Source organism: Corynebacterium sp. ES2730-CONJ, from assembly GCF_024834055.1.
Taxonomy (GTDB): Bacteria; Actinomycetota; Actinomycetes; order Mycobacteriales; family Mycobacteriaceae; genus Corynebacterium.
Genome location: NZ_JANUXZ010000003.1, coordinates 114,115 through 171,785 on the forward strand (window position 1 = coordinate 114,115; position 57,671 = coordinate 171,785).

At 52.5% G+C, this 57,671-nt stretch carries 56 protein-coding genes, 1 tRNA gene and 1 riboswitch (2 of these 58 only partly in view); of the genes, 33 read left to right on the top strand and 24 right to left on the bottom strand.

Translation table 11 applies throughout. The features are described from left to right. Positions 1-879, bottom strand: the 5' portion of a protein-coding gene (gene glmU / locus NXS13_RS04575; RefSeq protein ID WP_259289429.1) for a bifunctional UDP-N-acetylglucosamine diphosphorylase/glucosamine-1-phosphate N-acetyltransferase GlmU. Its footprint begins 576 nt before the window's first position; the window shows 879 of its 1,455 coding nt (coding positions 1-879); the start codon lies at positions 877-879; the stop codon falls past the left edge of the window. Positions 880-1,284: 405 nt separating this feature from the next. On the opposite strand from glmU, the gene NXS13_RS04580 reads away from it, so the two are divergent. Then, on the top strand, positions 1,285-1,899 hold the full coding sequence (locus NXS13_RS04580) for a TetR/AcrR family transcriptional regulator (protein WP_259078451.1): 615 nt from the start codon (positions 1,285-1,287) through the stop codon (positions 1,897-1,899). A 51-nt stretch (positions 1,900-1,950) separates the two neighbouring features. Continuing rightward, a complete protein-coding gene (gene mfd / locus NXS13_RS04585) occupies positions 1,951-5,724 on the top strand; it encodes a transcription-repair coupling factor (RefSeq protein WP_259289430.1) in 3,774 nt (1,257 codons plus the stop codon). Between the two features lie 88 nt (positions 5,725-5,812). Here the strand turns inward: mfd and NXS13_RS04590 are convergent, their stop codons facing one another. Further along, the gene (locus tag NXS13_RS04590) at positions 5,813-7,291 is read right to left on the bottom strand and encodes an amino acid permease (protein WP_259289431.1); all 1,479 of its coding nucleotides are present in this window, start codon (positions 7,289-7,291) and stop codon (positions 5,813-5,815) included. A gap of 246 nt (positions 7,292-7,537) precedes the next feature. Between NXS13_RS04590 and NXS13_RS04595 the strand changes: the two genes are divergently transcribed. The 4 genes from NXS13_RS04595 to NXS13_RS04610 all read left to right on the top strand — a co-directional run bounded on the left by NXS13_RS04595 (position 7,538) and on the right by NXS13_RS04610 (position 11,795). Further along, a complete protein-coding gene (locus NXS13_RS04595; RefSeq protein ID WP_259078241.1) occupies positions 7,538-7,978 on the top strand; it encodes a YbjN domain-containing protein in 441 nt (146 codons plus the stop codon). A gap of 2 nt (positions 7,979-7,980) precedes the next feature. After that, positions 7,981-8,442: a YbjN domain-containing protein gene (locus NXS13_RS04600; RefSeq protein ID WP_259078240.1), complete on the top strand. Its 462-nt coding sequence runs from the start codon at positions 7,981-7,983 to the stop codon at positions 8,440-8,442. Between the two features lie 148 nt (positions 8,443-8,590). Further along, positions 8,591-11,086 carry a hypothetical protein gene (locus NXS13_RS04605; RefSeq protein ID WP_259078238.1) on the top strand — a complete coding sequence of 832 codons (2,496 nt, stop codon included), beginning with the start codon at positions 8,591-8,593 and terminating at the stop codon, positions 11,084-11,086. A gap of 73 nt (positions 11,087-11,159) precedes the next feature. Beyond that, on the top strand, positions 11,160-11,795 hold the full coding sequence (locus NXS13_RS04610) for a MazG nucleotide pyrophosphohydrolase domain-containing protein (RefSeq protein ID WP_259078236.1): 636 nt from the start codon (positions 11,160-11,162) through the stop codon (positions 11,793-11,795). A gap of 27 nt (positions 11,796-11,822) precedes the next feature. Here the strand turns inward: NXS13_RS04610 and NXS13_RS04615 are convergent, their stop codons facing one another. Then, positions 11,823-12,275: a hypothetical protein gene (locus NXS13_RS04615; protein WP_259078235.1), complete on the bottom strand. Its 453-nt coding sequence runs from the start codon at positions 12,273-12,275 to the stop codon at positions 11,823-11,825. A gap of 166 nt (positions 12,276-12,441) precedes the next feature. On the opposite strand from NXS13_RS04615, the gene NXS13_RS04620 reads away from it, so the two are divergent. The 10 genes from NXS13_RS04620 (at position 12,442) to NXS13_RS04665 (ending at position 19,720) form a co-directional block, all read left to right on the top strand. After that, entirely contained in the window at positions 12,442-13,230 is a 789-nt protein-coding gene (locus NXS13_RS04620; protein WP_259289432.1) for a lytic transglycosylase domain-containing protein, read from the top strand. Positions 13,231-13,278: 48 nt separating this feature from the next. Then, the gene (locus tag NXS13_RS04625; protein ID WP_259078232.1) at positions 13,279-13,404 is read left to right on the top strand and encodes a hypothetical protein; all 126 of its coding nucleotides are present in this window, start codon (positions 13,279-13,281) and stop codon (positions 13,402-13,404) included. Positions 13,405-13,535: 131 nt separating this feature from the next. After that, on the top strand, positions 13,536-14,813 hold the full coding sequence (eno, locus tag NXS13_RS04630) for a phosphopyruvate hydratase (RefSeq protein ID WP_259078230.1): 1,278 nt from the start codon (positions 13,536-13,538) through the stop codon (positions 14,811-14,813). A 155-nt stretch (positions 14,814-14,968) separates the two neighbouring features. Then, entirely contained in the window at positions 14,969-15,508 is a 540-nt protein-coding gene (locus tag NXS13_RS04635) for a septum formation initiator family protein (protein ID WP_259289433.1), read from the top strand. Positions 15,509-15,542: 34 nt separating this feature from the next. Continuing rightward, on the top strand, positions 15,543-16,103 hold the full coding sequence (locus NXS13_RS04640; RefSeq protein WP_259289434.1) for a DUF501 domain-containing protein: 561 nt from the start codon (positions 15,543-15,545) through the stop codon (positions 16,101-16,103). Then, the gene (locus NXS13_RS04645) at positions 16,100-17,065 is read left to right on the top strand and encodes a Ppx/GppA phosphatase family protein (RefSeq protein WP_259289435.1); all 966 of its coding nucleotides are present in this window, start codon (positions 16,100-16,102) and stop codon (positions 17,063-17,065) included. Before NXS13_RS04640 ends, NXS13_RS04645 begins: the two co-directional genes overlap by 4 nt. Before the next feature lie 72 nt (positions 17,066-17,137). Beyond that, a tRNA-Leu gene (locus tag NXS13_RS04650) sits at positions 17,138-17,211 on the top strand. Between the two features lie 267 nt (positions 17,212-17,478). Beyond that, complete coding sequence (locus NXS13_RS04655) at positions 17,479-17,700, top strand: hypothetical protein (protein WP_259078226.1); 222 nt, start codon at positions 17,479-17,481, stop codon at positions 17,698-17,700. 104 nt (positions 17,701-17,804) lie between these two features. Then, entirely contained in the window at positions 17,805-18,788 is a 984-nt protein-coding gene (locus tag NXS13_RS04660) for an AraC family transcriptional regulator (RefSeq protein WP_259078225.1), read from the top strand. Between the two features lie 119 nt (positions 18,789-18,907). Beyond that, entirely contained in the window at positions 18,908-19,720 is an 813-nt protein-coding gene (locus tag NXS13_RS04665; protein WP_259289436.1) for a Bax inhibitor-1/YccA family protein, read from the top strand. Between the two features lie 53 nt (positions 19,721-19,773). On the opposite strand, the gene NXS13_RS04670 is transcribed toward NXS13_RS04665, so the two are convergent. The 3 genes from NXS13_RS04670 to NXS13_RS04680 all read right to left on the bottom strand — a co-directional run bounded on the left by NXS13_RS04670 (position 19,774) and on the right by NXS13_RS04680 (position 21,349). Beyond that, the gene (locus NXS13_RS04670; protein WP_259078222.1) at positions 19,774-20,250 is read right to left on the bottom strand and encodes a hypothetical protein; all 477 of its coding nucleotides are present in this window, start codon (positions 20,248-20,250) and stop codon (positions 19,774-19,776) included. 8 nt (positions 20,251-20,258) lie between these two features. Further along, positions 20,259-20,780 (bottom strand): transcription elongation factor GreA, encoded by a 522-nt coding sequence (gene greA / locus NXS13_RS04675; RefSeq protein WP_259078220.1) that lies wholly within the window; start codon positions 20,778-20,780, stop codon positions 20,259-20,261. Between the two features lie 146 nt (positions 20,781-20,926). Then, positions 20,927-21,349 (bottom strand): DUF4307 domain-containing protein, encoded by a 423-nt coding sequence (locus tag NXS13_RS04680; RefSeq protein ID WP_259078449.1) that lies wholly within the window; start codon positions 21,347-21,349, stop codon positions 20,927-20,929. 269 nt (positions 21,350-21,618) lie between these two features. Here NXS13_RS04680 and mca point away from each other — a divergent pair, with 269 nt between their 5' ends. The 4 genes from mca (at position 21,619) to NXS13_RS04700 (ending at position 24,375) form a co-directional block, all read left to right on the top strand. After that, positions 21,619-22,497, top strand: coding sequence for a mycothiol conjugate amidase Mca (mca, locus tag NXS13_RS04685; RefSeq protein WP_259289437.1), 879 nt, complete (start codon positions 21,619-21,621; stop codon positions 22,495-22,497). 279 nt (positions 22,498-22,776) lie between these two features. Continuing rightward, complete coding sequence (locus NXS13_RS04690; protein WP_259078217.1) at positions 22,777-23,052, top strand: hypothetical protein; 276 nt, start codon at positions 22,777-22,779, stop codon at positions 23,050-23,052. 5 nt (positions 23,053-23,057) lie between these two features. Next, positions 23,058-23,831: an isoprenyl transferase gene (locus tag NXS13_RS04695; RefSeq protein WP_259078215.1), complete on the top strand. Its 774-nt coding sequence runs from the start codon at positions 23,058-23,060 to the stop codon at positions 23,829-23,831. A 40-nt stretch (positions 23,832-23,871) separates the two neighbouring features. Next, positions 23,872-24,375 (top strand): flavodoxin domain-containing protein, encoded by a 504-nt coding sequence (locus NXS13_RS04700; protein WP_259078213.1) that lies wholly within the window; start codon positions 23,872-23,874, stop codon positions 24,373-24,375. Here NXS13_RS04700 and coaA read toward each other — a convergent pair. Then, a complete protein-coding gene (gene coaA / locus NXS13_RS04705) occupies positions 24,372-25,298 on the bottom strand; it encodes a type I pantothenate kinase (protein WP_259078211.1) in 927 nt (308 codons plus the stop codon). The two genes, NXS13_RS04700 and coaA, sit on opposite strands and share 4 nt — an antisense overlap. Positions 25,299-25,515: 217 nt before the next feature. On the opposite strand from coaA, the gene glyA reads away from it, so the two are divergent. The 3 genes from glyA to NXS13_RS04720 all read left to right on the top strand — a co-directional run bounded on the left by glyA (position 25,516) and on the right by NXS13_RS04720 (position 29,597). Further along, on the top strand, positions 25,516-26,799 hold the full coding sequence (gene glyA / locus NXS13_RS04710; RefSeq protein ID WP_259078209.1) for a serine hydroxymethyltransferase: 1,284 nt from the start codon (positions 25,516-25,518) through the stop codon (positions 26,797-26,799). A gap of 100 nt (positions 26,800-26,899) precedes the next feature. After that, entirely contained in the window at positions 26,900-28,894 is a 1,995-nt protein-coding gene (pabB, locus tag NXS13_RS04715) for an aminodeoxychorismate synthase component I (protein WP_259289438.1), read from the top strand. Then, complete coding sequence (locus tag NXS13_RS04720) at positions 28,884-29,597, top strand: aminotransferase class IV (RefSeq protein WP_259289439.1); 714 nt, start codon at positions 28,884-28,886, stop codon at positions 29,595-29,597. The genes pabB and NXS13_RS04720 overlap by 11 nt, the downstream gene beginning before the upstream one ends. Positions 29,598-29,599: 2 nt before the next feature. Here NXS13_RS04720 and NXS13_RS04725 read toward each other — a convergent pair whose 3' ends face one another. After that, entirely contained in the window at positions 29,600-29,920 is a 321-nt protein-coding gene (locus NXS13_RS04725) for a DUF5997 family protein (protein WP_259158286.1), read from the bottom strand. 62 nt (positions 29,921-29,982) lie between these two features. Between NXS13_RS04725 and NXS13_RS04730 the strand changes: the two genes are divergently transcribed. Further along, positions 29,983-30,639 (top strand): LysR family transcriptional regulator substrate-binding protein, encoded by a 657-nt coding sequence (locus tag NXS13_RS04730; protein ID WP_259158288.1) that lies wholly within the window; start codon positions 29,983-29,985, stop codon positions 30,637-30,639. Positions 30,640-30,645: 6 nt separating this feature from the next. On the opposite strand, the gene NXS13_RS04735 is transcribed toward NXS13_RS04730, so the two are convergent. Together NXS13_RS04735 and glpX are read right to left on the bottom strand one after the other, a co-directional pair. Continuing rightward, the gene (locus NXS13_RS04735) at positions 30,646-32,043 is read right to left on the bottom strand and encodes a class II fumarate hydratase (protein ID WP_259078199.1); all 1,398 of its coding nucleotides are present in this window, start codon (positions 32,041-32,043) and stop codon (positions 30,646-30,648) included. 199 nt (positions 32,044-32,242) lie between these two features. Then, positions 32,243-33,262, bottom strand: a complete 1,020-nt coding sequence (glpX, locus tag NXS13_RS04740) for a class II fructose-bisphosphatase (protein WP_259078196.1) — start codon at positions 33,260-33,262, stop codon at positions 32,243-32,245. A gap of 229 nt (positions 33,263-33,491) precedes the next feature. Here glpX and NXS13_RS04745 point away from each other — a divergent pair, with 229 nt between their 5' ends. Next, a complete protein-coding gene (locus NXS13_RS04745; protein WP_259289440.1) occupies positions 33,492-34,064 on the top strand; it encodes a DUF4245 domain-containing protein in 573 nt (190 codons plus the stop codon). Here the strand turns inward: NXS13_RS04745 and NXS13_RS04750 are convergent. Further along, a complete protein-coding gene (locus tag NXS13_RS04750) occupies positions 34,061-34,315 on the bottom strand; it encodes an exodeoxyribonuclease VII small subunit (protein ID WP_259078192.1) in 255 nt (84 codons plus the stop codon). The two genes, NXS13_RS04745 and NXS13_RS04750, sit on opposite strands and share 4 nt — an antisense overlap. A 20-nt stretch (positions 34,316-34,335) precedes the next feature. Next, positions 34,336-35,562 (bottom strand): exodeoxyribonuclease VII large subunit, encoded by a 1,227-nt coding sequence (gene xseA, locus NXS13_RS04755; protein WP_396124738.1) that lies wholly within the window; start codon positions 35,560-35,562, stop codon positions 34,336-34,338. A gap of 40 nt (positions 35,563-35,602) precedes the next feature. On the opposite strand from xseA, the gene NXS13_RS04760 reads away from it, so the two are divergent. After that, positions 35,603-36,559 carry a 4-hydroxy-3-methylbut-2-enyl diphosphate reductase gene (locus NXS13_RS04760; RefSeq protein ID WP_259078190.1) on the top strand — a complete coding sequence of 319 codons (957 nt, stop codon included), beginning with the start codon at positions 35,603-35,605 and terminating at the stop codon, positions 36,557-36,559. A gap of 25 nt (positions 36,560-36,584) precedes the next feature. Here the strand turns inward: NXS13_RS04760 and NXS13_RS04765 are convergent, their stop codons facing one another. The 4 genes from NXS13_RS04765 to NXS13_RS04780 all read right to left on the bottom strand — a co-directional run bounded on the left by NXS13_RS04765 (position 36,585) and on the right by NXS13_RS04780 (position 40,513). Then, positions 36,585-37,364: a DUF6542 domain-containing protein gene (locus tag NXS13_RS04765; RefSeq protein ID WP_259078188.1), complete on the bottom strand. Its 780-nt coding sequence runs from the start codon at positions 37,362-37,364 to the stop codon at positions 36,585-36,587. A gap of 23 nt (positions 37,365-37,387) precedes the next feature. After that, positions 37,388-38,593, bottom strand: a complete 1,206-nt coding sequence (locus NXS13_RS04770; protein WP_259078186.1) for an AI-2E family transporter — start codon at positions 38,591-38,593, stop codon at positions 37,388-37,390. Between the two features lie 96 nt (positions 38,594-38,689). Then, positions 38,690-38,869: a methionine/alanine import NSS transporter subunit MetS gene (gene metS / locus NXS13_RS04775; protein WP_259078184.1), complete on the bottom strand. Its 180-nt coding sequence runs from the start codon at positions 38,867-38,869 to the stop codon at positions 38,690-38,692. An 18-nt stretch (positions 38,870-38,887) separates the two neighbouring features. After that, positions 38,888-40,513, bottom strand: coding sequence for a sodium-dependent transporter (locus NXS13_RS04780; protein WP_259078183.1), 1,626 nt, complete (start codon positions 40,511-40,513; stop codon positions 38,888-38,890). Between the two features lie 271 nt (positions 40,514-40,784). On the opposite strand from NXS13_RS04780, the gene ychF reads away from it, so the two are divergent. Both ychF and NXS13_RS04790 read left to right on the top strand, forming a co-directional pair. Next, complete coding sequence (gene ychF / locus NXS13_RS04785; RefSeq protein WP_259078181.1) at positions 40,785-41,867, top strand: redox-regulated ATPase YchF; 1,083 nt, start codon at positions 40,785-40,787, stop codon at positions 41,865-41,867. A 445-nt stretch (positions 41,868-42,312) separates the two neighbouring features. Further along, the gene (locus tag NXS13_RS04790) at positions 42,313-43,173 is read left to right on the top strand and encodes an SDR family NAD(P)-dependent oxidoreductase (protein ID WP_259078174.1); all 861 of its coding nucleotides are present in this window, start codon (positions 42,313-42,315) and stop codon (positions 43,171-43,173) included. Positions 43,174-43,672: 499 nt separating this feature from the next. Here the strand turns inward: NXS13_RS04790 and NXS13_RS04795 are convergent, their stop codons facing one another. Continuing rightward, positions 43,673-44,080, bottom strand: a complete 408-nt coding sequence (locus NXS13_RS04795) for a hypothetical protein (RefSeq protein WP_259289441.1) — start codon at positions 44,078-44,080, stop codon at positions 43,673-43,675. A 79-nt stretch (positions 44,081-44,159) separates the two neighbouring features. Here NXS13_RS04795 and NXS13_RS04800 point away from each other — a divergent pair, with 79 nt between their 5' ends. Together NXS13_RS04800 and phoU are read left to right on the top strand one after the other, a co-directional pair. Next, entirely contained in the window at positions 44,160-45,014 is an 855-nt protein-coding gene (locus NXS13_RS04800; protein WP_259078170.1) for an alpha/beta hydrolase, read from the top strand. A gap of 57 nt (positions 45,015-45,071) precedes the next feature. Next, positions 45,072-45,800: a phosphate signaling complex protein PhoU gene (gene phoU / locus NXS13_RS04805; protein WP_259289442.1), complete on the top strand. Its 729-nt coding sequence runs from the start codon at positions 45,072-45,074 to the stop codon at positions 45,798-45,800. 70 nt (positions 45,801-45,870) lie between these two features. Here the strand turns inward: phoU and pstB are convergent, their stop codons facing one another. From pstB to pstS, 4 genes are all read right to left on the bottom strand, one after another. Then, positions 45,871-46,647, bottom strand: coding sequence for a phosphate ABC transporter ATP-binding protein PstB (pstB, locus tag NXS13_RS04810; protein WP_259078166.1), 777 nt, complete (start codon positions 46,645-46,647; stop codon positions 45,871-45,873). A 36-nt stretch (positions 46,648-46,683) separates the two neighbouring features. Then, positions 46,684-47,583: a phosphate ABC transporter permease PstA gene (gene pstA / locus NXS13_RS04815; protein ID WP_259078165.1), complete on the bottom strand. Its 900-nt coding sequence runs from the start codon at positions 47,581-47,583 to the stop codon at positions 46,684-46,686. 17 nt (positions 47,584-47,600) lie between these two features. Continuing rightward, a complete protein-coding gene (gene pstC / locus NXS13_RS04820; protein ID WP_259078446.1) occupies positions 47,601-48,593 on the bottom strand; it encodes a phosphate ABC transporter permease subunit PstC in 993 nt (330 codons plus the stop codon). Between the two features lie 118 nt (positions 48,594-48,711). After that, positions 48,712-49,830 carry a phosphate ABC transporter substrate-binding protein PstS gene (gene pstS / locus NXS13_RS04825; protein WP_259078164.1) on the bottom strand — a complete coding sequence of 373 codons (1,119 nt, stop codon included), beginning with the start codon at positions 49,828-49,830 and terminating at the stop codon, positions 48,712-48,714. A gap of 1,605 nt (positions 49,831-51,435) precedes the next feature. On the opposite strand from pstS, the gene NXS13_RS04830 reads away from it, so the two are divergent. Beyond that, entirely contained in the window at positions 51,436-51,597 is a 162-nt protein-coding gene (locus tag NXS13_RS04830; protein ID WP_259078160.1) for a hypothetical protein, read from the top strand. 18 nt (positions 51,598-51,615) lie between these two features. Further along, positions 51,616-52,179, top strand: coding sequence for a hypothetical protein (locus tag NXS13_RS04835; protein ID WP_259078159.1), 564 nt, complete (start codon positions 51,616-51,618; stop codon positions 52,177-52,179). Positions 52,180-52,212: 33 nt separating this feature from the next. Here the strand turns inward: NXS13_RS04835 and NXS13_RS04840 are convergent, their stop codons facing one another. From NXS13_RS04840 to NXS13_RS04850, 3 genes are all read right to left on the bottom strand, one after another. Then, positions 52,213-53,346 carry a hypothetical protein gene (locus tag NXS13_RS04840; RefSeq protein ID WP_259078156.1) on the bottom strand — a complete coding sequence of 378 codons (1,134 nt, stop codon included), beginning with the start codon at positions 53,344-53,346 and terminating at the stop codon, positions 52,213-52,215. A gap of 78 nt (positions 53,347-53,424) precedes the next feature. Continuing rightward, positions 53,425-55,971, bottom strand: coding sequence for a fibronectin type III domain-containing protein (locus tag NXS13_RS04845; protein ID WP_259078155.1), 2,547 nt, complete (start codon positions 55,969-55,971; stop codon positions 53,425-53,427). Between the two features lie 64 nt (positions 55,972-56,035). Then, the gene (locus NXS13_RS04850; protein WP_259078153.1) at positions 56,036-56,983 is read right to left on the bottom strand and encodes a DUF808 domain-containing protein; all 948 of its coding nucleotides are present in this window, start codon (positions 56,981-56,983) and stop codon (positions 56,036-56,038) included. Between the two features lie 159 nt (positions 56,984-57,142). Further along, a riboswitch (TPP riboswitch) is annotated at positions 57,143-57,259 on the top strand. On the opposite strand from NXS13_RS04850, the gene NXS13_RS04855 reads away from it, so the two are divergent. Then, positions 57,259-57,671: the 5' portion of an ECF transporter S component gene (locus tag NXS13_RS04855; protein WP_259078151.1), read on the top strand. 169 nt of this gene lie beyond the right edge of the window; 413 of the gene's 582 nt are visible here — the first part of the coding sequence; its start codon is at positions 57,259-57,261; its stop codon lies beyond the right edge, outside the window. It overlaps the preceding riboswitch by 1 nt.

Genomic DNA, 57,671 nt, shown 5'->3' on the forward strand with positions numbered 1-57,671 from the left:
GGTCCCAGGATAGATCGTAATATCCTGACCCAATTGCACGTCGACATCGATCCACGTCGTTTCCGGATCAATGATTGTTGCCCCACCCTGCATTGCGGCAGCTAGGAGGCGGCGGTTTAATACCTTGCCAGCATAAGCTAATTGGCCGCGATCATTAACACCCACCAGCTCCTGAGGATCTGCCGCACGATGGGCGCGTACAGGATACCCTTGCGATCGAGCAATGGATAAGACGTCAGTGAGATACAGTTCGCCCTGGGCGTTATGGGTTGTAAGTTTGCCGAGAGCATGACGAAGCAAACGAGCATCAAAAGCAAATACTCCCGAGTTCACCTCAGTAATGGCAAGCGTATGTGGATCGGCGTCCTTTTGCTCCACGATTGCAGTGATATTGCCATCGCCATCGCGTACGATCCGGCCGTAGCCAGTCGGGTCGGGTTGTTCAATGGTAAGAACTGTGACCGCGGTAGGAGCCTGATTATGGGCGCTGACCAGAGCGTTGAGCGTCTCTGGCCGTAGGAGAGGCACGTCGGCATTGGTCACGACAATGGTGCCCTGGAAGGCGCTAATGTCACTTGCGCTCACCAGCTCATCTAAGGCATCTAAACCACACTGCACTGCATGCCCGGTGCCTTTTTGCTCCTCCTGAATAGCCTGGACAACATCGATACCGATTGCATCAATGGCGGGGCCGACCTGGTCGCGACAGTGGCCAATGACGGCAACAATATAATCTGGGTCGATTCCAGCAGCGGCGTGGAGGGAGTGACTGAGTAAGCTGCGCCCGCCAATCGTATGCAACGTTTTTTGTAGCTTGGACTTCATTCGAGTTCCAGCGCCTGCAGCTAGAACGATGACGGCGGTTTTATGCGCATTCACTTTCGAGGTACTCCTTTGAGGAAAATAGCGAATATGTCTATGGTGCCACTGTAGTCGGGTCGGACTGGCTTCGGTAAGATTCACACTCTGCTGATCCTCTACCGGTTGACCAAAAACCTCAGCTCTAGCTTGCGTGCCTGAGTGGAGACTTTTCCCTGCTCAAAGAACCAGGAGAGATAATTGGCACTCCGGGCTCAAGCTATGTATAATGAGGAAGTCCAATCGCGACATTGTTTGGATTTTTCCCTGTGGTGTAATCGGCAACACTACGGTTTTTGGTACCGTCATTCGAGGTTCGAGTCCTTGCAGGGAAGCATTATTATCCCCACCCCTTGGTAGTATCAGGGGTGGGGATATTGTTTTCGGTGTCCCATCCTCGAAGGGTTAAAGACTGCCATGACACGTATGACCGGAAAAGAACGCCGAGAACAACTCATTGCGGTTGGGCGCAGTACTTTCGCCGAGCGCGGTTACGAAGGCACCGCAGTCGAAGAATTAGCGGCGCGCGCCGGGGTCTCTAAACCCGTCATCTATGAGCACTTCGGAGGAAAAGAAGGTCTCTACGCAGTTGTCATTGACCGCGAAATGACGAGGCTGGAGACGGTGATCACTCAGGCCCTTACCTCAGGCACATCTCGCCAACGCATCGAGCAAGCAACCTTGGCCCTACTGAGTTACGTAGACGCTGAGACCGATGGTTTTCAAATCCTCGTGCGCGATATGCGCCCGGGCTCACAACGCAGTTATTCGACGTTGCTCAACGATGCGGTCAGCCAAGTGTCCCATATCCTGGGGCGAGCCTTCGAACGCAATAACCTCCACCCCGAATTAGCCACACTCTATGGTCAAGCCTTAGTTGGAACGGTCAGCATGACAGCTCAATGGTGGCTCGATCAGCGTAGCGGCGACAACGCTCTTGCCAAGGAAGACGTGGCCGCGCATATTGTTAATTTATGTTGGAATGGACTTGCCGGCATTGAGCGAGATCCGCATCTGGGCATTCTAGAATCGAGGCAATAGGGATCGGCTAGACTCTTCTAGGTTGAGTTTAATCTAGGGGAGAGAAAATTAATGTCGAGCCAACCGCTCATGCTGTCCGGCCTACTCAAAGTAGCTGCAACTGATCCTAAGCTGAAGGGCTTACGTTCATCAATTGGGGAGAAGTCCCTGCACATAACGGGGATCACCCAGGCACGCCCGTGGGCGATTGGAACCATTGCTCAAGACGTTCCTACCCTCGTCATCGCGGCAACTGGGCGGCAGGCGGAAGATATCCACGCCGAATTAGTGGCCATGTACGGTGACAAAGTGGGATTCTTCCCCGCGTGGGAAACTCTCCCTCATGAGAGATTGAGCCCCGCCAGTGATGTTGCGGGCAGACGCGCACAGGTGCTCGAGAACCTCGATACTTATAAGATCATTGTCACCCCTGCACGCGGTGCTTGCCAGCCGATTGTCCGATCCGTCGCGGGGCGCGAGGCTCTCATTCTCGAAAGTGGAAAAGAATATGACCTCAATGAGGTTGTGGAAGGTCTAGTATTCCGTGCGTATGCACCCGTTGACCTGGTGGCCAAGCGAGGGGAATTCGCGGTACGCGGTGGTATCGTAGATATTTTTCCCACCACCATGGACAATCCTGTGCGCGTGGAATTTTGGGGTGATGAGATCTCGGAGATGAAACCCTTTTCTCCAGCAGATCAGCGCAGTTACCTCGATGGCGATATCACTTCGCTGGAGATCTACACTGCGCGGGAATTGCCCATTACAGACGAGATTGCCCAGCGAGCCCAGGAACTTGGCAGGACCTTTGAATCTCACCCCATCCTGCAAGATCTCCTTGTGAAGATTGCCGATAAGATGCCCTCCGATGGCATGGAAGCTCTGATCCCAGCTCTGGTGGAGTCGTCTCTGGTTACCCTTGCCGAGATGATGCCCCAAGGCACCCACGTCGTGGTTCTAGACCCCGAGAAAGCGCGATCGAGGATCGCAGATTTGCAATCCACCGATAAGGAATTTCTCCTCGCCAGTTGGGAAGCTGCCGCCATGGGGGCAGATGGTCCGATTTCGGTGCCGGAGCTCGATCTCGAGGGATCTACATACCGCAGTTACGAGGCGCTAGAGATAGCCGCGCATCAAGCTGGACATGCGTGGTGGACATGTGCTCCTCAGGGCATGTTTGAAGCGGCAGAAACGCAGACCCTAGAGCTCAATTTCGAGCAGGGTCCAACCCCGCGCGGCGATGCTGCTCAGATCGCCGAGATGATGACTAAATTACGTGCCCATACGATTGGTGGTGGGCGAGCCGCTTTTATTGCACCAGCAGAAGGGGCGATCAAACGGATGGTCGCCCGCTTCAAGGAGAATGGTATTGCTCATAGGGTTGCCAGCCCCGGGTGGGAACCGAATCCCGGAGAAATTACCCTCTACCAGGCTTTAAGCCATGCTGGTTTGGTTTTTCCTCGAGTGCGTAAGCATCGCGATGCTGAGGCTTTACCGTTAGTGGTGATTACCGAAACCGATCTCACAGGTAATAGAGTCGGTGATATCGCTGGTCAACGTCATAAGCGCTCCAAAAAGCGGCACCGGGTGGATCCGCTGGCGCTCACGGTGGGGGATTATGTTGTTCACGAAACTCATGGCATTGGTCGATTCCTCACCATGACAGAGCGAACCGTGGTGGTGGGGGACGAAACCTCCAGGCGCGAATATATTGTGCTCGAATACGCGTCGTCGAAACGCGGGCAGCCAGCCGATCAACTTTATGTTCCCATGGATTCCCTCGACCTGCTCAGCAAATACGTCGGTGGAGAGAAACCCAGCTTATCGAAGATGGGGGGTGCGGACTGGAAAAATACCAAGAAAAAAGCACGCAATGCGGTGCGAGAGATCGCTGGCGAGCTTGTAGAGTTATACGCCAAACGCCAGGCATCACCGGGTCATGCTTTCGCCCCCGATAGCCCGTGGCAGCGTGAAATGGAAGATAACTTCCCCTTTGCGGAAACCGAGGATCAGCTACTCGCCATTGAATCAGTGAAGAACGACATGGAAAAAGCTGTACCCATGGATCGCGTGATTGTTGGCGATGTCGGCTATGGCAAAACCGAGGTAGCGGTACGCGCGGCCTTCAAGGCGGTGCAAGATGGCAAACAGGTGGCGGTGTTGGTTCCCACAACCTTGCTTGCCCAACAACATCTGAGCACTTTTGCCGAACGAATGGCAGGATTTCCCGTAACTGTGCGAGGGCTATCGAGATTTACCTCAGCATCAGAATCGCGCGAGATCATCCAGGGCCTTGCCGACGGCGGAGTCGATATCGTCATCGGAACCCACCGACTGCTGCAAACGGGTGTGCAGTGGAAAAATCTCGGCCTCGTTATTGTCGACGAAGAGCAGCGCTTTGGCGTGGAACACAAAGAACATATTAAGGCGATGCGGGCGCACGTGGATATGCTGACGATGTCGGCCACCCCGATCCCACGCACCCTCGAAATGTCGATGGCGGGCATTCGAGAAATGTCGACGATTTTAACGCCACCGCAGGACCGCTATCCCATTTTGACCTACGTAGGCCAATATGAGCATAAACAAGTAGCAGCTGCCATCCGGCGCGAACTCTTGCGCGATGGTCAAATTTTCTTCGTGCATAACAAGGTCGCCGATATCGAAAAACGAGCTCAGGAATTGCGAGACTTAGTTCCAGAAGCTCGTGTGGTGGTCGCTCATGGGCAAATGAATGAGGAGCTCCTCGAGCGGACTGTCCAAGGTTTTTGGGATCGTGAATACGATGTTTTGGTATGCACGACCATTGTAGAAACTGGGCTCGATATTGCTAATGCCAATACCTTGATTGTAGAAAATGCACACCATATGGGCCTTTCGCAGCTCCATCAGTTGCGTGGACGTGTGGGACGTTCACGATCGCGGGGTTATGCCTATTTCTTGTACCCCAAGGGAGCAATCTTGACCGAGACCTCCTATGATCGCCTCGCAACTATCGCCCAAAATAATGATTTGGGAGCTGGTATGGCAGTGGCTATGAAGGATCTCGAGATGCGTGGTGCCGGCAATATTCTTGGAGCTGAGCAATCAGGCCATATTGCCGGAGTTGGTTTCGACCTTTATATTCGACTCGTAGGCGAAGCTGTGGAAGCGTATCGAGCTCTAGCCTCCGGAGAGGTGGTAGACGCCTCCGACCAAGGCCCTAAGGAAATTCGCATTGACCTCCCCGTGGATGCTCATATCCCCGAGGAGTATATTGACGTGGAGCGGCTGCGATTAGAGCTCTACCGATCGCTAGCAGCAAGCGCTAATGAAGCGGACTTAGGCGCCGTTATGGAAGAGATGACCGACCGTTTTGGGGCGCTGCCAGATCCGGTCAAACGGCTCATAGCGGTGGCGCGCCTACGCCATATATGTCGTTCGCTCGGGATCGGTGAGATGATCATGCAGGGAAATAGGGTCAAAATTCATCCCGTGCAGTTAGCTGATTCGAAACAACTCCGCCTCAAGCGCCTCTACCCAGGAGCGACACACCGCCCGGCAGCCCAAGCTATTACGGTGCCTCTGCCTAAGGCGGGGCCGAAGATCACTGATCCACCCCTGCGTGATCTCCCACTGGTGCAGTGGTGCGCTGATTTCTTGGCGGCTATGTGGGATAGTCAACGCATCGATGTCTCGAATGGGCATCAGCTGGCAGGAGAGATTATATCTGTTGTGGAAGAACCTCACTCTAAGGTCTCAACTCCTAGCCGCCCCAGCACTCGAGTAGCGGGTCGACGGCGCCTATCAGATATGGATGAGGATGAACGCCGCGAGGAAAGGCGGCGCCGCTACCGGCTGCGGTAGAAGCGTTTCCGCACCCACGATTCGCTTTACCCCTGCTCTGCGAACCTTAAAGCGAAAACCACACCGCGATTTACGGTGTGGTTTTTCCCTATAGGCTCAAAGAGCCAGTGTAGAGCCCTATTATTGCTGCGATTGAAAAGATAACAAGAATCCCAACCACTCCTATTTCGAAAGAATTGAAAATCTTCTTTCTGTAGTGCCATCGAGTCCAGATATAGGGAATAAGACCTGGAAGGACCGCTAATGCCCCAAAAAGGACAAATACTGGATCTGCAGCGTAAACCAACCAAAGAGAATACGTTAGGGCCAGTATCCCAACCCCTAAATGCCTACGATTAAGTTGTGCTGAGATTTGCACTGTGTCATATCCGATTGAGGGCGCGAGATCGTCTTCGCTAAAGCCGCGCCCGCGCACCGCCAATAAAATGAGGTAGAACGAGGAAAAAATATAGGGAACTAGGTAGAGCACTGTAGCCAACTGCACCATGAAAATATAGGTCGTCTCATTGAGATAGAACACAATGATGCAGATTTGAATAACGGCGGTGCAGATCAGTTGCGCCAACCATGGGGCCCCCTGGTTAGTCAGAGAACCAATCTTACGCGGCAGCAGGCTATCATAAGCCATCATGGCAAGTGGTTCAGCACAGAGCATCTGCCATGAAATATATGCTCCCAAGACTGAAAGACATAGACCGATGGAAATCAGCGCGCCGCCCCACGGTCCCACCACAGCTTCGAGAACTCCCGCCATTGAATTATCGGGTAGGGCCGCAAGTTCCTCTTGGCTGAGAACACCAAAAGAGAGAGTTGCTACGGTGACGAGGAGTAAAAGAACTGTAAAAAATCCAATGACTGTGGCGCGGCCGACATCAGCGCGAGAGTGCGCCTGCTTGGAATAGACCGAGGCCCCCTCGACACCAATAAACACCCACACTGTAAAGAGCATGATCCCCTGAACCTGCTCAAATACCGATCCAGCTGCAGCGTGGCCCCAAAAATCAACCGTGAATGTGTCCCAGCTAAAACCGAGGAAAAGTACGAGGATAATAAAAGCGAGAATGGGAAGTAATTTGGCCACAGTAGTGACCCCATTCATTATCTTTGCCTGTTGGATACCGCGAGCTAGAACTGCAAAGACTATCCACGTCATCGCAGAGACACATATAGCCTGGAAGAGCCTATTATCGCTGCTGAAGACCGGAAAATAGTGTCCCAGCGTACCAAAAAATAGAGTGGCATAACCTACCTGGGCGATTACTGAGCCTAGCCAATAGCCCCAGCCCGACGTGAAGCCTATATAATTTCCCAGCCCAGCACGTACGTAGGCATAGACACCAGAATCGAGGTGCGGTTTGCGATAAGCCAAGATGTGGAAAACAAAAGCTACCGAAAGCATACCGATGCCGGCGATTATCCAGCCGATGAGCATTGCGCCTGGACCCGCCACGGAGGCGATATTTTGGGGTAAAGCAAAAATCCCCGAACCTACAGTCGATCCAACAATGATGGCAACGAGCGCCCAGAGTCGAACGGTATTAGGTTGCCGCTGCTCAGATGTATTCACCGCGCTGAGTCTAGTACATACCTATTCCACAAACGAAAAAGTTTTAGGTGAATCAACACGCTTGGGTGCAGCTCATAGCGCTTATGAGAAAGCTGAACTTTGAGATTCAGGCCGCAATCTTAAATAATTCCTCTACACTTAGTTGACAGGTCTAGAGGGTGCTCGGTTGAAAAGAGGGCGGAATAAAGTCCTCCATCTCATATCTGGACTAATCCTAATTTAAAACAATGAAGGAGCTTAAATTTTATGGCTTTAGCACAATATAATCACCAGCGGCTGGAGGCCGCACTCGAACGAGCTAATCTGCTCTTCGACCAACAAGAAGGGTTTATCGGAGTCGGCTTCGATGAAGGCTGGTTCGGCTTCGATATTCTCGGTGAGAGTCAAATCTTGCGCTGCTTCGGACGTTGGTTCGGTGAGGCGAAGGAACCTCATGATATCGCCACGCTACGCGAACTAGCCGCGCACCTTAACTCTGATAGCTATCTGTTTAAGCACTATCCCCTTGAACTCGACAACGGTGTCACAGTATTGCAGTTTGAGCACTGTCTACCGATCACAGCTGGGATTAGTGATGAACAGATAGATTCCTTTATTGACGCAATGTTCACTGCAGGCCACAGCGTATTCACTAATGCCGCTAAGGAACTGCCCAGCTTGGCACCTGCTACGGGTGAGGAGAAATAATAATGGCTTGGTTTAAAAAGACTGAAGAGACTACTCCCGTTACCAAAGATCGACTCGAACAGTGGTTTAGTTCCAGAGGATACTCGATGAGCTGGGAAGACGACACTGCATATGCCATTTTCGACGGTTTCTATACTCGTTTCGATGTCGGTCATGATGCTCTGACAACGGTAGGCGTCCACTACCCTGAATTGCCTATCCCGCCAGAGCGTATCGATGAACTCACATCTTTTGTCGAAACGCGCAATCGAGAAGGTAGCCTCGGCATTTGCTACCTCAAAGAAAACGAAGGCCACGTAGACTTCGTGTCCGATCACTCCTTCATTACGGTGAAAGGCGCCTCGGACGAGCAAATAGATGAGTGGATTGACGCCGGCATCTCCGCTCAGCTCGGTCATGCCATGGCTTTATGTGAACAATTTGGTGTACAGCCACCGGTGGAACCGCCCAGTGATGACGCCTAAGGGCGCTTAGAGTTTTCTCAAAAAGGATAGAGTGCTTCCTAGGTGATCTCATACTGTGGTCACAGCCTTAACGTGTAGGAGTTGAGGGGGAAGCACTCTTTTTTAAAAAATAACCAAGCAAAGTGCGACCTTAAATAGAAAGTAGTATATGAGCAGTCAATTTGAAACCGATGAACTCCGCGACCTGATGGAGCGCGCCTATGCTGCTCCTTATGGTAAGTCATGTTCGTCTTTGTGGGCTGAGGCAGTTCAGCTAGCTCACGATGAGGGGCGCTGCGAAGAGGAATTCGAGTGCTATGTCCATCTAGCATCATCCCTTGGACAAGGTGGGGAGATCACTCGCATGATTGCCCCGTTTTTGTGGGTGGATAAGACACGCAAGGTTCATCCAGAGTACTTCACCCCGGATCTTGCAGAATCATTTGCATGGTCGTATAAATACCTCATGTCGGCAGTGCGTGCAGTGCCGACGATTAGCGCCCAGCAATGCCTAGACAGCTTGGCCGAGATGAAAAAGCTCTACCTTGACATGGGAGACCCGCTCAAGGCGTATTATATGCGCGAATACTACCTATACAAAGAGCTAGGTATGGATGAGCAAGCGGAAGAATCCTTCAGCCAGTGGCAGGCTGCTGAGGGGAGTGAACTCTCCGACTGCGCTGGCTGCGATCCCTCGCACTTGGTGGGCTACCACGAATTAAACGGTGACTATGAATCAGCAGTGAAGGTAGGCGAGAGAGCTTTGGCTGGGGAAGAGGAAACCTGCCCTTCCCAGCCAGAGTCGCTCTATACCGAACTGCTCATACCGTGGTTAATGACCGGTAGAGACGATAAGGCATGGCGTGCCCATACCCGCAGTATGCAGCGCTTTAGTTACGACAAGCACTTTCTCTCCGATTTTGCAGTCCACATCAACTACTTAGTGATCTCAGGTCTCGCTAATCGGCCGGAACGATTAAAGCGCGGTTTAGAATATTTCATCCGTTTCTTGCCATGGTGGCTAGAAGCGGAATCTCCCGCGGAGTTACTTCTTCTCTCACGCTCATTCGCTGGGCTATTACGCCATATCCCCCAACAAGATGTCGCTCTCGGGGTAGATCTTCCTGGCAGTTTACTGCCATGGGTAAAAGCCCCCGATATTAAGGATCCCACTATTGCAGATGCAGCGCAGTGGTGCACTGATATCGCTGTGACCCTAGCCCAAGAATTCGATGAAAGACCCGGTATCGTGCGTCCCCACCACGTGGAGGCAACGCGCGAGATCATCTTCTCCCCACCTCGTATTGATCCCCTTCCTGATCCCGTCGTCCACGATGCAGCAGGCGGCTTCACAACGGTAGACACTGTTGACTACCGGGTAGATACCGGCAATTTTTCGGATATGGAACGACTGACGGTCGCTGCTGAGGAATCGGAGGAGCAGCCTCTCACGCTCATTTCTCTACACGGAGACTGGAAAGAATTAAGTGACGAGGAACTGGACGCACGTCATGAGGTTCTGCAGACACAATTACCAACCATTTATACTATGGTGCAGGCCGAAAAGCACAAGCGTGGCCTTACGTGGCCGGAGCAGCTTGATACCGAAACTGACCCAGCTCGGAAACTTCTTGCGAACGCTATTACCAGTTTTAACGAGCGCGATTTCCGTTCCGCGGCAATCCAGGCTGACGAGGCTATGCGCACCCCAACTGCTGAGCCTATCGGAGTGCGTCTGACTGGTATGTCCCTGCTAGGCGCTGCAGCCATGCACGCTGGATATGCCAGCGAGGCGATTGAACCACTGCGTCACTGGTTGAATCTGGTGGCCGCTTATGAATTAAGTTGGCAGCGAGAAGCAGCCGCAACAGCGCTTGCCGATGCCCTCATCGCCACCAAGCAATACTCGGAGGCCGCCGAGGTTATTTCGATGACGCTCGACGCCCTCAGCGATCGACCTGCTGTCAAACTTCGCGCCATGCTCGTAACCAGCCTAACTGCGCTCGACCTAGCGCGGGCTGCCTGCAGCGCTGCTTTCGACTTAGCGAAGAATAGCGAAGATCGCGAGGTCATCGTTGATGCCTATCAAAAAGCCTTCCAGAGCGCTTATCAAGAGCGCGAATTTGACGTAGCGATTTCTATCGCTGATGAAATCGCTCAGATCTCCCGCGTTAGCTATCGTGATAATCCAACAGATGACAACGCAGCGCAACTCGACTCCGCCCTGGTCCGATCCATCTTCGCACGCACTTCAGCACCTGGCACTCTTGACGATGCGGAATTTGCCGTGGTTGAATCGCTCACCGAGGAGCGACGCGATATAGCGAAGCAGAGAAATGACGATGAGCGTCGACTGGCAGGGGCTCTCGCTGATATCAACGAGGACCTTGCCCTAGGTGCGGTACGGTCAGCGCGCTCCATGGATTTTACTCTCCATATGGAAAATGCCCTTGAAAGTTTCGCGGAGTATCGGTTCTTCCCGGAGGCTGCACGCTGTGCGCTGACACTTGGCGAAGTCGCCGCGGGGGAGCAACGGTGGGTGGAGGCCCGGGCTCGGCTGCAGGAGGCCCGAACGTTTATGGATCAGGCAGCAGTTGTCCCAAGCGCCCTGCGTTCACGTGAAAAAGGCCTGGAAGAATTTCTTAATCAGACCTTAGACGACTAGAAGCGCTTGTCCGCTAGCCCACGTATACCCACCATATAAGGGGTGTCGGCCATACGTGGGCTAGCATGATCTCATGACTCAAGCCCATCTCACTGTGCTCATCCTCGACCCGCGCTGGCCCACTATGGTCCCTCTTAATATCCTCAAAGGCCTTCGAGGGTCGATTGAAGTGACCGAGGATATTCCAGAGCAGCTGCTTTCCTTGCTCAAAGATCTAATACCCGCTGGGCCTGAGATACTTCTAGTGAGCAGCCAGCCCAACCATCCTGCGGTCAAAACCTTTATGGATCAGGATGCTGTATTAATCTGCGCTCCCTCGCTGGAGGATCCTGTTGATCAAGCTGTACAGACAATGAGACGAGCTTTGGAGATAGGAGAGTGGGAGAGAGCCCAAACTCATCGTTCTCTGATTCCTTACCTGCGTGAAGAGACGGCCGAAGTCATCGAGGCCATTGAATCAGAATCCGGGGATGACCAGATTCGAAACGAGTTATCGGATGTGCTTTTGCAGGTTTTTTTCCACGCCGAAATAGCCGCCCGACGCGGAGCTTTTGACTTCGCCGATATAGCGTCAAGCTTTACGGCGAAAATGCGTCGGCGTGCACCTTATCTTTTCGATGGAACCACTGAGACCATTCCTACCGAAAAGCAGCAGGACATATGGCAAAAGGCAAAGCTAATGGAAAGTGAAAAACAGGCGCAACCATAGGGTTACGCCTGCTTCTTCATCGTTGATCTATGAGCTCAGTAAAGATAAGGCCGAAGAGCCCAGGGAACTGGTGGAATTCGAGGAGCCCGAATCAGACGAACCTGAGTTGGACGACGCTGAAGGGGCATCCGGAGAGACAATTTCACACGTCAGTGCGCGGTTGAGCACTGGCTCGAGAGCGATAGCGCGGATCTTGGAGGGAACATTAGTATTCGTAGCCTCTTTGTAAAGGACGTCTGAAAGCTGCTGTCGAGTCATGCCAGGTTTGACGTTGTCACCGAGCATGGAACCTAGCAGTGAGCACGGGGTATTGGAGACGAAGAAATCCACTGCCTTCTGACTCACAGTGCCGAAGGAATCGAGAGCTTTAATAGCGGTGAGAATGGTTCCTAAACCAGCAGCATTGGCGGCTGGGACCGTAATGCCAGAGCTCAAGAGGGCAGTGCCGGCTACAGCAACAATGGCGCGACGAATACGCATATTTACGTGTCCTTCCAGTAAAAATAAATTACGACAGAGCAACAATAATAGAAAAACCACCTACTGCATAGATATATAAGGGTCGGGGGTAATTGGTAGGGGATCGTTCGAGCCGGCGCGTTGGAGGAAATTCTGCTCACCACAAAGATTGCTAGAATCACACCCCATGAGCGGTGGAGTAAAAATTGTGTCGGGTTGCGCGGTGGGTGTCCTGCTTGCTGTGATCACGGTGATAGCAGTAGTCGGATGGAGCCTGTCCTTCCTCGACCAGGGGCCAGCGGTGAGGCAGTTAGCACCTATCCCTGAGAATATTCCACCAGCCAGAGGCCAAGAGGTTCCCCTCATTGATGTCAACGCGCCGGGACGCACCTCGGATAAACTGCGCTTTTGGGCCGATCCAATTTCGGCCGAGACAGGGGTATCCTCGGCCGCTTTGCGTGCCTATGGCAATGCGGAACTCATCGCGGCGCAATCGTGGCCCGAGTGCCATCTGTCGTGGACGACACTTGCAGGAATCGGTTATGTCGAAACTAGGCACGGAACCTACTCAGGACAGCTCTTCAACTCGCGTGATATAGATGAAGACGGTAACGTTTTGCCTCCCATTCTCGGGGTCCAACTTGATGGATCGCCCGGATTCGCCGAGATCCGCGATACCGATCAAGGACAACTAGACGGAGATACGGAATTTGATCGAGCTATTGGTCCCATGCAGTTTATTCCGACCTCTTGGCAACGATACGGGCGTGACGCCTCGGGGGATGGGGTGGCGGATCCCAATAATATCGACGATGCCGCTCTAGGAGCAGCCAACCTACTGTGCTCTCAGGGCGACCTAGCCACGCCAGAGGGGTGGACTCGTGCTGTTTTGTCCTATAACAGCTCGCAAGCCTATCTGATTAAAGTACGCAACGCCGCTAATTCCTATGCGCTCTCACAACCAGCGATGCGGTAGAGAGCACTTTCAACCAAGCGGAACGAACTGTTCGTGTGAAGATCGTTGATGTGCAGAAACTCACAACCTAATCTCGACGGCCATCAAGGATCGACACCGACACTTGATATTGCTCGGAAAACGCTGTTCAGCGCCGGTTTCTACGACAAGGTGGGGGAGGAATATCTAGGCTAAAAACCACAAAACCAAACATGCTCTCACAGAAAGCCAAGGCGGACACTTAAAAAAAGTGCGTTTGTTATATAAGCTCGTAAGACGAGTCCTCATACGAGAACACTTACCTTTAACCACAGAGGAGTTTTACAGTGGCTGATATTATGCATGTATTTGCACGCGAAATTCTTGACTCACGCGGTAACCCTACCGTTGAAGTTGAGGCTTTCCTCGACGATGGCGCTCACGGCGTCGCCGGCGTTCCATCAGGCGCCTCCACCGGCGTCCACGAGGCACACGAATTGCGCGACGGTGGCGACCGCTACCTCGGCAAGGGAGTTTTGCAGGCAGTAAAGAACGTCAACGAAAAGATCGCCGATGCTATCGCAGGTATCCCAGCCGATGACCAGCGTCTGATCGACCAGGCCATGATCGAGCTCGACGGTTCTGAGAACAAGAAGAACCTCGGTGCAAACGCTATCTTGGGTGTATCCATGGCCGCTGCTCACGCGGCAGCCGAGTCAGCTGGTCTACCCCTCTATCGCTATATCGGTGGACCGAACGCACACGTCTTGCCAGTTCCGATGATGAATATTGTCAATGGCGGCGCACACGCTGACTCCGGTGTGGACGTTCAGGAATTCATGATCGCTCCTATTGGCGCTGAATCCTTCTCCGAAGCACTGCGCATGGGTGCGGAAGTGTACCACTCCCTCAAGTCCGTTATTAAGTCCAAGGGGCTTTCTACTGGCCTTGGCGACGAGGGCGGCTTTGCTCCTTCGGTTGAGTCCACCCGTGCCGCTCTAGACCTCATTGTAGAAGCCATTGAGAAGGCCGGTCTGAAGCCAGGTGCCGATATCGCTTTGGCCCTAGACGTTGCATCCTCGGAGTTCTACAAGGATGGTAAGTACCACTTCGAAGGTGGCGAGCACACCGCAGAAGAGATGGCCAAGGTTTACGAGGAACTCGTTGACGCTTATCCAATCGTATCTATCGAGGATCCTCTTCAGGAAGACGACTGGGAAGGTTATACCAACCTCACCGCTAAGATTGGTGACAAGGTACAGCTCGTGGGCGACGATTTCTTCGTTACCAACCCAGCTCGCCTCAAGGAAGGCATCGAGAAGAAGGCCTGCAACGCGCTCCTGGTTAAGGTTAACCAGATCGGTACTTTGACTGAGACCTTCGATGCCGTTGAGATGGCTCACCGCAATGGTTACCGTTGCATGATGTCTCACCGCTCCGGTGAGACCGAGGACACCACCATTGCTGATCTTGCTGTGGCGTTGGGCTGCGGTCAGATTAAGACCGGTGCTCCTGCTCGTTCTGAGCGGGTGGCGAAGTACAACCAGTTACTGCGCATTGAGCAGGAACTCGAGGGTGCAGCAGTTTATGCTGGGCGCTCTGCATTCCCACGTTTCCAGGGCTAGGGTCTAGGCTAGAAGTTAGCCGTTTCCCCTCCCTTATTGACTAACTGAACTCGCACCTTCAAACGTGAAGGTGCGAGTTCAGTTTATTTCTACGGGTACCACCCCGTGCGGCTTTAGATACCTGTGGGCGTGAAGGTGCTAAAATTTAGAATCCTATGCAACGTAAAAATAGAGCTGTTCCGGTTCTCAACCGTGAGAAAGAAATAAGGGCTACACGTCCGAAGCGCACACCCGTGCGACTCGGTCTTGAAGCCTATGCAGCCATAATTGCTGCCGTTGCTTTCGTCATAGTCATTATCTACGTACCGGTGCGCGATTATATGGAGCAGCGCTCTGAGATAGACCGCTTGGAGGTCTCGATTTCTCAGCTCACCAAGCAAAAAGAGAAGCTCCAAGACGATCTGAACCATTATCAATCCGAAGAGTATATACGCGAGCAAGCACGAATTCGATTAGGGGTCATTGCCCCTGGCGAACGTGCCTTCCGGATCATCGACCCTGGCCTTGAGAACTCCCGTCATACGCAAGCAGTTAGCCCGAAAAATGAAGAAATTCGTATTTGGTACGAGACCCTCTGGGATTCAGTGACTGTGATCCCCGAGGAGGATGAACAGCCGCCGCGAGAAAATAAGCTTCCTCTTTTGAGCGATCTGCAGGCTCCCGTCCCATCGGCTCCCGAGGAGGGTGAAAGATAGGTGAGAGGGCGGGCATAGTCTAAAATCTTCAGATATGAGTGTCGACGAAAAAGATCTAGCTGCCGTAGCCCGCCAACTTGGTCGCAGTCCGCGTGGAGTCGTTGAAATATCCTATCGATGCCCGGACGGTGCACCTGGCGTCGTGATGACGCGTCCTCGCTTAGAGGATGGAACGCCTTTTCCCACTCTCTACTATCTGACAGACCCGCGGTTAACGGCCGAAGCATCCCGCTTGGAGGTCGCTCATATTATGAAATGGATGACTGAGCGTCTATCCAACGATCACGAGCTCGCAGCGGACTATCGAAGAGCCCACGAGTATTTCCTTGATAAGCGCAATAGCTTAGAGGACCTAGGAACCGAGTTCTCTGGTGGGGGAATGCCAGACCGAGTAAAATGCCTTCACGTTCTTATCGCCTATGCCCTGGCTGAAGGACCGCAACATGTCCAACTGGGGACCGAGGCCGTCGCCATTGCTGCCCAACACGCTAACCTGCGCGGAACCGCTATTCCTGAAGACTGGCCTACGGTTGATGATTTAGGTATCGATATGGAGCACTTCGACTTCACTCATGCTGAGGCGCCACGCGCATGACTAGATATGCAGCGATTGATTGTGGGACGAACTCCCTACGGCTTCTTATTGTAGAGTGCACCCGGGATGGCGACATCAAAGAAATAGCGCGTCAGATGGAAATCGTCCGCCTGGGAGCCGCAGTGGATGCGACAGGTGAATTTGATCCAGCAGCAATCGAGCGAGCACGTCTCGTACTCGCTCGCTATGTCGATATTATGCGCGCCGAGAGGGTTGCCGATATCCGTATGGTGGCGACATCTGCGACCCGGGATGCAAAAAATCGCGAGGTTTTCTTTGATATGACGCGTACTGAGCTCGCTCCAATTAGGGAGGGAGCGGTTGCGGAGGTTATTAGTGGGGACGAGGAGGCACAACTTTCTTTTGCCGGGGCCGTGGCCGATCTGAACCCTGATCGAGGACCCTTCTGCGTCATCGACTTAGGCGGTGGCTCCACCGAATTTGTAGTCGGTTATCCTCATGGCAAGATTCTCGGTTCTTACTCGGCACAAATGGGGTGTGTGCGGCTGAGCGAGCGCATCCTTCACACGGATCCTCCAACTGACAAAGAACAGCTTCAGGCCGCAGAGTATATTTCCCAACAGCTACGTGACGTGCGAAACGCAGTACCTATTTCCCAGGCTCGCACATTTGTCGGGTGCGCCGGCACGTTTACCACACTCGCTGCCTTGGCACTGGGTTTAGAGACCTATGATGCTACGAAAATTCATAACACAACGCTAAGATTTCCCGCCTTAAAAGTGTTGAATAAGGAGCTCATCGGGCTCAGTAGTGCTGAGCGGCGCATGAATCCTGTGATTCATCCAGGACGAGCGGATGTTCTCGCCGGTGGGGGATTAGTAGTCAATGCCATAATCGACATGATCGCCTATATCACCAATATTTCACAGATCACCATTAGTGAAAAGGATATTTTAGACGGGATCATTCTGGGCATGATCTCTTCAAAGAGTTCCCCATAAAACACCGTGTTCGCGCTGGTGAGATCTTCATTTAGAAAATAACGGGTATCTACATTAAGATAATTACTCGTTGCCCCCATAGCCCAATCGGCAGAGGCGGTTGACTTAAAATCAATACAGTGTGGGTTCGAGTCCCACTGGGGGCACAGATAAAGACCTTGCGAGAAATCGCAAGGTCTTTATCTTTTAGTTGAGAAGCAGTGGAATCTAGCCCCTAAAGTGGGTGGAATTCAAACACGCCGACGAATTTACTCATCGCCTAAATGGCAGCTTAGAAGGATATTTAGTAACTCACAGCAATTTGACAGCTTGGGTCGACCCCTTCTTCAGATAAGCCCCATAGATTGCTTATTAAGTAATTTGCACACGCAACCATACGCAACGAGGACATAATCTTTTTAAGGAGCACCCTGATGGCAACCACCACCATGCAGCACACAGATTCAACAGACCTTTTTGTCACGCGCGACGTTGACGATACTGTGGTCTATCACCTTCGTCAATGTAACCCTTATGATCTCAACAGCTCCTACTATGTGCGCGAGAATCAATCGACCGGAGGACGCGCTTTTGTGGAAATGAGTATGCGGCATGGTTGTGGCTATGCGTATGCTCAGCGACGCGCTCGCGCCTAAGATACCCTTATAAATCAAACTTTTGGTGGTGTGGGCCTAGCTTTTAGCCGGTGTGACCTTTACAATGGGCTCACTGGCTTTTTGCTTAGGCTAACCTAATGGGAATGAGCGCAATTGTGATCAAAGATACCACCAAAACACGTACGACCACTTTCATGTGGTGCCGCATCGGGCAAGCCATTATTAAGGCACCCGACCGGATGCTTCATATTGTCGCGGGCGATCTCGTCATCGCTCCGGAAAGTGCGACGGTCATCGATAGCGCCGAGGCGAGCATTATCTCGTTCAAATTTACTGATATGCTCCCCGGGCCTACTCGAAAAATCTCTCTGGGTCCGGACTGGGATCGACGCATAATAGCTGAATATGCCAGAGCCCGGCTCGGGGAGAAGCATTGCAGTGAGGGATTCCTTACAACTCTTCATCAACCCCGTTTTCAATGTCCTCCGCTGCCAGTAGAACAGGCCGCACGCCGTGTTGCTAGCGAATTATTAGCGCAACCGAGCTGCACGACCTCACTTGAGGTATTTGCCCAATCCCACCGCATCAGTGCTCGAACTCTCCAGCGACAATTTCTCAAATCCACAGGATTACCATTTTCCGAATGGCGAGCCGCATGTCGGGTAGCCAGCGCTGCCGATCTCATAAGTCGGGGGATGAGTATTAAACTCGCCTCTCAGCACGTAGGATTCTCGGCCACGAGTAGTCTGACACGAGCTTTTAAGCGCCACACAGGTCAGACGCCCGCGAGTTTTCTCAATCTTAAATCTGTTCATGTTCCACTCAGCGATCCTCTGACCGTCTTCGCACGCGCTCGAACTGATCTCGTCCTGTGGCTTGCTCATGGATCCGCCACCGTAACCACACCAGGCTACTGTCGGTTTCTGGCGCAAGGAGAGACAGTGACAATTCTCTCCGGAACTCATACTCGCCTGGATATCGCCTCTGGGTCAATCGCATTGCCGGTCAGCCCGCGTTTCAACGAACATGCCGTAGATGCTCTTTCTCGAGCTTTGGATACTCAAGGCGATACTTTCCTTGAGGGGTTGACAGATAGCAGTGACCAAGAGGCACTAACCCCCGCATAAAAGAGGCGCGGGAACTATTGTTAGTGCGGTCACGTTAGAAGGATGTACCTGGTCTTGGGGATAATTGATCCGCAGGACTATATAAGTAGAAAAGTAGCGAAAGGACAGTGTTACTACCTATGCGTAGCAGCAATCCAGTGCTCGCCTCTCTCCCCGCAAAAGGACAGGCGACGAATTATTACGGAGACTACCAGCAGGCCCCGACGGGTCTAGACGGTTTTGCTCCCGCGCCAGTTAGCACTGAGCGTCCTATGACTGTCGACGATGTGGTGACCAAGACTGGAATCGTTTTGGCGATTATTGTGGCGCTAGCCGCTGTTAACTTTGGCATTGCGCTGGTAAGTCCAGCCCTTAGCATGGGACTTACGGCAGTTGGTGCCATAGGCGGTCTGGTCACTGTTCTTATTGCCACGTTCGGCAAAAAGTTTGGATCTGCACCAGTGGCTTTGGTCTATGCAGCCTTCGAAGGACTTTTCGTTGGAGGTATTTCGGTTCTATTCTCTGGTTTCCTCGTGGGAGGAAATAACGCTGGGGCTATGATCGGTCAAGCCGTTCTGGGAACCCTAGGCGTCTTCCTGGGCATGCTCTATGCGTATAAGACTGGCGCCGTTAAGGTGACCCCGCGATTTACCAAGATTCTCACTGGGGCTATGATCGGTGTTCTGGTACTGGCGCTCGGTAACTTCATGCTCGCCATCTTGGGCGTGTCCAATGTATTGCGTGATGGTGGACCGATTGCCATTATCTTCTCCCTCGTGTGTATCGGTCTTGCTGCCATGAGCTTCCTACAGGACTTTGATGTCGCCGAGAAACTTATCCGTCAGGGAGCACCATCAAAGATGGCGTGGGGTGTGGCTCTCGGATTAGCTGTGACCTTGGTCTGGCTCTACACCGAAATCTTGCGGCTGCTGAGCTATTTCTCAAATCGTTAAAACCAAATAGAAATCCGGTTGCACACCACGTGATGGGGTGTAACCGGATTTTTTTAACCCGTAAGCTGATAGAACAGCAGGGCTATATCGTCAACAAATACCTGACTAAAAGCCCATCCTTGCTGCGTATCAATAGGGTCAGAGAGCACTATGCTAACGCTACTGCCATCGCGCAGATTGCCTGAGCCTATCGCTGTGTCTTTAGCCCACCGGGTCCATGTGATCGAAGTGATGCTGTTCGATGAAGTACAGCTTAATTTTATGCTGCGGGGTTGAATGAGAGCTGGTCCGAGGCAATCAATATAGCCAGGTTTGTTCTGCTGTGGATGGAAACCACTATCTACCTGATTGATGAGCCGATCAAGGGGATCTTTTGCTACGGGTCGTACTAGGGGGATAGTGCTATCGAGAGACGATAGCACTTTCAACGGTAGCTCCGGGGGGTCTGGTTGCGGGGTGGAGCACGCGCTGACGGATAAGAAAACGGTTAGATATCCGCAGATACCTAACCGTTGTAGAGAAGTTCTCATAAAGAATATTAGGCCTGGCGCGGAGTCGAGGCCTTTGTGGAGTCATAAGGCTCTGCAGATACGAGAGTCACGCTGAGGGTTGATCCACTAGGAGCAGTGTATTCGCGAGTTTCTCCTTCTTGAGCACCGATAAGTGCGGCTCCGAGAGGGGACTGTTCGGAGTAGGTTTCCAGATCTTTATTATCGGAGGCGGCAGCACGAGTACCGATGAGGAAAGTCTCTTTATCATTTTCATCACCGTTATAATAAACGTGTACAACCGAACCGACGGCGGCTACACCTTCGACAACGGCGGAACGCTCGGTAGTGGAATTCGCGAGGATTTCGGAGATCTGCTTGATGCGAGCCTCTTCCTGATCCTGCATTTCGCGAGCGGCATCATAGCCGGCGTTTTCTTTGAGATCGCCCTCCTCGCGGCGCTCGTTGATCTCCGCAGCCACAATAGGGCGGTGCGCGATCAGGGCATTGAGCTCTTCCTCGAGCTTGGCCTTAGTTTCCGGAGTGATATATTGCTTCTGCTGCTCTGCCATGTCACACGAACCTTTGCATAGTGATAAATAGAGACGCCCCAACTCCCAAAAATTTGAGGAGCGATGCGGGGCCTAGGATTTCTGTAGTCTAAGTAGTCGGAGGAGATTCTACCAAATATTGACGCGGAATAGTGCTGTCGCGAGTATTAGGGTGCTTTCTGCTCTAAGTAGAATGGAATAGAGTCACTGCAGCCATAGGCGGCTCCTGCTACTGCGCGCTCGCGCGTGGGAATATTGATATTCCACCGAGCGATATTTTGCCCACCAGCGGGAACAAATACTTCGCGCCGGCCCACCTCGGCCATATCAAAGTTGAGTGCCGTCACAATGCAGTAGGCGGGTTGGGAGGTATCTTTACGGGTGATATCAGCGATGACAGTTATATTCTCATCATTAATGGGCTCGGCGTTGACAAATTGAATCGTGATTGGTTGCGATTGTGCAGTCTGGAGGTATTTGGCGAAAGCGACTGCGAAGCCGATAACTAAAACCAAAATGGCAATAGCCATGAGCTTCCCCGTCATCGACGATTGCGATTCCTTGGGCTCGGCGGCATATCTACTGCGCATGGTCACAGCTAAATTCTCCTTCACCACGGCTGTGATCAAGGTTAGGATTTAGGATCCAGCCGTCCGTGGTTAACAAATCCGGGGTTAGCTCATAGTGTAGACGTTTTCGTTGCAGAAGCCGTCATTATCCATAGGCGTATAGCCAAATACGTATATAATTGGGGACTTGTCAACTTCTACCTGATAGATAAAATAGGTGGATTGGTCTCCTCTATGACAATCTTGGAGGGACTAACTCACCAGCAAAAGTATAGTGAAAAGGACAACCGATGACCCATTGCCTTCCTAAAATTCTTGCCATCCATGCCCATCCTGATGATGAATCGAGTAAAGGGGCTGCCACGATGGCCCGTTATATCTCGGAAGGACACGAGGTATTGGTGGTGAGCTGCACGGGCGGCGAGCGCGGAGATATTCTTAATCCAGCGATGGATCGGCCTGGAATTAAAGAAAATATTCGCGAAGTCCGAAAGGACGAAATGGCGAAAGCGGCCGCGGTTTTAGGGGTTGAGCATCGTTGGTTGGGCTACGAAGATTCTGGTCTCCCTCAGGGCGATCCATTGCCGCCTCTCCCAGAGGGCTGCTTTGCGCTCGTCGACTCCGATGAGATAACTCAAAAGCTTGTAAAAATTATTCGTGAATTTAAACCTGAAGTGATTTTGACCTATGACGAAAACGGCGGCTATCCGCACCCCGATCACCTGAAAGTGCATGAAGTCTCGCTCATGGCCTGGGAATATGCTGGAAACCCCCAATATCACCCCGAGCTTGGAGCCCCCTTTACCCCCCTGAAGCTGTACTATACACACGGCTTTGTAGTTCAACGCCTGCAGCTTTTCCACGAGCTTGCCTCGCGTGACGGGGCCCAAAGCCCCTATGGTGACATTTTGGAGCACTTTAAAGAAAACGGAGCCGACCTCATGAAGCGCGTGACCACACGAGTGGAGTGCAGCGATTTCTTCGATGCTCGCGATGCCGCACTGCGCGCTCATGCGACTCAGATCGATCCGGATGGTCTCTTCTTTTTTACCCCTGTGGACGTGCAACGCGAATACTGGCCGACCGAAGAATTCGAGTTGGCATTTAGCCGTGTGCCCAGTTCGCTTCCCGAAACCGATCTATTCGCTGGACTTGATAGTCAAAACTAACTATAAAGAGAGCCCTTGGCAATAAGTTATGGCCCGGAATCATCAACGTGACAGGATTCATGTCTGATGCTCCCAACGCGGTGAGCTGCGGCGGAGAGGGACCTCTCGCACTCGTTTGAGAGCTGCATTGAGATGAGGATACCCACCACGGGCGGGTGTGCGGATATACTTAATGCTCGATAGGGTAGTGGCGGGCAGTTAAATCGCTGAAGACAGCATTAGTTGCGATGCCTCACACTAAGTGTCTCAATACCAGCACAGACTTTGGGAGTATATCCGGTGGATTTTTCATCTGTGATCTTTTTAGCGCAGCAGGGTCCAGGACCCGTCGGCAGCGAATTTGGCAAGGCATCACCAATCGGCTGGTTCGTTTTGGTAGCTCTAGTCGTCGCGGTGCTATTCATCGGTTGGGCTTTTCATCGACGCTACTCACGCCTGAATCGACGCCGGCTTTTTGCTGAGGAACACCAAATTGATCCATTTGATGCTGGCGCTCTGGATCGAGCGATGGCAGAAGCCGGCCTTCTTGACCAGCGCAAAAAGCATTGGTTCTAGGGTCGATGAGATTTTCTCTCCCCTCGCTCCTTTATCCTCTATACGAACGCCGCCTCCTGTGTGAAATCGCCGATGTGGAACAACCAAGCCATGTCGCCATCATGTGCGATGGAAACAGACGGTGGGCGCGGGAAGCCGGCTTCATTGATGTCAGCCAAGGGCATCGAGTGGGCGCTAAGAAGATTGGTGAGCTAGTGTCCTGGTGCAAGGGAACCAAAATCAAATCGGTTACTGTCTACCTCCTATCGACTGAAAATCTGGAGCGCAGCCCTGATGAATTGCAGTTACTGCTCGATATCATTGGCGATGTTGTCGATGAGCTAGCCGCCCCGCAGCGTGACTGTGTCGTTCGCCTGGTGGGACACCTCGACTTACTGCCAGAGCATATTGCAGCGCGGTTGCAAAAAGCATCTCATAAAACTTTGGAACACTGTGGGGTTACAGTGAATGTGGCCGTGGGTTATGGTGGGCGCCAAGAGATTGTGGATGCGGTCCGCGCTGTGATCGCAGATGCCGCCACCCAGGGAATATCCGCAGCTGAGATGGCTCGACAGATTAGTGCTGAATCCATTTCCTCTCACCTGTATACCTCAGGCCAGCCTGATCCTGACCTGGTTATCAGAACTTCCGGTGAACAACGTTTATCTGGTTTTATGCTGTGGCAGTCCGCGTATTCCGAGATTTGGTTCACCGATACCTATTGGCCTGCCTTCCGACGGCTCGACTTTTTAAGAGCATTGCGTGACTACTCCAAACGCTCTCGCCGCTTCGGAAAATAACATTCTTTAAGTAGACAACACTCGAAGGAGTGAGCAGCTCTTGACCACACCCGTAGCCCATATCCGCTATGACTCCCAATACGGATCCAGCAGGGATTACGCCGAGGAATTAGCTCAGCGTTTGAGTACCCATGCTCACACCTTAGATGCAGCCGTGCCGAAAGACGGCCAGCCGGTCGTCTTCTTCAGTTTTATTCACGGGCCGGTGATCCCCGCCGTGGAGGGGGCCGCGGCTTTAGGCGAGTACCAGCCCCCGATTGCGCTCGCTGTGGTCGGTATGTCTCCCGTTGACTATGCGCGGGAAAAAGACAGCCTGGCACGTCTCGCCCCGCATTATCAACGTTTTTACCTTCCCGGTAGGCTGATCTATTCTCAACTTTCCACCAAGCACAAAACTATGATGCGAGCTCTAGCAGCAGGCATTGCTCTCAAACCCCTGAGGAACCCGGCCGAGCAAAATATATTGGATACCTTTGGACGTGATATCGATCTAGTTAACTTCGCGGAGTTAGACCCCATCGAACAGTGGATCAATTCTTTCTAGACTTTGCGCATGCGCACGTGCTGCACACTGTGGTCGGCGCCCTTGACCAACACCAGTGAAGCCCTCGCACGGGTAGGCAGAATATTCTCTACCAGGTTGGGCAGGTTAATCGTTTGCCAGATACTGCGGGCTTGAGCGGTGGCTTCCTCATCGCCAAGATCAGCAAAATGCCGAAAGTGGGAGTCAGGCTCTTTAAACGAGGAATAGCGCAGCTCCAGGAAACGATTGATATACCATTGTTCGATGTCCCCGCTCTCCGCGTCCACATAGACAGAAAAGTCGAATAGGTCGGATATTGCTAGGTTCGGACTCGGCTGTAAAACGTTGAGCCCCTCCACAATAAGAATATCGGGACGTGAAACTACGTGGTAGGTCTCGGGTACTCGGTCGTAGAGAGTATGCGAATAAACCGGTGCATGCACAGGTGCCTTGCCCGCTTTCACATCACTCACAAAACGCAAGAGCGCGCGTTGATCATAGGTTTCGGGGTAGCCCTTGCGTTCCATGAGACCGCGCCGCCTTAGCTCACGGGCTGGATAAAGGAATCCATCGGTAGTGACAAGATCTACATGTGGGTGGTTGGGCCAGCGTTGCAGGAGAACTTGCAATAATCGCGCAGTCGTCGATTTGCCGACGGCTACCGACCCCGCGATACCAATGACGAAAGGGACGTGTTCTGGACCTTCGCCGAGAAAGGTATGGGTAGCTGCGTGCAACCCTTGGCGTGCTGCAACCTGCAGGTGGATCAAACGAGAGATGGGAAGGTAGACTTCGGCGACCTCTTCGATATCGAGGTTTTCTCCGATGCCTCGAAGTTGCTCAACCTCGTGTTCGCTGAGAACTTGGGGAAAAGACTTTCTCAGGTATCGCCAGGATTCGCGATCGAATTCCAGATAGGGACTACCTATTTTTGCGCGGGACATAAACCTAAATTGTGCCAACCACAGCATAAGAAGGGCAAACTGGTTGAAACTAAAAATACGAAGCGCTCCCGTCGCAGGGGAACGTGAGTATATTCTTAGATCTGAGCCTTAAAGATCCCCAACCCTTTCCATCACTGACCGCTGGTACCCTGAATTCTTAGGTTGGATCACGATAAAGAAGAGCTCAATTGAAAGAGAAAGGTTCCATAAAGCCCTCATGTCTAATGATATTCGCTACCAATCCCTTGCTGAATTAGATCCAGATATTGCCGAGGCGATTTCGGGAGAGCTCTCGAGACAGCGCTCCACCCTCGAAATGATTGCCTCAGAGAATTTTGTTCCCCGTGCCGTGCTGCAGGCGCAAGGTTCTGTCTTTACTAACAAATATGCCGAAGGATATCCAGGTCGCCGTTATTACGGTGGCTGCGAGCACGCCGATGTCGTGGAAGATCTAGCCCGATCACGAGCTAAGGACCTTTTTGGTGCAGAATTTGCCAATGTCCAGCCCCACGCGGGTGCCCAGGCCAATGCCGCGGTGCTCATGGCGCTCGCTCAGCCAGGGGATAAGATCATGGGTCTGTCCTTAGCGCACGGTGGTCACCTCACGCACGGCATGAAGCTCAATTTTTCCGGCAGATTCTATGAGGTTGCAGCCTATGGGGTCGATCCGCACACATTCCGAGTGGATATGGATCAAGTACGCGATATGGCCCTCAAGGAGCGACCTCAGGTTCTCATCGCTGGTTGGTCTGCGTATCCGCGACATCTCGATTTTGCCGCCTTCAGGGATATCGCCGATGAAGTAGGGGCCAAATTATGGGTCGATATGGCGCATTTTGCTGGGCTCGTTGCAGCAGGCGTTCACCCGAGCCCCGTGCCCTATGCCGACGTGGTGTCCACGACAGTACACAAGACTTTGGGCGGACCCCGCTCCGGTATTATTTTAGCCAAACAGGACTACGCCAAGGCTCTAAATTCCAGCGTCTTCCCGGGACAGCAGGGCGGCCCTTTGGTGCACGCGATTGCCGCAAAAGCGGTAGCCATGAAGATTGCGGCCACTTCTGAATTCGCCGAGCGCCAACATCGCACGCTCGATGGTGCCAAAGTTCTAGCCGAACGCCTGATGCAAAACGATTGCACCCGCGCGGGAGTCGATGTATTAACCGGTGGAACCGATGTCCACCTTGCACTTGTGGATCTGCGCAATTCTCAGCTCAATGGGCAAGAAGCCGAGGATCTGCTGCATGAAGCGGGAATTACCGTCAACCGCAATGCCGTCCCATTCGATCCGCGCCCACCGATGGTAACTTCCGGCCTGCGCATTGGTACCCCGGCCCTAGCTACGCGCGGCTTCGACCACGACGCCTTTGCGGAGGTAGCAGACATCATCGCAGCGGCTCTAACCGGATCGGAAAATCTCACAAACCTACGCGAGCGAGTTGATGCTCTCACGAAAAAATTCCCCCTCTATCCAGGTCTAGAAGATTGGAAGATGTTTTAAAAATCTCTGAAAATCCGAGCCCCGTTGCCTAGAGAAAGTTAAACCTCGGGCAGCGGGGCTTTATTGTCAAAACCCGTGGACCTCGTCTACCTTAGCTGATGTGCATATCATTATCGTCGATCACCAAGATTCATTTACCTATAACGTGCACACGTATATCCTGGATATTCTCCCCAGCGCCCGTGTCGATGTCATTGATTTTCGAGATATGACGGTGGCGCTGGCAGATACGGCAGATGCCATCATTCTCTCGCCTGGTCCTGGAGCAGTCGAGAACTCGCAAGATATTGGCAATAGCCTCGAGATTATCCGCCACAGTATAACCCCATTACTTGGTGTCTGTCTGGGGCACCAAGCGCTAGGCTTCGCCTACGGAGCCCAGTCAATACTGGCCCCCACGCCCATGCACGGCCGCACGAGCTGGATCAAGCATGATGGCCAAGACCTCTTTGCCGGTTTAACATCCCCTTTGGAAGTAGTTCGCTATCACTCCAGAGCCATCACCAATATTCCTGCTGAATTTGACATCACAGCGCGCGCCGATGACACCACGATCATGGCAATCAGGCATCGCAGCAAACCCCAATGGGGTGTCCAATTCCACCCCGAATCCATTGGGGGTTTCGACGGACACCGCTTGATCGAGAATTTTCTCAATCTCGCGAAAAACCATAAAAATTCCTCATCTCAATGCACGGTCGCACACCCCGCCCCACCAAAGCCCATAGCCAAAGTACACTCAGGCTATCGGGTAGAGGTTAAGACTATCGAGGGCTGCGTGGATCCTCTCAACATAACAGCTGATCCTGTGTATCTTCTCGATTCCACCGATCCGCACCACCGTGATGGTCGCTGGAGTTATCTCGGTATCAAGGGCGGTCCTTTCGCCCGAGAAGTCCAAGGGTGGGGTGCTGCCCGAAATCCCGGAGGGCAGGGTAATATCGAGCTTTTGGAAGATGCTCTGATTCACGCAGACACCTCCGCGGTCAGAGACCTAGAACTTAGCTTTAGCCTCGGCTTCGTGGGCTATTTTGGCTACGAGGTTCATGACGCGCTCAATCCCGAGGATCATCCAGCAGCCCTGCACTTTGTACTCAGTGACAGAGCTCTAGCGTTTGACCATCGAAGTAAGAAAACTCATATCCTCTATCTCACCAAAGAGGGTGCAGCCAAGGCGAATCTCGCTCAGCACCACTGGGCACGCAGAATGGCGCAGACAGTGAGCGCTACATCACCTCATTATTTTCCAACGAACATAGGAAAACTCACAGCCTGGCATTCGGAAGTTGAATACCTAGCTGCCATTCAGCGTGCCCAAGAGTATATTGCGGAGGGAGATTCCTATGAGGTGTGTTTGACTACGCAACTTACGGCAACCATCGATAGTTTCGACCCGAGGAGTTGTTATGCACAATTTCGCAACCGCACTCCGCTAGGAGCTTGGCTCAATTTTTCCAACACCCAAGTAATGTCAAGTTCGCCTGAGCGATTCCTCCACTGCGATCAAGATGGCGTGATAGAGTCTCGCCCCATCAAAGGGACAAGGGCTCGCAGCTACGACCCGCGGGAGGATCAAGCCCTTAGAAACGATTTACTGTCTCACCCAAAAGACCGTGCCGAAAATCTTATGATTGTGGATCTAGTACGCAATGACCTCGCTCGCATTGCCCAGCCCGGGACGGTAGTAGCGGCTCCTCTTTTTGAAGTGGAGAGTTTCGCGAGTACCCATCAGCTCGTGAGCACTGTGCGCGCACAGCGCGCGCCGGGAGTGGGTATCTCTGAGATTATGCGAGCGACGTTTCCAGGCGGTTCGATGACGGGCGCACCTAAAGAGCGAACAATGCGCATTATCTCAGAACTGGAGAAGGGGCCACGCGGTATTTATTCGGGCGCGCTGGGCTATTTTAGCTGCGACGGCCAGTTTGATCTCTCCATGGTGATTCGAACCTTAGTTATCTCAGGTGGCCAGGCGCGCTATGGAGTGGGAGGGGCGATTGTTGCCCAGTCTGATCCCGTAGCGGAATATGCTGAGATTATGACCAAAGCCCGACCCCTAACCGACAGTGTGGCGCAGGATTTCCCTCGTGGACATTGATCTGTTGGTATTCGATCCCGCTCAGGGATTCGTTCCTACCTCCCACAAAGTATCTGGGCGCGTTATCATAGATTCCTTCCCTGTGGAGCTCGGCCGCACATCCCATCTCGATCTGCACCTTGAGCGTTTTTCTCAGGCCTGCGGAATTTGTGTTCCAAGGAAGATCCTCGAGGCCGCACTCAGTGATATTATGTGGGGATTTCCCCGCCTCGAATACGAGGTAAAGACAGGCCAGATATTCCTCAGGTTACGATCCATGCGGCCAATTCGTACGGAGACCTCACTCTTTAGTGTCACCGACACCCGTGAGCGACCTGAGATAAAGGGGTGGGACCTTGGTCTCATTGATTCCTTGAGGGCTGGAGGCTACGGGTGCGACGATATTCTCTTCCTCAATCCGGACGGCTTGGTTAAAGAGGCCGGATATGCGGTTGTTGCTTGGTGGGAAGGAGAACAGCTTTGTAGCCCGCGGAGCGAGCTGGGCATCGTGAATTCCACGACGTTGAAAAGAACTGCTACCCACATACCTATAATCCGCAAGGATATAACTGTGGCGACGCTCGCTAAGCACGTCGCCATGGTCGGGTCAGCTCTTCATGGATGGACAGCCCTGACCAGCATCGTGAACGACGAGGCTCAGACCTTGATCCTCCCGCAGAATGTCAACCTGCTCGAGCGAGCAAATAGAGCGTGGGGAGCTTAAACCTAGTGTGAATCGCGGTTTTCCGCGAGGTTAGTTCGTTCGGTGCGCAGCCACTCCGGCTGGTTATTGAGCAAGTCCTTAATCTCGGCAGTAGTTAAGGGCTTATCCATGTCATTGCGCTTCAGAGCGGCGATGGTGATACCCAGTTTCTGAGCCACCACTGGGCGAGGATGCGGCCCAGTGCGGCGTAACTCTTCCAACCAATGAGGGGCTGCCTCTTGCAAAGCCACAAATTCTTCGTGACTGAGCGCAGTATGTTGGAACTCCTCTGGGGCGGCGGGCAAGTAGATGCCTAGCTTCTTAGCGGCTGTCTGGGGCTTCATATAAATCCCAGACGGTTTGCGTGCAGATTCTTCATTCACGTAGTAGACGGTACCATTATTTCATGCTCACCTTAAGTTTTATCACTGGAACCGAACCCGATAAGTGGTTTCGACGCTTCCGAGATCGCACCTCTCAGACCGAGCTTAAGGTTCACGCCAGCGATGATCCGCTTGCCGAGTTAATCAGGGGTGAGGTTGTCTTAGCGCTCACTCGGATTCCAGATTCGCGTCTCGATGACACCTACCATGTGGTCCGCTTGTACCAAGAGCAAGTAGGAGTGGCATTCCCCAGTGACCATCCTTTAAATCTTTTAGACGCAGTCACGCCAGCGGAACTAGACGGCGAAATTGTTCATACCCGGTATACCGAAGCCCTCAAAATCGAGGAGATTCGTACGCACCTACACACTGTGGCAGCCAATGTAGGTGTGGTTATTGCTCCGCGTCCTATGCTCAAAGCTCTCAGCGGGGCACGCGTAGCACATCGTCCATTAATCGAGAGTGAAACTCCCCCCACCACCATCGCCTTAGTATGGTTGAAATCCGAAGACAGTGACGATATTCAGGATTTTGTAGGCATTGCTAAAGGGCGAACGAGTAACTCCTCGCGGCATACGCAGCCACAACGATCCGCCCAACAAAAAGCTCGAGATAAAGCAAAGCGCCGCTTGGCGTCGAAACGCGTGCCAGCAAAGCACAACAAGCGGCGCAGCCGATAGCGGAGATTAGTGATCGCGGTCAGTATTGGCCATCGCCAAAACGTCGAGGCGTTTATCGAGTTCTTCCTCGGTCAGTTTTTCTCCGTCAACAAAGCCTAGATCGATAACGGTCTGCCGAATCGTCTTGCCTTCCTTGAGTGCGGTCTTTGCCACCTTCGCGGCATTTTCATAGCCGATAGCGGAGTTCAGCGGGGTCACAATAGACGGGGAGGACTCAGCAAGTGTCTTCATGCGCTCGACATTGGGCTCGATTCCATCCACTAGTCGAGTAGCAAACTGGCGCGCAGTATTAGCGAGCAGGCGAGCCGACTCTAAGACGTTGCGTGCCATCACCGGGATGAATACGTTGAGCTCAAAGTGCCCCTGGGAGCCACCAAATGCTACAGCTGCGTCATTGCCAATGACTTGCGCTGCCACCTGGGTAGCAGTTTCGCAGAGCACTGGATTCACCTTGCCAGGCATGATGGAAGAACCTGGTTGGAGATCAGGAAGGTGAATCTCACCGAGACCAGTCAGTGGGCCGGAGCCCATGAGACGGATATCGTTAGCGATCTTGTTTAAAGAAACGGCGATCGTGCGCATAGCTCCTGAGAATTCCACCAACCCATCGCGGGCTGCCTGCGCCTCGAAGTGGTTAACACACTCTTTCAGCTCCTCAACTCCAGTGAGCTTGACTAGTTCAGCGGTGACTTTTGCGCCGAAATCAGCGGGAGTATTCAAGCCGGTGCCGGTAGCGGTACCACCAATAGGAAGTTCGCCCAAGCGTGGGAGGCAAGCCTCAACGCGCTCGATACCAGCCTCAATTTGGCGGGCATACCCGCTGAACTCCTGGCCTAGGGTCACAGGGACCGCGTCCATGAGGTGAGTACGGCCAGACTTAACAACGCTCTCCCATTCTTTAGCTTTAGCGGCAAGAGAGGCGTGCAGTACCTTCAGGCCTGGAATAAGGTCGCGCACCGCAGCCTCAGTCGCGGCAATATGGGTAGCAGTGGGGAAGGTGTCGTTGGAGGACTGGCCCATATTCACATGATCGTTGGGGTGGACTTCGACACCATTGAGATGCGCAATGGAGGCAATGACCTCGTTGGTATTCATATTCGATGAGGTACCCGAACCAGTTTGGAATACATCGATGGGGAATTCAGCGTCGTGCTTCCCCTCGGCAATTTCCTTAGCAGCCGCGATGATGGCCTCAGCTTGCTCGGTAGGGAGCAAACCACGGTCTTTATTGACCTGGGCGCAGGCCGCTTTAAGTAAGCCGAGGGCCCGGATTTGAGCGGACTCAAGGCCGCGACCAGAGATAGGGAAATTCTCCACAGCACGCTGGGTTTGGGCTCGCCATAGAGCCTTAACGGGAACCTTCACTTCACCCATAGTGTCGTGTTCGATGCGGAATTCAGTCATATACGTTTCCAACCTTTTAAATATGTGAAAGTAAAAGAACTTTCTGCGGAAAATTGGGTCGACTGGGCACTCGGCGTGGCAGGCGCACGAGCAATCCCAGCGCTTAACCTAGTATGGCTCAAAAACGAGGGCAGCGGGAGTTAAAGCGCTCAAGAAGGCCTAGCTTCGTGGCATGAATCACCTCACCAACCCTTTCCCGCTATCTGAGGTCGGCGTGATAATCCACAGCGGAATACTCCTGTAGTTTTGCAAGCTGATGCACGGATTCGATATAGCGCACCGTGCCGCTGCGCGAACGCATCACCAGCGAACGCGTTGTGGCGCCGTTTCGGCGATAGCTCACTCCGCGCAGCATATCTCCATTAGTCAGGCCGGTAGCAACGAAATAGCAGTTATCTCCACGGACTAGGTCATCGGTTCCCAACACCCGATTAAGATCGTGGCCCGCTGCTCGAGCGCGGCTGCGCTCGGCGTCGTTCTGGGGGGCGAGAATCCCTTGAATTTCTCCACCCATGCATTTCATCGCGCAGGCGGTAATAATTCCCTCGGGGGTTCCGCCAACACCCATCATTATATCGACCGAACGACGCATCTGAGCCGCGGCGACGGCGCCCGCAACATCGCCGTCTCTGATTAAACGCACCTTAGCTCCAGCCTCCCGAATATCTCTTATAAGCTCGGCGTGTCGGGGGCGGTCGAGGACCACCACGGTGACATCGGATTTATTAATTCCCTTTGCTCGCGCTACTGCGGAAATATTGGTGGAGACCGGGGCATTAATATCAATGGCTCCAACACAGTCCGGGCCTACTGCGATTTTTTTCATATAGAAGACTGCCGACGGATCATACATCGTGCCGCGCTCGGCAGCAGCGAGAACCGATATAGCATTGGGGCGCCCCTCTGCCATGAGCGTGGTGCCGTCGACAGGGTCGATGGCGATATCAACCTCAGGGCCTTCGCCGGTGCCTACTTTTTCGCCGTTAAAGAGCATGGGGGCGTGATCTTTTTCCCCTTCTCCAATAACAATGACTCCTTTCATGGGGACAGAATTTAAAAGGGTTCGCATGGCGTCCACCGCGGCTCGATCACCGTTATTCTTCTCGCCCCGTCCCACCCAACGTCCTGCTGCTAACGCTGCGGCTTCCGTCACCCGAACAAGATCGAGAGCTAGATTGCGGTCGGGTGTATGTACTTCGTTGCTCGAGGTATAAGTCACAGTATCTCCTTGTAGGTCAGGGGCGTGGAGGCTATCAACACTTGTCCAGGGAGGGGGACCCTCTTGCGTCAATCCCACATTTTAATCCCTAGACATTCACCATTGTGACACCATTTAGTGGGTATTTGCTATGGGTTTACCCTCAACGAGGGGTGACTGTATGAATCGGGGACGGTGCAGAGTGTAGATAGGCTTTGCAACCGGTATGCCAACTGACATACTCATACACATGGCTGAAGAGAAACCACGGATCTACCAATCGGGCCGCGACATCACGCTTTCACTTGGGGCGATCCTCATCGTCATGGTCGTTGCGGTTGCGCCAACTGGCATGTGCTCGACCACCGTTGGTGCTCCTGAATTTGGGCCCGTGAAAGAAGTGGATGCGCGCGCCTTTTTAAGCCTTGAGTCTCGGGCTATGCCTTATCCCCTCCGCTTGCCTCAAGCTCCCCAAGACTGGGTTGCTAATTCTGCCAGACGCTCGAGTATCGATGGGCAGCCGGCAACTGTCGTGGGTTGGGTAGTTGCCGAGAATGGATATATTAAAATGACCCAGACGGGTCTGCCGGCTGACATAGCAATCGCAGAATACGATAATAATCCCCGTGAGTTAGTCGCTCGCTATCAGATTCAGGGCACGCCCGTGAAGCTGTACGAATCTCCTGACAAGGGGGTTCGCGCGGTGCGCTTGATCGACTTGGGTGATGTCCGCATTCTCTTCTCAGGAGCCGCCAACGATCAAGAATTCGACACGATTATCGCGGGGACAATCCTCACGGATCCTGTCATCTCTGAAGGTTAATCCTGGCTGTTTTCCTGCTGGCCAGTGACCTCCGCAACCTTCGAGGCAGCACGGCTGAGTTGCTCTTCACAGTAACGGGCTAGAGCCTCGCCACGTTCCCAGTACCGTAGTGATTCATCCAAACTCATTTGACCTAATTCTAAGATCTTGACAATCTCGATGAGTTCGTTGCGGGCGTGCTCGTAAGGCAGGGATTCTATCGGTGCGAAGTCTGCTTGTCCTTGGCCGCTGCCAATTGTCTCGTGGGGCATGGTTTTCCTTTTCTTTGTGGTTAGTCTGCGGGCTTATTCTGCATGGCTGCCGCGGTAATTGACCCATCATTCACGCGGATGCGCAGCTGCGAACCCGGGGGAGACTGCTGGATTGAAGTTACTACCTCTGGTGGTGTTCCATCCCGGGGTAATACCTGCACAACAGCATAACCGCGCTCAAGCGTAGCTGCAGGGCCTAAAGTCGAGACCTGCTTGCGCAACATTAGCATCTCTTTGTTAAGGCCATCGATATAGCGGTGAATGGTGCCATCCAACTGGGTTGCAATAAGTGAAAGATCCCGAACATGCTGGTCCACGAGGCTCATCGGTCGAGCCAATACAGGTCGCATCCGCAGATCTCTCAGGGCCCGTGATTCTTTATATACCCAGCCACGCAACGCCTGCGAGCTACGGTAACGAAGCTCCTTAATCAGCTCGCGTTCGGCCACCACATCAGGAACTACCCTCTTGGCCGCATCAGTGGGAGTAGCGGCCCGCAAATCCGCAATATCGTCGAGTACGGGGCGATCCGGTTCATGCCCAATTGCCGACACCACCGGAGTGTGGGTGGCCACCACCTGACGCTGTAAGGCTTCCTCAGAGAAGGGGAGCAAATCTTCAACAGATCCACCGCCACGCGCGATAATAATGACGTCAACATCGGGATGCTCGTCAAGAGTTTTCAGGGCTGCAATAATCTCAGGGACCGCCCGTGCGCCTTGCACGGCGGTATTGATAACCTCAAATTCTACTTCGGGCCACCGTAGCCGTGCTACCGAGAGGACATCGCGTTCGGCAGCTGAGCCGCGACCGGTTATCAAACCGATGCGTCGCGGCAGAAAAGGAAGTGGTTTCTTACGCGTTGGATCGCTGAGGCCTTCGGCTGCCAATTGTTGTCGTAATTTTTCAATACGGGCAAGCATAGCTCCGAGACCAAGGTGTTCGATCTTGGTTATATGAAGTGAAAAGCTGCCGCGACCTTCGTAAAATTGCGGTCGACCGAAACAAACGATTCTGTCACCATCGTGGATTGTGGCTAATAGCTCGTGCGGACACGTGACCGACACACTGGCCTCAACTTCGACATCGCGCAGGGTGAGATATCCATAGCGCCAGCGAGGGTTGGCTTTGAGTTGAGTGACTTGGCCCTCAACCCAAATTGTTCCTAGGCGTTCGATCCAACCTTTAACTTTATTGTTAAATTCCCTGACTGGCCACGCGTTTTCCGGAGAGTGTGCTGCGTCCACGATAGAATTCGACCCCCTATGTGTATTAAGCTCGTAGATTATGACATCAACTAAGAAAGTGCTCCTGGCCGCACCGCGCGGTTATTGTGCAGGAGTAGACCGCGCGGTTGAGACAGTCGAGCGTGCTCTCGACAAGTATGGCGCACCAGTGTATGTGCGTAAAGAAATCGTACACAACCGCTACGTCGTAGATACGCTCGCTGAAAGGGGCGCCATCTTTGTTGATGAAACTTTTGAGGTCCCCGACGGAGCTTATCTGGTGTTCTCAGCCCACGGAGTTAGCCCCGAGGTGCATCGGGAAGCCGCGGAGCTTAACCTTACAACTCTCGACGCCACGTGCCCGCTCGTGACCAAGGTGCACAACGAGGTTAAACGATTTGCCCGAGATGGCTATCATATCCTCTTTGTCGGACACGAAGGCCACGAAGAAGTCGAAGGCACTGTAGGAGAGGCTCCGGGTGTCACACACCTCGTGGATGGCCTCGGCGGGGTATCCACCCTTCCCGAGTTCTTGGCCGATAAGGAAAAGCTGATCTGGCTATCCCAAACTACCTTGTCAGTTACCGAAACCATGGAAATTGTGGATCTGCTGCACCAGAAGTATCCGCAGCTCATCGATCCCCCTAGCGATGACATATGTTACGCAACCCAAAATCGTCAGGTTGCCGTCAAAGCGATTGGTGCTCGCGCTGATCTTTTCATTGTGGTGGGATCGCAAAATTCCTCAAATTCCAAACGGCTCGTGGAAGTAGCGCTACAAGCGGGCGCGAAGGCCGCCTATCTTGTTGATTACGCCCATCAAATTGACCCAGCGTGGTTCAACGGTGTGGATACAGTGGGGATTTCCTCCGGAGCATCCGTTCCCGAGATCTTAGTCGATGGGGTGCTGGAGCTTTTGGCTAAAAACGGCTATAACGACGTTGAAGAAGTTCGGACCGCGGCTGAAAAGATCGTCTTCGCCCTTCCGCGCGACCTGCGACCAGCACGAACCTCATAAAACCTTTCCAGCTGGGAGGTTTTTGCTAGCTATACAAATCGTCATCGAGGGAGCCAAGTCGAGGCAGGGTACGCTTATCTAGACGCGGGTTGGGAGTCGCCTGAGCCTGCTCGCTAGCCGCTGGCTGCGGCGGAGACGCTTCAGGCGGCCGCACCGAACGAACGGGTCGTAAAGCATAGGTCTGAGGTTTACGCGATTCTGGGTCACGTTCAAGGACCGATGGGGGGCGTGATCGCGCATTGCGGCGCAATAATTCTTCTACCGTCACAGTGCCTCTATCAGAGCTGCGTCGCACCCGCGAACGAGCCTGGCTAGCTTGCATTGTGGTGCGGGCGTTGGCCGCCCTAGTTTCTTGCAAGGTCTTCTTCACTCGGCGCTCAATAACTCGAGTGCGGCGGCGCAAGAGGCTTACTCGCAAAACCGCGATGAATCCAGATAGAAGGGTGGCGGTGAGGAGTGCGGGGAAGTGTTGCATGAGGGGGTAAAAGACCGAGATAATCTCTGTAGTACTGAGATTTTGGGCTGGTTGGTTATCAGTCACGATGAGCCATCCCGCTATAGCGCTCGAGGTGGCAAAGCACACGGGTACACAACTCACTATTATAAAGAGGGCTTTCGGAATGGTGAGGATAGTAACCAGCAGAGCGCTGAAGGTGAAAATAGCTAGAAAGGGCACCCCGAGAGTTCCCGTTACTAAGGTTGCTCCGACTGCGGTCAGAGAGCCAGCGACGAGGCCGAGTAGCGCGATCTTTAAGGAAAAGCCATAAAAGGGCGCGGAAGACGATTTGCTGGTAGCGGTAGACACAAATAATTATCCTACTATCAGTTTCAGCGACTAAAGATGTCCGCCACTTTTTTGGGCGCCAAACTTACATAGGAACAAATATAACGAGCGATATTCTCGCTGTCACCGAAATCGTCAACCGCAGGGTTGCTCCCTGCCGAATCCTGCTGCGGCGCTACGTATTCACCTGTTCGCTGGGCAATTTTTTCGTTGAGGTAGCGCATAAGAACCGCCACCATGGCAGCTACAGGTACAGCCAAGAAAGCGCCCATCATGCCAAATTGGCTACCGCCGATTGTGATGGAGACGAGGACTACCACCGGGTGCAGATTCATCGCTCGCGAGTGTAAAAGAGGTGCCAGTATATTGGACTCAACCTGCTGAACTACGAGCACAATTGCGAGAGCTATCAGGGCTTCGGTAAAACCCAAGGACACTAGAGCAACTAGAACCGAGAGGGCACCTGCGACAAATGCTCCCACTATGGGAATGAAGCCAGCAACGAAAGTGAGAACTGCGAGCGCCAGCGCCATGGGTACCCCGAGTATTGCGAGACCCAAACCGATAAAAACTGCATCGACGAGAGAGACGATTGCTTGAGCGCGGATAAATCCACCTAAGGTAGCCCAGCAACGGTGGAGAACTTCAGTGAGGTGGAGGCCGATACGCGGGCCGACGATCCCAGATAACCACGGGAGAAAAAGGTCGCCGTCCTTGAGGAAAAAGAACGTAAGCACCACGATTATGCCAATTGTTATCAGTGCAGAGGAGGCGAAGCCGAGTCCAGAAAATAATAGGCCGCCTTCCTGAAGCCAGTTAACCGCCCGATTAATGAGGGCACTCAGATCTTCGGCATCCAAATTAAAAGGCGGGCCCTGTAACCACAGCTGGAGTCTCTGGATTCCTTCGAAAGCTTGGTAGTAGAGAGTTTGAGACTGACGGCCTACCTGTGGGGCCATAATCCTAAGGAGAACACCGATGACGGTAAAAGATCCCACTATGGTGAGAAAAGCTGCTAAACCTGGGTGAACCCCGAGTTTTCGGAGAACGACGAACGGTGGATATAGAACTGTACACACAATGAGCGCCAGTGCGATGGGAAGGACCCCACGCCACGTTTGCCACAATACAATCCCCACTAAGTAAGTGGCAGCAACGATAATCATGAGTCTTAGACACCACGCCGCCAGGATTTTAATGCCACTTGCGATAACCGTGGCGCGATCGGGATACGGGGGAGGGGTGCTCACATTGACAATCTTTCCACATTTTCTCTACGGATAGCGCAAGGGCCGGCTCGACTCGATGTCGATCCGGCCCTTGCGTGTATTGAAAGCTGAGGTCTACTAAGCGGAGTCCTGTCGAATCTCCTGAGCTAGCAAGACATCGTCGGTGGCAAATTCAGCGGTGCCAAAATCACCTGAAACTTCGTCGGGGTGGCGTTGTAGGTGGATGAGGGTAGCAGCAAAGCCTCCCCAAATAACGACCATAAACAAGACCATCATAAAAATTGCGATACCAGTCATGTAAATCAGCACTCCTTTCTATTTGTACTGTTCGATTGCAAAACCAGCCACGCGGGATTCACGGGGATCGAATTGTTTGGGGATCTGCGGAATGCGGTTGAGTTCTGGTGCAATTCCGAAATCTGAGCCTGGAGGGCCGTCGAGTGGGAGCTTGCTGGGCCAGGTGATAAAGCTCATTGCTATTGATGCCACAAATATGAAACCTAAAACGCCCCAGCCGTAGAGAGCCACCTGAATAGTCGTATAACCGCCATATGGTTCCTTAATGAGATCAAGGAGCTCTTTGGCCAGAGTATAGCTCAAAACAATCGCGGTGAGATTTACGATGCTGATTCGCCAAAGGACACCAACTTTAAAGGATGAAACCACATTGAGGTGTGCTGAAACTTCGTCGATTCGCCGCAGGATCCAGTCGTAGCACACGATGATAATCAGCGCGATGAGGACGATGCCAATATTATTGGTGAATTTATCCATAATGTCGAGGTGGATTAAGCCACCGGTGGTGGAGAAAAGCAGCACCGACAACGTGGCCATGACGATGCCAACGCTGAGAGCGGCACGCTTACGTGGCATATTGAGCTTATCTTTGACTGCAGAAACAACAACCTCGAAAAGAGAGAAGAGGGAAGTGAATCCAGCGATGGTTAGAGATCCGAAGAAAAGTACCCCAAACAGACCACCCAAAGGCATCTCATTGATAATGGTGGGGAAGGCAATGAAGGCCAAGCCGATACCACCCGAGGCCGTATCTTCAACGGAAACACCTTGCTGCACAGCCATAAATCCCAATGCAGCAAATACTCCGATGCCGGCAAGCACTTCGAATGAAGAGTTGGCAAAGGCTGTAACCAAGCCGGTACCCGTTAGATTGGTACGAGGCTTGAGGTAGGAGGAGTACGTGAGCATAATGCCGAAGGAAACCGAGAGAGAGAAGAAGATCTGCCCATAGGCGGCGATCCACACGCTGGCGTCTCCAAGGGCTTCCCACTGAGGAGTGAAGAAGGTGTTGAGGCCGTTAGAAGCCCCGTCTAAGAAGAGAGCCCGCACGACCACAACGATGAAAAGGACCGTGAGTAGTGGCATGAAGATCTTAGAGATGCGGCCGATTCCTGAATCGACTCCCATGGCAAGCACAATAATGGCGGCGATCCATACGAAGGCGAGTGCGATGACGATTTCTCCGACATAGTCGAAGGAGAATGTCGCAGAGGCATCCATGCGAAGGAATGACTCGAAGAAATAGGTATTCGGATCATCTCCCCAGACGCGGTTGAAGGACTTCACCGTGTAGAGGCCGGCCCACGCGATAATGGCGGCATAATAAATCGTGATGAAAAAGCAAATTCCTACTTGGATCCATCCGATTGGCTCGCTCCACTTTTTGATGCGCCTGAACACCAGAGGTGCGGAGCCGCGGTAGCGGTGGCCGAGGGCATAGTCGAGGAAAAGGAGGGGAATACCCGCGGTAAGTAGCGCGATGATATAGGGGACAAGGAATGCCCCACCGCCATTTTCGAATGCTACGTAGGGAAACCGCCAAATATTACCCAGTCCAACGGCTGAGCCAATCGCAGCCAGGATGAACACCCAGCGTGTGGAGAAGGTCTCCCTCCTTTGGCTGGTATCTACTTCTGTTGCCATGAGAAGAACGCCTTTCTGTGGTAGTGATCATTACCGCTGGTGGCGGCAACGACTGTGAAGCAAAAAAGAAGTGTCCCTCGCGCTTTTTGAACAGCCCTAAGGGTGCATACCTTTTTTAATAATCAAGAAAACAGTCCTTGCAGAAAGGTTTTCTATCGGTAGAAAGAAACTCTAGCGCAGCGATTTTAGAAAATAGGAATTACTATCCCATATAGTGGGATATGGGGGTGTGGTATGGGGTTATTTTTCTCAGGTGATACCATTAGCAATCGTGAGCTTAACTTTAGGAATTGTAGGACTGCCCAACGTGGGTAAGTCGACGCTATTTAATGCCCTGACCCGCAACGATGTTCTGGCTGCGAATTATCCCTTTGCAACTATCGAGCCCAATATCGGATTGGTTGAATTGCCAGATGAGCGTCTGAAGCGCCTCGCCGAAATTTTCGGATCCGAGCGCATCTTGCCCGCTACCGTTTCCTTTGTTGACATTGCTGGCATTGTCAAGGGAGCTTCTGAAGGCGAAGGAATGGGGAATGCATTCTTAGCCAATATCCGCGAAGCCGACGCTATCTGCCAGGTTGTGCGCGCTTTTGCCGATGATAACGTCATCCATGTCGACGGCAAGGTCGACCCGTCTTCGGATATTGACGTTATTAATACTGAACTCATCTTGGCGGACCTGCAGACTATCGAAAAGGCCTTGCCACGCCTGGAAAAAGAAGCCAAGAAAAATAAAGATTTGGCCGACCATGTGGCAGCTACCAAAACCGCGCAAAGCATCCTCGAAGATGGGCGTACCCTGTTTAGTGCCTCTAAAGCCGGCGAGGTTGATCTAGCTTTGGTCCGTGATCTGCATCTCATGACGGCAAAGCCGTTTCTCTACGTCTTCAACTCCGATGAGGACGTTCTGAGCAATGATAAGCGCAAAGAAGAACTACGAGCCATGGTAGCCCCAGCAGATTGTGTTTTCTTGGATGCTAAAACAGAAACCGACCTGCTTGAACTCGATGACGATGAAGCTTTAGAGCTACTCGAGTCCGTTGGGCAGACCGAGCCGGGCTTACACTCTTTAGCCAAGGCAGGTTTCGCCACCCTTGGGCTGCAAACTTATCTTACTGCGGGCCCCAAGGAATCGCGTGCGTGGACCATCCATAGGGGGGACACAGCTCCCAAGGCTGCCGGTGTCATTCACTCCGACTTCGAGCGTGGCTTTATTAAAGCCGAGGTCGTTTCCTTCGATGACCTCGATGCAGCGGGGTCTATGGTTGAAGCACGTGCTCGGGGGAAGGTTCGCATCGAGGGCAAAGAATACATCATGGCTGATGGTGACGTCGTGGAGTTTCGCCACTCCTAGAAACACCCAGGCTTGAGACCTTTTATAACAATTAGTGCATATTATGGTGCCAGCAGCTCATCCGTGGGGATAATGTCTAGCCGGCATAGCGCACCTGCCTGCTCCAGGCGTTAGGAAGCGCCGTTTAATGACATCAACAGTCTATGGTTTTTAAGCTGAGTAATTGACTGTCCCGGTGTTTGTGTTCTCCTAACGGGTTCGTGGATGGGTGAGTGGTGTACTATCAACGCGGTTCCTCGTAGACAAGCGGTATCCTCCGCCAATAGATCCCAGTGCGGAGGAATGACGCGTTATTTTAAGTCTTCAGTGCTAGCTGCGGTCAGAGTCCTCAGACCTCCGCTTCCGGCTTTTTAGTATGATTTCACAGAGTGGTTCGAACCTATGCTGCCACGGAGAAGGGCAATGACGGGTACCGTTGGTCATAAACCTAGCTTAAGGAACCACTATGAAAAATCGTGTTCAACCAATTGAACTACCCGATCAAACCGGCAGTACCTGGCTGGTCACCGGCGCCACAAATGGAGTGGGACAAGAAGTGGCACGGGCGGCACGCAAAGCCGGAGCGCGTTTAATTATCACCGCCCGGGATCGTGGTCGCGGCCTGGCGGCACAGAGAGAGCTTGATGCCATCCGCCTCATAAATCTTGATTTAGCTGATCTCGAAAGTATCCGAGCGGCTGCTGCCTCTGTGGATGAGCCTATTGACGTGCTAATCAACTGCGCTGGTGTGGTTACTCCCAAAAGAGAAGAGACTGTCGACGGTTTTGAAATGATGATGGGGACGAATTTTCTCGGCCCCTTCGCGTTTACCAACCTCATCGCTGGGCACGTTAAACGCCGGGTTGTCATCGTGGGCTCGGAAGCCCATCAAAAAGCTCGGCTCGATTTAGGTGATCTGCAATTTACCAACGGGTGGTGGCCTTTAGCCGCCTATAGCCGATCGAAATTGGCGGATATGCTTTGGGGTTTGGAGCTTTCTCGCCGATTGGGCCCCGTTGATATAACTGTAGCTCACCCTGGGTGGGCAATGACCAATCTGCAAAATGCTTTCTCGGCTCCTGTTAACGCCGCGATTACTGCGGTTTCAAGCCTTGTCGCCCAATCTGCGGCTGATGGGGCGCAATCGGTCTTATGGGCAGCCGTCGCAGATATACCCTCGGGGAGCTATGTTGGCCCAGACGGTTTCGGGGCACTGCGAGGTAACCCCACCCTAATCGGACGGGCCGCCCTGGCCTCAGATCCCTATCTATCCCGTAAATTATGGGATAGTGCTGTTGAACTTACAGCTACCGACCTCCCCTCCTAATAGAGAACCGGAGGTCGCGCCGGAATCCCTCGGCCGCGCGGTTTACAATGCGGTGTCGTCGAAGATTTGCAGAGGCTAGACCATATGCGCCAAGCTTTTCGGCTTTTCAGCATAGCCGCATTGCGCTTCTCATTGCCGTGCGGACTGAGGGGAATGTTACTGCTTCGGCCAGCTCTGACCCACGTAAAAAAGGTCGATCTGCGGTGCACTAGACCAGTGGTCACCTCACTGTCGGATGCTGAGAGATGCGTACACGACCGCTCTGAGGCCTTGTTTAGACTGATAATTGTCACCGCACTAGACGGGTCAGGATTCTACTGCTTCGGGGTCTAAGCCGAGCTTATTATATTTAACCAGGTTGAGGCATAGCCCCTTTTAGGTAACCTCGCCGCATAGTGGTCCGTAGCTTCGGCGAATCTGAGCTCCCGCTTGGCCCCTTTGATAACCGGCAGAAGGCCAAGACTTATATCATTGACGGATAGGGGGACTTGTGCACAACTTAAACGCGATCTCTCCTGCCAAACCAGTTACCGGCGTAGAGAGCCGCGAGAACAAATATGGGCTGGAAGAACAGGCGAGCAAGCCGTTTGGCATCGGTGTCGAGTCCGAAAGCATCGATACTGCCGGTGTATTGAGAAAGATTGCCAGTAAAGACCGCGATGAAAAAGACTATGAGCGCGGCGGTTATGGGGCGCCGGTACCGTGGTAAAGCAATGAGCAGAGCGCCAAAACCGATCTCAATAATCCCCGACCCAACAACTACGGGATCTGCTGGAAAAGGTACCCACGGTGGAACCAGAGCTTGAAATTCTTCGCGAGCAAACGTGAGGTGCGCGACGCCGGCGAAAGCCATAAATCCACCCAGGGATAGTCGGGTGAGATGTTGGCCAAATTCTGAGATGTGCATGAACTAATTATAGGCGACAATCCATCCAGGGCTATACCCCTTCGGGGGGTGGTAACCAGACACCTGATAGAATAGCGATATGGAAAATACAACATTCACACTCCCCACGCGTGACGGTCTGTCATTATTTGGGTATATATGGCTTCCCGAAGTGGCCCCAAAGGCGATTGTGCAGATACAGCATGGTCTTGCCGAGCATGCAGGGCGCTACGAGCGATTCGCTCGAGCCCTCACTTCTGAGGGTTATGCGGTCTATGCGGCTGATGCTCGCGGTTCAGGTAAAAGCGCCGCCGGAGAATACGGTGACTTTGGACCGGACGGCTGGTCTGGATGGGTCGACGATGTCTTTCGATTGACTACGTTTATCAAGCAGTCTCACCCCGGACTTCCGCTGATTATCTTCGGGCATTCCATGGGTTCTTTTGCTACCCAGCAATTCCTCCTCGACCATTCTGAGTTAGCGGACGCAGTGATATTAAGCGGTACAACTGATGCTGCCGGGATCGTCTCCGCCCTTACTTCCGGTGGAGAGGCGGATCTTGCGGCCTTTAACGCACCCTTCGAGCACCGCACCGGTTTTGAGTGGCTGTCACGAGATCCCGCCGAGGTTGATGCCTATGTGGCGGACCCGGCGAACGGTTGGTCAGCGCCTCCCCCCAAGGGGATCGAACACCTAGCGGTCGCATCTGAGGTCGAGCGGGTACAGGCTATCAAAAAAACGCTGCCTATCCTCGTCATTAGCGGAGATCACGATCCGGTCGCCGGCCCTCAGGCTCTAGGTCCGCAAGCTGTTGCCGCACGTTATCAGCACGTAGGCCTCAATGATGTCGAGTTGAAACTGTACCCTGAGGCACGCCACGAGATCCTTAATGAAATTAATCGCGACGAAGTCACGGCCGATATTATAGATTTTATCTCTCGCCATAATCTCTAAATTTTTGGGCTAAATTACCCGTGCATTTAGGGAAAGCATCACGTAGACTTAGGGCTTATGCGTACTGTTTACAGAGAGAAAATTCGCAATTTATCCCATGATATGATTCTCATGTGCGATCAGATTAATCATATGATTCGCGCAGCTACACAAGCTCTTGTTCACAACGATCTAGAGAAGGCTCAAGATGTGAAGAGATCCGCAGTGGATCTTGAGCAACTGAGAATCTCTTGTGAGAATACTTCCTTCGAACTACTTGCGAGGGAAGCGCCGGTGGCCCGAGATCTACGCCAGGTGGTCTCGGGCATTTATATCTGCCAAGACTTGGCTCGCATGGGTGCACTGAGTAGCCATATTGCAGGGATCGCGCTAAGAGCTCAGCCTCAAGCGGCCATCGATGAGACTATGGCGCCCTATTTCGAGGAGATAGGGCGGTTGTGCGATGAAATGACCCAGTCCACGCACGAAGTTCTCGTTTCACGTGATGCAGATCGAGCCGTGCAGATGGGGCGTGACGATCAAGCTATTGATGATATCTACGAGAGTATAAATCGAATTATCTCCAGCGGTGATCGAGAGCTCGGACACAGGCAGATAGTAAATATGACTCTACTGAGTCGGTACTACGAGCGCTTCGGAGATCACTGTGTATCGGTGGGTGCACGAATGGTTTATATGGCGACCGGATACAAGCTTGAGGAGTATTTGGATATGCGTGATCTTGATGAGAAAGAAAGGGTATTGCAGGCACGCTTCCGTAATATTGCTAGTACATTTGATGACTAGTTAGAGGATATTTGTAGAAAGTTAAATGCTCTCATTCCGTCATAAGAATGAGAGCAATTATTTATTCGTTTTAACCGAAGCGTCCGGTGATATAATCTTCGGTTTCTTTTTGCGTTGGTTTTTCAAAGAGTTGCTTAGTTTCGCCAACTTCTACTAAACGTCCAGGCTTTCCCGTTGCTTCGAGAGAGAAGAAAGCGGTTTGGTCCGAGACGCGTGCTGCCTGCTGCATATTGTGGGTGACGATCACGATTGTAAACTGCTCTTTAAGCTCATGAATGAGATCCTCAACTGCCAGGGTCGATATAGGGTCGAGGGCGGAGCATGGCTCATCCATGAGCAGCACCTCGGGTTCGACAGCTATGGCGCGCGCGATACACAGGCGCTGTTGTTGCCCACCCGAAAGTCCAGAGCCAGGCTTATCCAGGCGATCTTTGACTTCGTCCCATAGGTTGGCACCTCTGAGTGATTTTTCGGCTACTTCCTTCAAGCGTGCCTTGTTCTTAACCCCTGATAGCCGCAGTCCTGCGACCACATTGTCTTCGATTGACATAGTGGGAAATGGATTCGGTCGCTGGAAAACCATACCAATAGTATTTCGGACTGAGACGGGATCGACCTGAGGGGCGTATATATTCTCGCCGTCAAGAAGCACTTCGCCCGTTACGTAGGCGCCAGGGATGACTTCATGCATCCGGTTCAACGAGCGCAGTACTGTTGACTTACCACAGCCGGAAGGGCCGATAAAAGCGGTAACTGACTGCGGGGGAACATGGAGATTAACATTTTGGACAGCGTGAAAGTCACCGTAAAAAATGTCAACATCTTTGAGATCTAGGCGCTTAGCCATAGAGAGACAACCTTCCTTGAGAAATATAGTGTGTGGCTAAGCCTTGACAGAAAAGCGGCTAGCTATAATGCGTGCAACGATATTGATCGTGGCAATGATGAGAACCAGGGTGAGAGCGGCGCCCCACATATTTTGTACCGACGCTCCCGTGTTACCAGCTCCATATTCGCCCAAAATATAGAGCGGGAGAGAGGATTGAGAAGAACCAAAGGGGTTGTATTTAATGATGCGGGACGCCGCAACCAGGATGAGCATGGGAGCTGATTCGCCCATGACGCGAGCTATAGCAAGCATGACGCCCGTAACAATTCCAGACAATGCAGTTGGGAGAACGATCTTTACAATAGTTTTCCATTTAGGAACTCCGAGAGCATAAGACGCTTCACGCAACTCATTAGGTACTACTCGCAGCATTTCCTCGGTATTGCGAATCACGATGGGCAGCATGAGGAGAACTAAAGCCAGCGATACGGCAAATCCCGAACGGTTCATGCCAAACATCACGACCCACATGGAGTAGATAAACAGGGAAGCAATAATTGATGGCACACCAGAAAGAATGTCCACCATAAAAGTTGTCATCTTGCCCAGTCGCGAATTCCCAGCGTATTCCACGAGGTATATAGCCACAAAAATTCCAAGCGGTACCGTCATAATTGCGGTCACGAGAGCCTGGACTATCGTGCCTATGATGGCGTGGGCTACGCCGCCAGAAGCTGAGCCAAGGGTTACGCCCATTTGGGAGCGAGTCCACCATTGGGTGCTCAGCAGACTTGGGGTACCGCGCACGATGAGTTCGAATAAAACCCACATCAGCGGTATAAGTGCGAGAACCATACTGGTGTATATCACCGTCGTGGCAACCTTATCTGCGAATTTACGGCTGCCTTTGATTTCTGTAAAAACCACCGATGGGGTGGAAGTTGAGGTAGTCATAGTATTCTCAGCACTCCTTAGTACTTCTTCTTGGCAGCCATACGGGCGGCGGTGTTGACCACGAAGGTGAGGACGAACAGCACGAGCCCTGCTGACATATAGGCGCCCGCTTTGAGATTATCGTTGAACTCAGGTGCAGCATTGGCAATTAAGGTGGCGAAGGTAGCTCCACCATCGAAAAGTGAGCCATTGAAATCTGCTGACGGAGACATCACCATATAGAGCGCCATAGTTTCACCCAGCGCTCGCCCAAGGCCGAGCATGGAGCCTGATATAAAGCCCGATTTGCCGAAGGGTAACACTGCTAGCCGCACAGTTTCCCAGCGGGTTGCGCCTAAAGCCAAGGCTGCCTCAATATTCCCTCGCGGCGTTTGTACGAAAACCTCTCGGGTTGTCGCTGCGATCACAGGCAAAATCATAATCGCCAGGACGATGCCGCCGGTGAAAATATTGCGTCCGGTATCAAAGGAGGGCGAGTTGGGATAGACGGCAAATAATGGTATGAAGCTGAGGCGGGTACTAAGACTTTCGTAGAAGGATCCTAGAGCTGGCCCGAGAGCCATAAAACCCCACAGACCGTACACAATGGACGGTACTGCTGCCAAAAGATCTACCAGGAACCCTAAGGGGCGCACTAGACGCTTAGGGGCGTAGGACGTGAGGAATATTGCAATTCCCAGCGCCACAGGCATGGCGAGCAAGAGTGCCACGAGGGACACCATGACGGTGACGAGGAAGAGATTGGGGATCCCAAAGTGCATAGCGCTGACATCGCTGAGATCCCAACGCTGATTGAATAAGAAGAAATTTTCCTCATTACGGGCTAAGGATGGAACAGCCCGCAGCATGAGAAAAATTCCGATGGCAAAAATAGTCAACGAGACCAATATCGAGGAACCGTTGGAGAGGATCTGAAATACGCGGTCGCCAGGTCGGATGACTGAAGATCTTGGGGCTGGCTCGGCAGGATCCTGCTGTGGGGGAGCGATCTGCGCAGCCGAAGTTTTCATCGAGATGGATTTTTCTTGAGTAGAAGTCGAAAGGGGCATAGGTGCTTTCCTTGATATGAACTGATCTGCCCGGTGCGGACACGATAGTCCGCACCGGGAATTCAGTCTGGGGGAACAGCTATTGGATAGCCTCTACGGCAGCTGCGAGCTTGGTCTTGAATTCTCCCTGAACCGGGATATAGCCCGCGTCTTCCAGCGCTTGGCCCTGACCTTGGTCAAGCACGACAGTGAGGAAGTTCTTTACAAGGTCGCGATCGTGTGATTGATCGTCGGGGTATGTGGAGCAGACGATCTCGTAGGTGGTGAGCACCAGCGGATAGGCGCCAGGTTCGTTCATAGCGAAGAGGGTCTTCGCATCGACAACCATATCGTGGCCGTCACCCTTGAACTCCACGGAGTCGAGTGCCTTACCGACAGTGTCCTTGTTGAGTTCTACTGCTCCGGAGCCGAAGTCCATCTTCGCCACTCCCAAGTTTTTGGATTTTGCGTAGCCTGATTCCACATAGGTGATGGCACCTTCGACAGCCGAAACCTCATCAGTTACACCCGAGGACTTATTGGCACCTTGGCCAACTCCTTGCGGGAATTGCTTAGAAGGCTCGTGAGGCCATGCAGCATCCGCGGTGGCGCTTAAGAATTTCATGAAGTTGTCGGAGGTACCAGACTCGTCGGCGCGGAAGACGACCGTAATACCGGTGTCAGGAAGGGCGACGTCTGGGTTAAGTGCAGCAATTTTAGGGTCGTTCCACTTGGTTATGGCTCCATCGAAGATTTCTGCAACTAAGGTAGGCGAAAGTGTTATATCGACTCCTGGAAGGTTGTAGGCAATGGCTACCGGCCCGATGGCCATAGGCAGGTGCCAGGCGTCGTTGCCACCGCAACGGGTGCGAGCTTCTTCAATTTGGTTGATGCCTTTTTTATTGTCTTGGAGTGGCGAATCAGAGCCGGCGAAAGCCACCACGCTAGCCAAGAACTGTTTTTGACCTGCGCCGGACCCCGTCGGGTTGTAGGAGAGAGCGGAACCGGTGGCCTCAAAGAGTGGAGCCCACACACGCATGGCATTGTCCTGTGAAGAGGCGCCCTCGCCTTTGAGCTCCCCTGTGGTTTCGTTAAGACCCTGCACCTGAACTGCATCCTCGCCGCCTGCTCCGCCTTCGGAGCAAGCAGTTAAGCCAAGGCTTGCTGCGAGAGAAGCAGTGGCGATAATAAGAGCCTTGCGGCGTGTAGTAGAGAACAAAACAACCTCCGATAAGAGTGGATGACATTTATGCAACGATGATCGTCGTTCGGGGCTATCGGCTGGGTTTTGTCGATCGGAAAACACGGGTGGACTGCCAGCTCAAGGCAGATATAGACCTTAAGCTGAGACCTAGCTAAGAAAACGTTGGTCTCTTCCAATGGTTAAAACAAACAAAAATTTGATTATCCACTATAAAAGCGGTAGTGTCAGGAGTAGTCAGGATCTTTTAGCAATGCTGGTAGCGACTTAAAGCCCGCGCTATTACTTGGCGGTATAGCGGGAAATGAAAGATAAGTCGCGGACAGGTCTGCGAAAAGGGTCTGAACTTCTGCTGATGCTACTTGTCCTCTAGTGATGTCCAATCGACCTTGGCGGGTGTGATAGCTGAACATCCTCAGGCTAGCACAGCTTAAATCAGCTAAGCCGGGGGTAGAGCCCCTGGCTTTGCTTTGTGCCCGAGTGGAGCTGCTAATCCATATAAGATGCGGTCTCTGTGAGAGGGCTCACTTTAAGAGTTAGCTAAGATTTCCCAACCTTTATTGAGTTGATCCGTACTGCTTAAATATGTGTTGAGCTGTAAATTTCCCCCTTTCGGCTATGTGGCTTGGAAAAGTAGACGGGCTTAGTGGAATAACGAGGCTAAAACAACCAACACTGTAAAATTGTGATATATATTACTTTTTTGAGTGGGGGTGGAAAATTATCTCCTAACCCACCGATTTATAGGTAGCCCCACGAGTGCCCAAGCCTACGCAAGCAGATCTAATACGCCTCGAATGAAGCGTAGTTCCATCAAGAGTGCCGCCGATTCTGGAAAAAGTACTTACACAAGCTCTGCCCCCTTACTCAAGGGTACTTATACGTGCCTCCAAGCCGTGTGTGCAATGGCACGAATTTTCCCTTACCTCCACCAAGTCTTCTTTAAGGGGGCACAACGAAGAGGGAAGCACAATCACATCAGAATTTTCGCACAACCTCATATTTCTATGTCGAACGCCCCGCGCATTGCGGCAGCTCGCTGATCCCGGAAAGCGATACGCGCGGGTGCCAACCGTATGCTGCCAGTGTGAACAGGTGTGCAGGCAATTTCCGGAGTCGGAGAAACGGTCTCTAGTGTGAAACCCCTAGTATGAGAGCCTTTGAGTTAAAACCTCAGGGTGAAAACAAGACCTCCTGCTTCGAGTATGCCCGAATGAAGAGCTATTGCCGGGGAGTGCCCGCGGCCATAACGGGGTGCACTTTAATACCTCGGTATCTTCACTTCGCAGCCTAATAGTCGTGGAGGCAGCCGGTGTCTTTCCTGGAGGTGCCAGCTCATGAAAAAAGTTATGGGAATTGCAGAACAATACGATCACTGACCCGATCTCAGAGAAATCCGCAAAATATATGGTGAGATCCAGACCGGACACAGACTTTTACCCTTGCGCAGTCCATCTGGCTACCCAAGGATTAGTGCCCTCCAGGCGCCCCTCATGGTTCGCGAATGGCTAAAAGCGACCTCATCACATTCCACCAGCTCTTCAGACAATCAAACTCTTCAAAGCTAACAAGATAGTGGAATGGCATATTGTAAAAGACGAAAGATCACAATTAAGGAGACCAATGTTCACTGAGCTACTACACAATCGATCTAGTGTGCGCGCCTTTCGTAACGAGCCAGTTGAGGACAAAGACATTGATATTATCCTCTCCGCAATGAGTAATACCGCGTCGAGCAACTATGGTATGCGCGCCTGTATGATCCGTATCTCCTCACAAGAGTAGAAGAGTGAAATTGCTGCTATGTCCGGTCAAGCTTTTATTGCTCAGTCACCGGAGCTGTGGATTTTTATTGCAGATGATTGCCGCAATCGTGAGATTGCCGAAAGTTTCGATGTAAAAATCCCCCAGGAGCGCCTCGATGTCGGTATTTTCCTCCAAGCTATGACCGATGCTTTACTGATGGCGCAAACCGCAGCGATCGCTATTGAATCGCTTGATATGGGCAGCGTCTTCCTCGGTAGTATTCTCAACGATCCCCGCAAAATTATCGAGATATGTCAGCTTCCCCCTCGAACCATGCCCGTTGTGGGATTGGCGTGGGGCCCATATGATCACCGCGAGGTTAAAAAACCCAAGCTAGGTCCGCAACTAAGGGTGTTCCACGATGCTTATACGCTAGCGGAAGACTATGGAGAACATCTCAGTGCTTTCAACGAGCTGGTCGAGCAGTACTATGCGCAGCGGTCGGGCCCGAGAGTGACGACGACTTTCTTTGAGCATATTACGCACATTTCTAGCACCTACAAACCGCAGCGCAACCAGTATTTTAAGATCGCTGAGGAAAGAGGATTTAGACTGCTATAAGAAAACCCCAGTACTAAGACTGGGGTGAAGAGTTTAGATCCGGATGCCGGCGTGCGGAGCAAACCAGCTAGCCACCGCTGCAAATAATCCAATGACAGCGGAGATAATAGCGACCACTATTCCAATTGTGGAATCTTTTTGGAGCTTGTCGTATTTTTTTTGCAACTGGGAAAGATCTTGGGTGTTTTTGCCGTCGAACTCCTGGCGCAGCTTCTCCAGGTCCGCCTTAGCCTCATTGAGTTTCTGCTGCGCTTGATTGCGATCATTCACAGCATTATTGAAGCGCTCTTGAGCTAGATCGAGATCTCTTTTCGCCCTATTGAGCTTGAGCTCGTTGTCGCGCAGGATGCGGTTGTATTCCGCCGCACTAGGAAGATCGCTCCCGAAGTGGTTTCCCATTACCTCCTTCAACGTCGCTTTTTGGAGCAGCAGGTTATCCGCCGAGGGGAAGTAATGATCGAAACCCTCAGCCTTGGTGCGCTGCGGAATCTGTTGATTAAAGTCGGCGCGGTGAATAATCGACATCACTGCGGGAGCGCCACTGGCACTCACTAAGTTAAAAGCACCTACTGCTTGGCCTACATAGCCTTTCCCTGGTACCCACGCTGGACCACCCGAGTCGCCGCCTTTGGTACCAAGATCGGCAGCGTAGGCTAAGTGATCGTCAATATGTAGCACTTTGCTGCAGAAAACATGGTCGAAAGTCGTGGCTCCAAATCGACAAATGTCGTCGCCCACGCTCGGTTGGTAATAGCGATCACCAGAGAATTTATTGCTTCCTGGAGTCACCTTATCGGAGAGATCAATATAGGCAATATCGTGGAAGAAGTAGTCGGCAGTTAATTTTCTTCGTTCGAGTTCGGACACCCGCGGATCGATCGTTGGATCCACGTCGTAGGGATGTTTTATCACGCCAATTTCGGTTCCAGTTGACGTGAAAACGAAAGAGTTATCTCTGGCGCAGTGACCTGCAGTCCAGATTCGCCGATTCTCTCTATCAACGAAGCCAACCGTGCAGGTGAATGTGGAGGGTCCCTCCTGGAGTTTAATGGCATCGCCCTGATTGATGATGGGCTTCGAGGCGGACACTTCTTGGGTGTGAGCAATTCCGGTGCTGAGCAGGGAGAAAGAGACAACAACTGATGCCAGTGCTCGAGAAAATCGCATGGAGGATACTTCCTTAAGGGACGAAAGATAAAGCGCGTCGCGCTTGGCGACGCGCTTTATAGGAACAGGTCGGATATGTTAGGGCAGCCGTAGGAAACCTTTGACAGTCTGAATGATCTGAGGGAAGAAATTGATCACAGCACCAATGATTGCTGCCAATGCAGTCAACGATCCGATGACACTAGCCGCAATAATCCCTGGGCTCGACCCTTCGGAGTTGTCGTCTGGGGTAGGTTCCGGAGCCGGTTGAGGATCGGGCTTCGGTGTGGGGGTAGGCGAAACTTCTGGATCCGGGGTTGCAGCAGAGCCGAAATCGACGGGAAGTGGGGTGCTGGAATCCAGGCTACGGTCAGTCTGGGAAAGCGCATGGGCTGCGAAGGTGTTGACCATATACGGAGCATCGCTTGAGGTTAGAACACCCTTTGGAATGATGAGATCAACGGTGAAACGTCCATCGCGCAATTGATCGACAGAAATATGTTGCGCTGTAATTTCGCCCTTGCGGTGAGCGGGAGTGCCTGGACGCCATGCGTTTTGGGGCTGGATTGTGACGTAGACGCCTTTAGCGGTGCCGTCGCCATAGAATCCAGAGCCATTTACGCGCACTACATTGTCCATGGTCGGATCAAGCGGCCGCTGATCGAAACTAATCTGTGGATTGGCTACCTCGGTTCCTTCGGTGCTCAATAGCTGCGTTGCACGGTACTTATCGCCCTTTTGGGTGCGTACGCGGTATTTCTTTCCTGGTTCTAGGGTGCCAGCCGATATGCGCAACTCATAGTTCAACTCGCCACCAGACACTGGAGCTGTGACTTTTAGCAGCGAGGTAGTGCCCTCGAGGTCAAGCACCTCAACATCGACCGAGTCCGTCTCAAAATAGCCACTGCCGTTAAGCCTGATCGTAGTGTCACGGGTGGCATTGATGCGATTATTAGAAAGCAGGAATTCAGGAGTGAATTCGATGGCCTTCTCAGTGATCTGGTGAGAATTAGAGACAGCACTGGCGGCGGAATCACCAGCAGCACTTTCGGCAATGATTGTTGCGGTCCAGGTGCCCTGGGTGAAACCATTGAATTCGAGCAAGGAATCTAATGGCTCAGCAGTCTTGGTGACTGTCTTAGTTCCATCGGTGAAGATGATACGGTATCCAGTAATCTTGGCCTGTCCAGCTTCACGGGGCCCATCGATCCAGCTGATCTTTAAAGATCCAGCTGCTCTCCCGTCACCGAGGATGACGCTCTGCACCGCACTAGGAACTGTTTTAACCTTAGAGCTGGCAATCTCTACTTCTGTCGATCGAGCTTCAGGCGAGTAAATCGCTTGGCCAGAAGAATCGCTCTGAATATTGCTGACTACCTTGGCGTAATAGCGACCGGCCTTGAGGCCTTCAAAAGAGGTCGACGTAATATTTTTACCCCGCGAGATGCTCTTGACCAATTCATTGGTCTCGGCGTTAAAGAGTTTGACTACGTATTCTCTAACGCGGTGATCCCTAGCAGGAGCCCATGAGACAGAAACTGAAGCATCCGAGGCTTCCGCGGTGACGTTGGTGACGGGTAGGGGGGTGAAAATGATCTCAATGGCTCGGTCAAGTCGCCGATCATTACGGAAATTCTCCGCAGTAATGCCGACAATATAACGGTCGCCCTTGGAGATATCGAAAGTATCGGCAGGAATTGTGATCTGTTTGGTGAACGTCCCATTCGTGATATCACTGGCTGACATCTTATAACTGAGTTGAGTGTCATCCTCGGTCAGCCAGGGGCGATATCCTGGCTCCCACTGCTTGGTATTCCACACCACCACATAGAAGCCTTTTTCCACAGCGCCGCCGGTTAGACCACTGCCGCTTAAAACAAAGGTGTTCTCTTTGGTGGGATCAATCAGTGGGGGGTTGAGGTTAAGGGATATATCACCTGGGTCAGCTGTGACAGTGATGCTATCGCTGGATTTGGCCGGCTCAGAGTCGCCAATTTCGTTATGGACCGCCACTGAGGCTGTATATGTGGTATTAAGTTTCAGGCCACCGATTTCAATTTCGTTAAGCTCGCCGTCAGCTTTGGCGGTGATCACTTGAGAGCCATCGTTCGGGATCAGTGTGACCATGCTGTGTTCCACTCGAGCGCCGCCATTGGAATTCCGTGACCACCAGACACGCGCTTTGGAGCCCTTGAGGAGTTCAATCTGCGGCTCATTGGGCTTCTGGGGCACCGTGATGTCGTGCGAAACCGTAAACTCCTCGGAGAAAATCGGGGTATCGGCGCCCGGGTTATTGGTCAAGGGCTCAACCTTCACCCTGTACGTGCCGGCAGGAACTTCCGTAAACACAGTCTGAGTGAATACACCGTGCTTGGGGGAAACAACTTCGCCAGATTTCGAAGGTAGAACGATAGTCGCGGTATAGCCTTTGGCCCCTGGGATAGCGTCCCAAAACACGCGGACAACTGGACCGTCAGCGAGCACGCGGGGGCGGCTTGCCTCGGGGGTTTCATTACTATCGCTTGGGCTTTCCACTGTGCTTTCGCTGGGAACTGCCTGAACTGCCTGGGCTACGGGCAGAGTGAAAAGGAGGCTGGAAGCGGTGGTTCCAGCGATAATGGCGCGACGCCATCCGACTGCAGACATAGATAAACCTTCCGACAGGACTATTTCAAATATAGGCTAGCCTACGCTCGTCTTTGAGAATTCACTAATTTCCAGATAAGCGCGGATTTGCGGAGTCCTTGGGAGGGTTGATGACTCTCTTGGAAGCCTTAAAAATTCCGACGATCAGCGTGCCTGCTACGAGACCGACAACCAAGGAAAAGAATGTATCGGTCAACCATGATACAAACCCACCCCATGCCAAGGCTTGATGGCTTAAGTGGTGGACAAAATCAATTGGAGCTGACCATCCTAGGTCAGAAAAGCCCGCAAGCAGGATATGTCCTCCAACCCACAGCATGGCGAACAGGCCCACGACAGAAATGATGTCGAGTACCTTGGGCATCCCCGCGACTAGCGCCCGGCCAGTGCGTTGGGCAAAAAGAGAATCCCTAGTCATGAGGCTAAGGCCGAGATCATCCATCTTCACAAGGAGGCTCACCGACCCGTAGACGCCGACGGTAACAGCAAGCGCTACGACTACGAGAATGGCTGCTTCTTTCCAGAGAGGTTGATCTGCGACCTCATTCAAACTAATGACCATAATTTCCGCTGAAAGGATGAGATCTGTGGTAATTGCACCGCGAACAAGAGCCTTTTCATCCTTGAGTGCGGCCTTTTCTTGATGATGCTCATGACCACTGATCATCTCTAGAAATTTCTCTGCTCCCTCAAAGCAAAGATAAAAACCACCGAGCATTAGAATGGGTACGAGGAGCCATGGCGCTAAGGTATTCAAGATCAGGGCGATCGGTAAAATAACAATGAGTTTGTTAAATAGCGACCCCTTGGTGATTCGCCAGATTATGGGAAGCTCCCTGGCAGGGCTGACACCCTCCACGAAGCGCGGAGTAACAGCGGTGTCGTCGATGACAAGACCTGCCGCCTTGGCGGAGGTCTTGGCTGCCGAGGCAGCAATATCATCCACACTCGAGGCGGCAGTTTTTGCGATGAGTGCGATATCGTCGAGAAGTGCAGCGAGTCCGCCAGCCATAAAATTGTCCTTATATATATGGGATTTGTGGTACTTACGTGGTTACTATAGCGAATCTAACTGCGCGGGCGGGTGGGGGTAGAGATAAGGTTGGCCACTTCTGATGAGTAGTCTTCATCGGTTTTATCCGTTAGTATCACTAGCTGTACGCCATAATAATGAGCGTATCCCGGGTGCTCTTTTCCGCCGCCAAACGGAGGAAGAGGTGCTGAGATCAAACCGATTGAACCTGATCTGTGTGTAATGCCAGCGTTAGGGAGAAAGAGAGACTAACCATGCTTAATTGGCGTGTTATTGATATTGTCATCGCGGCCGTTCTAGGTGTCGCAACTGGACTCATCTTCTGGGTCTGGAATTCCATCGGTTATGCCTGGTACGAGGCTGCCAACGCACTGACCCCTGGTTTCGGCGGAATTTCCGTGGGTATCTGGTTGATGGGTGGTGTCCTCGGTGGGTTGATCATTCGTAAGCCAGGCGCTGCGATTTTCGTTGAGGTACTGGCTGCCTGTGTATCTGCCGGCCTAGGTAACCAGTGGGGAATCGAGACCGTCTATTCGGGTCTCGCCCAAGGCATCGGAGCAGAACTCATCTTTGCCGCTTTTGTGTATAAGCGATTCGGCCTAGGGGTAGCTGCACTATCGGGTATTGGTGCGGCAGTTGGAGCCTTTATTCTAGAACTTTTCCTATC

Excerpts from the sequence above, each read along its gene's own strand:
- NXS13_RS04750 (WP_259078192.1), bottom strand. The coding sequence starts at position 34,315 with ATGCCCCACGAGACAATTGGCAGCGGCCAAGGACAAGCAGACTTCGCA.
- greA (WP_259078220.1), bottom strand. The coding sequence starts at position 20,780 with ATGGCAGAGCAGCAGAAGCAATATATCACTCCGGAAACTAAGGCCAAG.
- NXS13_RS04850 (WP_259078153.1), bottom strand. The coding sequence starts at position 56,983 with ATGGCTGGCGGACTCGCTGCACTTCTCGACGATATCGCACTCATCGCA.
- glyA (WP_259078209.1), top strand. The coding sequence starts at position 25,516 with ATGTCTAATGATATTCGCTACCAATCCCTTGCTGAATTAGATCCAGAT.
- NXS13_RS04580 (WP_259078451.1), top strand. The coding sequence starts at position 1,285 with ATGACCGGAAAAGAACGCCGAGAACAACTCATTGCGGTTGGGCGCAGT.
- NXS13_RS04780 (WP_259078183.1), bottom strand. The coding sequence starts at position 40,513 with ATGGCAACAGAAGTAGATACCAGCCAAAGGAGGGAGACCTTCTCCACA.
- pstC (WP_259078446.1), bottom strand. The coding sequence starts at position 48,593 with ATGAAAACTTCGGCTGCGCAGATCGCTCCCCCACAGCAGGATCCTGCC.
- NXS13_RS04830 (WP_259078160.1), top strand. The coding sequence starts at position 51,436 with ATGTTCACTGAGCTACTACACAATCGATCTAGTGTGCGCGCCTTTCGT.
- NXS13_RS04795 (WP_259289441.1), bottom strand. The coding sequence starts at position 44,080 with ATGCACATCTCAGAATTTGGCCAACATCTCACCCGACTATCCCTGGGT.
- NXS13_RS04635 (WP_259289433.1), top strand. The coding sequence starts at position 14,969 with ATGCAACGTAAAAATAGAGCTGTTCCGGTTCTCAACCGTGAGAAAGAA.
- NXS13_RS04695 (WP_259078215.1), top strand. The coding sequence starts at position 23,058 with ATGAGATTTTCTCTCCCCTCGCTCCTTTATCCTCTATACGAACGCCGC.
- NXS13_RS04760 (WP_259078190.1), top strand. The coding sequence starts at position 35,603 with ATGACATCAACTAAGAAAGTGCTCCTGGCCGCACCGCGCGGTTATTGT.
- NXS13_RS04640 (WP_259289434.1), top strand. The coding sequence starts at position 15,543 with ATGAGTGTCGACGAAAAAGATCTAGCTGCCGTAGCCCGCCAACTTGGT.
- NXS13_RS04790 (WP_259078174.1), top strand. The coding sequence starts at position 42,313 with ATGAAAAATCGTGTTCAACCAATTGAACTACCCGATCAAACCGGCAGT.
- NXS13_RS04645 (WP_259289435.1), top strand. The coding sequence starts at position 16,100 with ATGACTAGATATGCAGCGATTGATTGTGGGACGAACTCCCTACGGCTT.
- NXS13_RS04605 (WP_259078238.1), top strand. The coding sequence starts at position 8,591 with ATGAGCAGTCAATTTGAAACCGATGAACTCCGCGACCTGATGGAGCGC.
- NXS13_RS04845 (WP_259078155.1), bottom strand. The coding sequence starts at position 55,971 with ATGTCTGCAGTCGGATGGCGTCGCGCCATTATCGCTGGAACCACCGCT.
- coaA (WP_259078211.1), bottom strand. The coding sequence starts at position 25,298 with ATGTCCCGCGCAAAAATAGGTAGTCCCTATCTGGAATTCGATCGCGAA.
- NXS13_RS04660 (WP_259078225.1), top strand. The coding sequence starts at position 17,805 with ATGAGCGCAATTGTGATCAAAGATACCACCAAAACACGTACGACCACT.
- NXS13_RS04835 (WP_259078159.1), top strand. The coding sequence starts at position 51,616 with ATGTCCGGTCAAGCTTTTATTGCTCAGTCACCGGAGCTGTGGATTTTT.
- NXS13_RS04735 (WP_259078199.1), bottom strand. The coding sequence starts at position 32,043 with ATGACTGAATTCCGCATCGAACACGACACTATGGGTGAAGTGAAGGTT.
- NXS13_RS04725 (WP_259158286.1), bottom strand. The coding sequence starts at position 29,920 with ATGAAGCCCCAGACAGCCGCTAAGAAGCTAGGCATCTACTTGCCCGCC.
- NXS13_RS04610 (WP_259078236.1), top strand. The coding sequence starts at position 11,160 with ATGACTCAAGCCCATCTCACTGTGCTCATCCTCGACCCGCGCTGGCCC.
- metS (WP_259078184.1), bottom strand. The coding sequence starts at position 38,869 with ATGACTGGTATCGCAATTTTTATGATGGTCTTGTTTATGGTCGTTATT.
- pstB (WP_259078166.1), bottom strand. The coding sequence starts at position 46,647 with ATGGCTAAGCGCCTAGATCTCAAAGATGTTGACATTTTTTACGGTGAC.
- NXS13_RS04665 (WP_259289436.1), top strand. The coding sequence starts at position 18,908 with ATGCGTAGCAGCAATCCAGTGCTCGCCTCTCTCCCCGCAAAAGGACAG.
- NXS13_RS04670 (WP_259078222.1), bottom strand. The coding sequence starts at position 20,250 with ATGAGAACTTCTCTACAACGGTTAGGTATCTGCGGATATCTAACCGTT.
- NXS13_RS04620 (WP_259289432.1), top strand. The coding sequence starts at position 12,442 with ATGAGCGGTGGAGTAAAAATTGTGTCGGGTTGCGCGGTGGGTGTCCTG.
- pstA (WP_259078165.1), bottom strand. The coding sequence starts at position 47,583 with ATGACTACCTCAACTTCCACCCCATCGGTGGTTTTTACAGAAATCAAA.
- phoU (WP_259289442.1), top strand. The coding sequence starts at position 45,072 with ATGCGTACTGTTTACAGAGAGAAAATTCGCAATTTATCCCATGATATG.
- NXS13_RS04840 (WP_259078156.1), bottom strand. The coding sequence starts at position 53,346 with ATGCGATTTTCTCGAGCACTGGCATCAGTTGTTGTCTCTTTCTCCCTG.
- NXS13_RS04595 (WP_259078241.1), top strand. The coding sequence starts at position 7,538 with ATGGCTTTAGCACAATATAATCACCAGCGGCTGGAGGCCGCACTCGAA.
- NXS13_RS04745 (WP_259289440.1), top strand. The coding sequence starts at position 33,492 with ATGGCTGAAGAGAAACCACGGATCTACCAATCGGGCCGCGACATCACG.
- NXS13_RS04600 (WP_259078240.1), top strand. The coding sequence starts at position 7,981 with ATGGCTTGGTTTAAAAAGACTGAAGAGACTACTCCCGTTACCAAAGAT.
- mfd (WP_259289430.1), top strand. The coding sequence starts at position 1,951 with ATGTCGAGCCAACCGCTCATGCTGTCCGGCCTACTCAAAGTAGCTGCA.
- NXS13_RS04655 (WP_259078226.1), top strand. The coding sequence starts at position 17,479 with ATGGCAACCACCACCATGCAGCACACAGATTCAACAGACCTTTTTGTC.
- NXS13_RS04800 (WP_259078170.1), top strand. The coding sequence starts at position 44,160 with ATGGAAAATACAACATTCACACTCCCCACGCGTGACGGTCTGTCATTA.
- NXS13_RS04615 (WP_259078235.1), bottom strand. The coding sequence starts at position 12,275 with ATGCGTATTCGTCGCGCCATTGTTGCTGTAGCCGGCACTGCCCTCTTG.
- NXS13_RS04625 (WP_259078232.1), top strand. The coding sequence starts at position 13,279 with ATGTGCAGAAACTCACAACCTAATCTCGACGGCCATCAAGGATCGACA.
- mca (WP_259289437.1), top strand. The coding sequence starts at position 21,619 with ATGACCCATTGCCTTCCTAAAATTCTTGCCATCCATGCCCATCCTGAT.
- NXS13_RS04680 (WP_259078449.1), bottom strand. The coding sequence starts at position 21,349 with ATGCGCAGTAGATATGCCGCCGAGCCCAAGGAATCGCAATCGTCGATG.
- NXS13_RS04730 (WP_259158288.1), top strand. The coding sequence starts at position 29,983 with ATGCTCACCTTAAGTTTTATCACTGGAACCGAACCCGATAAGTGGTTT.